Source organism: Flavobacterium cauense R2A-7, from assembly GCF_000498475.1.
Lineage (GTDB): Bacteria > Bacteroidota > Bacteroidia > Flavobacteriales > Flavobacteriaceae > Flavobacterium > Flavobacterium cauense.
In genome coordinates this window covers 230,685-274,738 of sequence record NZ_AVBI01000016.1, presented here as the reverse complement: position 1 = coordinate 274,738, position 44,054 = coordinate 230,685, and the positions used below count along the sequence as shown (strand labels likewise).

Below are 44,054 nucleotides of genomic sequence, written 5' to 3'. Positions count from 1 at the left end.
ATTTTATGCAGGTTTTTATTTTCAAAGCGGAGCTTTATTCAGAAGGACGAAGTCAATCTGACCGTAGTCACGAAACTAAAAATCCAAATAACAGACAACCTCGTTATTTGGATTTTTTTTATAGCATTCTCTCAGGCTTGTAAAAACAGCCTTTTAAAACCCGAATGCCTTATTCAGAAATGCTTTCAGAAAAGGAAACTTCGGACAACTCACAATCACCTCCATATCTTCTATAAGCGATGTTTCTTCGTCTAAAAACTTAAAAACAGTTTCCGGCTTCACTTTGGAAAACATTCCACTGAAAAGCGAATAACCTAAATCATTCTGACGGAACAAAACCGTTACAAACAAAGCATCATAAAACGAAAAACGGTTTGGCTTGTAAAAATGTGTAAAATCGTTCACCCCTTTTTTCAAATACGCTACAACTTTTTTAGACTGCTTTACCGAATTTTTAAACGTATATCCCGTACTCGCTTTTGTCCAGCCACCAGCCGAACCGATGTTCAGAACCCGCTTGGAGTTTTTTTTCCAGAACTGATAAGCCGTCATTGGAATTATGCCTTTTTCTTTTCGGGTAATTGTATACTCAGCAATTCCTTTCTGATTCAGGTAAGCAATAATAGCATTTTCATATTCTTTCTCTTGGAGCAGCTCCGCCGAAAACAAAGTATATTCAATCAAAGCTTCTTTGTCTGAAACCGGTAGCACATACATAAATCGTGTATTCCCATTTTGTGGCACCGAAAAATCCATAAAGGCCGCACGGTTAGCATCAAAACAAGGAACATCTGTTTTCACAAACCAACCCTGAAAGTGCTGCAACAACAAAGGACATCTTTTATTATCCTTCAATTGATTGAAATCCAGAACACTGTTGAATAAAAAATCGGCACTATATATTTCAGAATCTGTGGTAACCGTCACAACCGATTCGCTTTCAGAATACCCTTTCATCCTTTCATTTTTCCAAACTACTTCAGAACACTTATTCAATTCGCTCAGTACTTTTTTATAAAACAACGACGATTCAATCATTTTATATTTCATTCCTTCGCCGAAACATTCGATTTCTTTTTCATTATTGATAAAAAAACCACTGGACCATTCTTTCGCAACAACCGCATCCCATTCCCCTACTCCTTTTTCCCAAAAACACCAAGTTCGATCATTTTGATTTTTAGCATCGGGTTCCAACAGCAAAATCCTTTTGTTTTTCAACACATCAGCCTCCATCATTTCATGCAAAACCATAAGACTTGCCAAGCCAACTCCAGCGAAAATATAATCGTATTGAATCATCTCTGAAATATTTTTAACAAATGTAACCAATCAGAATAAATAAACTCGTAATTTTGTTTAACGAAATCAACAAAAAGATGAACGTAATAAAAAGTGTTTTCAGTATAAAAGATTTGGAAAACCTCTCCGGTATCAAAGCACACACTATTCGCATTTGGGAAAAAAGATATAATATTCTGGAACCCATGCGTACCGACACCAATATCAGAAATTACGATCTGACAAATCTTCAGAAGCTATTAAATATCTGTCTGCTGATTCAACACGGCTATAAAATATCCAGAATCTCTACGTTTTCGAACGAGAAGATTGCCAGCATGGTCAACGAAATATCATCGGAAAAAAACTCAAAAAGTCATGCCATCAGCGCTTTTAAAATCGCCATGATGAATTTTGACCAAACCGCTTTTCTCAAAACATATGACGAGTTGTTAAACGAGAAAAAATTCAGCACGATTTTTTACGACGTGTTCATTCCCTTATTGGAAGAACTGGGGGTATTATGGCAAACCGCAACAATAAGTCCGGCGCACGAACACTTCATCAGCCATTTGATTAAGCAGAAATTATTAATCAACATCGAAATACTACAAAAGACTAATAGCGAAAAGACTGATCGGGTATTTGTGCTTTACCTTCCTTCGAACGAAATTCACGAATTAGGACTGCTATACCTTAACTATGAAATCCTGAGTAAAGGGTACAAAACCATTTTTTTAGGATCCAGCATTCCTACCGAATGTCTTTTGGATGTGAAAAAATACTTCAGTAACATCACTTTTGTAACGTACATAACCGTTAAACCAAGTCCGGAAGAAGTAAATGACTATCTGCAAACGGTAAGCGATACCGTATTAGATGATGCCGATTCAAAACTATATGTTTTAGGAAGAATGACCGAATTTATTGACAATCAACGCATTTCAGAAAAAATTAAAACATTCACTTCTATCGGTGACTTTTCGAAAGAAATAAAAAAATAAAAAAGAACAGTTGTTTTGTTTAACTTTTTAGTATATTTGTTAAACAAAATATGAAAACAACTATTCAAATCATCGGTTCAGGCTTTTCTTCGTTAGCCGCTGCCTGTTATCTTGCCAAAGAAGGTAACGATGTCAGCATATACGAGAAAAACGCAACTATTGGAGGTCGCGCAAGACAACTGCAAAAAGACGGATTTACTTTTGACATCGGTCCGACGTGGTATTGGATGCCGGATGTTTTCGAACGTTTCTTTGCCGATTTCAAGAAAAAACCTTCCGATTATTATGAGTTGATTAAACTCAGTCCGGCGTATCAGGTGTATTTTGATACCAACGATTTTGTTACCATTGCGGATAATTTACCGGAAATCATCACCACTTTTGAAAGCATTGAAAAAGGCAGCGGACAAAAATTAGCGGCGTTCATGAAAGAAGCGCAGAGCAATTATGATATCGCAATTAAAAATCTGGTGTACCGTCCCGGTGAAAGTCCGCTCGAATTGATTACGCCCGAAACCGCAATGAAAGTCGGACAATTTTTCAGCAATATTTCAAAAGACATCCGAAAACAATTTAAAAACGAAAGGCTGATTCAGATATTGGAATTCCCGGTACTTTTTTTGGGCGCCAAACCATCGGACACGCCATCCTTTTACAGTTTTATGAATTTCGCCGATTTCGGTCTTGGCACCTGGCATCCTAAAAATGGTATGTACAGTGTCATTTTGGCTATGGAAAGTCTGGCTCGGGAACTCGGTGTAAAAATCCACACCAATGCTGTAGTGGAAAAAATCCTGACGGAAGACGGAAGAGCCTGCGGAATACAAGTTAACGGACAGAAAATCCATGCAGATATTGTAGTGAGCGGTGCCGATTATCATCATTCCGAAACTTTATTGGAGAATAAAAACCGAATGTATTCTGAAAACTATTGGGAGAAGAAAACCTTCGCGCCTTCTTCCCTTTTATTTTACGTTGGTTTCGATAAAAAAATTCAAAACACAGAACATCATTCTTTGTTTTTTGATGTCGATTTTGATACCCATGCCGCTGACATTTATGACAATCCGAAATGGCCTGAAAATCCGCTTTTTTATGCCAGTTTCCCCTCCAAAACCGATTCAAATTCGGCACCGGAAGGAAAAGAAGCCGGTATTTTTCTGATTCCGCTCGCTCCCGGAATTGAAGACACGACGGAATTACGCGAAAAATATTTTGATAAAATCATTACCCGATTGGAAAAACTGACCGGACAATCAGTGAAAGACAGCATCCTTTTTAAAGAATCGTTTTGCATTAACGATTTCATAAAAGACTACAATTCATACAAAGGAAATGCCTATGGAATGGCCAACACGCTATTACAGACCGCCTTTTTACGTCCGAAACTGAAAAGCAAGAAAGTCAAAAACCTCTACTTTACCGGACAGCTTACCGTTCCCGGACCGGGTGTTCCGCCTTCCTTAATTTCAGGAAAACTCGTTGCCGATTTAATCAAAAAACACTACAAACCCGAAAAACAACCAGTATGAAAGCATTATTTGATCAGATTTCGTTTGAATGCAGTAAGAATGTGACCAAGGCATACAGTACGTCGTTTTCGAGTGCGGTAAAAATGTTGGCGCCAAGCATTCGTCAGGACATTTATAATATTTATGGTTTTGTGCGGTTTGCCGACGAAATTGTAGACACGTTTCATGAATACGATAAAGAGCAGCTTTTTCAGTTATTTGAAGACGATTTGGAAAAAGCGTTGGAAAACAAAATCAGTTTAAATCCGGTGCTGAATTCGTTTCAGCATACCATTAACAAATATGCTATTCCGAGAGAACTGATTACTGCTTTTATGAAAAGCATGAAACTGGATTTGTATAAAAACGAATACACCACTTACGACGAATACAACGAATACATCTACGGATCAGCCGATGTGGTGGGCTTAATGTGTCTGAAAGTTTTTGTAAACGGAAACGATAAAAAATACGAAGAGCTGAAAGAAGGTGCCATGCGTTTGGGTTCGGCATTTCAGAAAGTGAATTTTTTGAGGGATTTGAAAGCTGATCATGATGAATTAAACCGCACCTATTTTCCAAATACCGATTTATCCCGTCTGGATGAAACCTCAAAACAACAAATCATTCAGGAAATCGAAGCCGATTTTGAAGCCGGATTTAAAGGAATTGTAAAACTTCCGTTGGAAGCTAAATTTGGAGTGTACACTGCTTATGTGTATTACAAAAAATTGCTTTCCAAGCTTAAAAAGACACCATCTTTAGAAATTAAAAATACGCGAATCCGTGTTCCTGATTATGAAAAAGTGGGGCTTTTGGCGAAATGTTATCTGAATTATCGCTTAAATTTAATCTAAAAAAACAAATTTTATGTGGCTACATATATTGGTCTTTCTGCTTACTTTCTGCTTTATGGAATTCATGGCTTGGTTTAGTCACAAGTACATCATGCATGGTTTTTTATGGTGCCTACACGAAGATCATCATCATAAAACACACGATTCCTGGTTTGAGCATAATGATGCATTCTTTGTATTTTATGCCATTATAAGTGTTACTTTTTTTCTGTTGTGGAAATTTGATGTTCTTAGCATCGGTTTAGCCATCGGATTGGGAATATTTGTTTACGGCTGTGCTTATTTTATGGTACATGATATTTTCATCCATCAACGCTTTAAACTGTTTCGCAATGCTAACAACCGCTATGCCAGAGCGGTTCGGAGAGCTCATAAAATGCATCATAAACATTTGGGGAAAGAAGACGGCGAATGTTTCGGTATGTTATTATTTCCAAGAAAATATTTCAAACAATAAAAAAGTCCCGATGTGTTTCGGGACTTTTCAGTTAAGGTTGCATCAAGGCCTGTAAAGGCTTTAGCTGTTCCATATCTACATTTGCTTTTTTCAGCAAACTCATCAGATTCATAACGTGCGTCGGATTCATGTCTTCGCCCAAAATCCGGACAACTGCGAAACCGTTTTCTTTTTTATTGGCGAACAATACAAATTCATCGATATGTTCGTCTTCTCCAACAAAATAAATCGCGCCGCCTTCTTTACCGGAACCCACTTTCATCAGTTCCTGATAGCTTTTGTCTTTCAGAATGGTAGTCACTTTCGAACGTTCGGCATCAAATTCTTTCTGATTGGTCGAATCGGCTTTAAAAGCCAATACGTTTATTTTTTTGAAAGAAGCAAGCGCCGCTTTTTCTTCACCGCTTAAAGTTACCTTGTCCACATTGATAATGCTTGGCGCAATATCTACCGCGATGAATTCTTTATTTTCGGTGTTCTCTACAAAATATTTCTGCAGCGAAGGTTTTTGTTCGCAACTTGCAAAGAACAATACCGAAACAAGTCCTATGAATAAATAACGTTTCATATATGTAAATTTTATTTGTTAGAGGTCATATATGTTATCGCTTTATTTTTAGGTGTTTGCGTGCGCAAACTTGTTGTTAATGGCGATTTCATACTTATTGTTTAGAAGCTTTTTTCAAAGAATCACCGCCTGGTAATTTCATTTTTTCGGTCAAAGCAGAAATCTCATCCAAATCGAAATTTCCGGTTAACGAAAGTAAAACGGTTTCGTTTTTAGCATTGGCACCTTCAATAAACATTAAAAGTTCTTTCACCTGATTGCTGCTGGCTCCTGATTTTACATAAATTTTCACGTTTTTACCACCATCGTTCACACGCATTAATTCGTCTAACGGATTGGATTTCAAATAACTATTAACCGTCGATTTCATTTCCGAAGCCGGTTTTGCGCTATTAGTGGTAAACACTTTCAAATTGTCTAATTTTTTAAGCAATCCCATATAGGCCTGCGCTTGTTTATCGGACGCATCCACTTTTACTTTGCTCATTAATTCGAACATTTTCTTGTTTACGATAACCGAAGTTACACTTTCCTGACCGTCGAATTTATCGAAAGCCGATTGTGCAAATAAGGTTGATGAAAATATTACTGCTACTAGTGTTAAAAATAATTTGTTCATTTTTTGATTATTTAAAGATTGTTTTTGTTGTTTGATTGTACTCGTTGACATAGTTGATACTTTTCACGCCTTCGTTTACATTTTCCGAAACCATATTCAGGGCTTTTTGGGTTTCCTCGAAAGCCAATTCCGGGTTATCGAAGGTTCCTAAATCCTGAGGTTGTTCCGGTTTATGATTCATAATGTAAAACGTACCTAACAAAACTGCTACACTTGCCGCAACGGTAATCCACACTACATAACTGTGTTTTCTGGGGTGTAGTGGAACCGTCTTAGTGAATTGTTCTTGTTTTGCCTGACGGAAGTAACCAAAAACCGCACGGTATTGTTCCAAATGGGGCGCCACATCTGAAGATGAAAAGTAGTCTTTCAACTGCTTCTCTTCGGCAACACTGGTTTCTCCTGAAAAGTATTTTTCTACTAGTTTTTCAATTGTATGTAATTCCATAATTATGCTTTTTAACCAATTGTTCTCTTATTTCTTTTCTTGCTCGGGAAAGTGCGACTCTTACTGCCGTTTCACTCATGTCCATTATTTTTGCGATTTCCGCAAATTCATATTCTTCCACATCCCGCATCTGAATAATCAACCGCTGTTGTTCGGGTAAGGTTTCCATTATTTTTTCCACCCAATCCCAACTGTCTTTGTCTTCAATTTGTCGTTGAACACTGGCTGTCCTGTCGGAATAATTACTGTGTACAATCTGCAAATTTGATGCCCTTTTCGATTTTAACTGATCCAGACAGTAATTTTTGGTCATCGTCATCGCAAATGCTTCCACACTGGAATAATTCGAAAGAACGTTATTGTTTTTCCATAATTTCACCAAAACTTCCTGAGTGGCATCTTCGGCTTCTTCGGTGCTCACGAGCAACCTTTTCGCCATCCGAAACAACTTGTCTTTAAAAGGAGAAATTAAATTTACAAACTCCTGTTGATTCATACTTTCATTGGTTTGGTGTTGGTTTATACAATCAAGACGAACTACTCACTTGTTTGTTACAAGGTACAATAAAAAAAATGCAAAAAATAAAACCCCGTTCCAAACAAATGGAACAGGGCTTCAAACAAAACATGAATTTTAATTACTATTAAAAATTTAAATTCAAGCCGATTTTAAAGTTTCTGCCTCTGGTACTGTAGCCAACCGTTTCGACAAAATCTTCATTAAAAATATTGGTTGCCGTACCAAAAACACTCATTCGGTTTTTAATAAGCTCGTGTTTTACCGTAAAATTCACCAATTGATAAGCGTCCAGTTTTACGGGAACTGTGGCAAAAGTACCGCCATCAAAATAAGCGTCTTTTCTATCGTCTACATATTGGTAGTTAAGATTTAAAAAGAGTCTTGAGGATGCATGAAAATCAACAGAAGCATTCCCTTTGTGTTTGGAAATCAAACGGCTTAACTTTTCTTCCGGTTGTGTAAACGTATAATTCGCATTTACTTTCAACTTATCAGTTACGGAATAACTCACAGCCGACTCCACACCTTTAGCATTGTACTTTCCTTCCACATTAATATAATAGGATTCCCATGTAGTGGTGTCGGTATAAAAACCAATTGAATTTTTCTCTTCTCTATGGAAAGCTACTGCATTCAACGTTACTTTTTTATTTAACAAGGTGGTTTCAAAACCAACTTCAGCCGTTGCGTTTTCTTCCGGAGTTAATTTTAAATTCCCGTAAGGCGAATACAGCTGGTATAAACTCGGTGTAATGTATGCCGTGCTGTAAGAGGCCACTACTTTTAACGGAAACCCTGAAAAATTATACGACGGATTGATATTATAAACCAAGTGATTATCATAAACACTGTGCATATTATAGCGTGCCCCGGCATTAATATTCAGTCCGAAACTTGAATTGTAAACCGCTGTCAGATAAGGGTCAATCGTATTGAATTTGGCGTTTTCTTTTTTGATAACGTCATACGGCGTAACGGAATTCATTTCATGAAACTGAAACTGACCTCCGGCTACCACAAAAAACTGGTTAGTGATTTCATATTTATTGAACGCATCCACATTAACGCTGCTGGATTTATAATCACTTGTGTCGATTCCTGAAGTCCAGCTGTTGAAAATATTGTAATTGCGTTCGATAGTATTGAAAGCTGAATTCAAAACAAATTCTCCTTTATTGTATTTGTATTTGGGTGAAAAACCAAATCGGAATTGCTCTGAGGTGGAAACATTAAACGGAGAATCCGGATTAGAGAAATTGTCAAAACTACCATCGAAGGCACTTTTTACTCTGTCGTAATTACCAAAGAAATCCAACGTTAGTTTTTTTGTAGGGGTGAAACCCAACTTTACCAGCGAATTCACTCTCGAAAAACGATCGTCTTCATAAGTTGCCGACTGCGGTACGGTAGCTTCCGAAATTCCTTTGATTTCCGTACTGTTTAAAGTCGCATAGTAATTGAATTTGTCCAAACTTCCGTTAACCGCGAATCCCTGATTGAAATCCTGCGGATTGTATTTCACTTTATCGGCAGTCATTTGTGTTCCCATGCTCATGTAGGCATTTCCGGCAATTTCTTTTTTAGCTGCTTTTTTAAGAGTGATATTGATAACACCTGTTGCAGCACCGGACCCATACAATGTACTGGAAGCGCCTTTCATGATTTCAATACTTTCCACCTGATCTACCGGAATCAAACGCAAATCGTATTCTAAGTTTATTCCTGATGCGTCGGTTACCGGAATTCCGTCAATCATGATTAAGGTCTGACGGTTACGCCCGCCTCGGATATAATATCCCAAATTTTTTCCTGCTCCGCTTTGGTTACCGTTAACCTCCACTCCCGCTACACTGCTTAAAACGGTAGCTACCGATTGCCCCGCCTTTTTCTCTAAATCTTCTTTTGTAATTTTCACAATTACTTTTCCGGATTTTTCTTTTGACAATGCAAATTTTGAATCGGAAATCACTACTTCGTTCAATTGTTTAACCTTAGCAATACTGTCTTGCTCCTGCGCAAAAGTACATGTAGCCCACAATAGAGCTAATGCACCAAAGCGAACCGTTTTCTTGTTCATTTTAGTTTAAAAAAAATTTAATAATCTGGGAGAAAAGCATAGAATTTACCCATACCCAAACCTTTTTTCCCGAAAGTTTGTTACTCATTGTAATAGGCAGGTCTCCTGGCTTGCGTCCTGTTATCCACCTTCCCATCCGCTTGTGCAGACAGTGGCATGAAGAATAACAACAGGCTTTATAGCTTACAGTTGCGGGTACAGCTTAGGTATTACACCTAATTCCCTTTTAATGTGGGTCGCAAAACGCGAACGCACAACCTCAATACGGATACAAATATACTTGTAAGATTGAAATAATCTAATAAAATTTAAAGAAATAGTAGTAATACGTCATAAAAAACTGTAGAAATAAATTTAACTTTGCACTTTATTCAATAATTCAAAAATGAAAAATCCGTTTTCTGTAGTACTTCTGTCCGTTGTTTTCTTATTTCTTTCTTGTAAAAAAGAGCAAGCTGAAACTACTGTTGCCGAAAAAGCCGAAAACACTATCAAGCATGCAAAAGGATTGGAAATTTATAATTACAAAGGGTATTCAGTCGTAAAAGTGAAACATCCTTGGCCTAATGCCGAAAATGGTTTCACTTATATCTTAAAAGAAAAAAACGGAATTGTTCCCGACAGTCTTCAAAAATATACCACTATTTCCGTTCCGGTACAATCGATTATCGTAACCTCAACCACCCATATTCCTTCGCTTGAAATGTTAGGCGTAGAAAATACCTTGGTCGGATTTCCGAATACCAATTTGATTTCTTCCGGAAAAACCCGTTCATTAATTGATGCCGGAAAAGTGAAAAACCTCGGACAGAATGAAAGCATCAATACCGAAGTCGCCATCGATTTGTCTCCGGAAGTGATTGTAGGCTTCAGTATCGACAGTAACAACAAGACCTTCAATAATCTGGAAAAAGCCGGAATGAAAGTTTTGTATAACGGCGACTGGACCGAACAGACTCCGCTAGGAAAATCGGAATGGATTAAGTTTTTCGGAGCCTTGTATGGTAAAAACAAAGAGGCTGAAGCGGTTTTCAACAAAATTGAAAAAGACTATAAAGACGCTGTTGTTTTAGCCAAAAAAGCAACCAACCGACCAACTGCTTTAAGCGGCGGAATGTTTCGGGATACCTGGAATTTACCGCAAGGTGACAGTTGGGCTGCCCTATTTTTAAGAGATGCCAGTATCAATTATTTGTGGAAAGACACCAAAGGCATCGGCAGCTTGGCTTTAAGCTTTGAAAAGGTTTTGGAAAAAGCACAAAATGCTGATTATTGGTTTGGTCCCGGACAGTTTTCGACGTTGAAAGAACTACAGGACACCAATCCGCATTACGCTCAATTTAAAGCGTTTAAAAATAAAAACGTATATTCGTTTACTACCAAAACCGGTGCGAAAGGCGGCGTGATTTATTATGAACAGGCTGCCAACCGTCCGGATTTGGTTTTAAAAGATCTGATAAAAATCACCAATCCGGATCTACTGCCCGATTACCAATTGTATTTCTTTCAAAAACTGAACTAATTTGCCGAATACCAAACGAAATACCTTCCTTTTTGCTTCACTCTTCATAGGGTTGCTTTTGTTGTTTTTTACCAACATCAGTTTGGGTTCGGTAACGATTCCATTCAAGGAAGTTTTCAACAGTTTAACCGGTGGTAACGTTTCCAAACAGGCTTGGGAATACATCATTATCAATTATCGTTTACCCAAAGCCATTACTGCCATTGTAACCGGTATGGGACTTGCAACCAGTGGATTATTGATGCAGACGTTATTCCGGAATCCGCTTGCCGGTCCTGATGTTTTGGGATTGAGTTCGGGTGCCAGTTTAGGCGTCGCGTTTGTGATTTTAGGAGCCGGTTTTCTTCCGGCATTTTTAGGAGATATTGTACTTTCTTCTTACGGAATCGTATTAGCTTCCACAGCAGGAAGTTTTCTGGTTTTACTATTGGTTTTATTCGTTTCACAAAAATTACGGGACACCATTGCGATTCTAATTGTAGGCTTAATGTTTGGCAGTTTTACCAGTGCTTTCGTGGGCGTATTGACCTATTTCAGCACGGCGGAACAATTGCAGAAATTCACCTTCTGGTCGTTGGGAAGTTTGGGGAATCTGCCTTGGCCTTCCATCGGAATATTGTCGGTTTGCGTCGGATTGGGATTACTGATGAGCGTTTTCAGCATAAAACCTCTAAACGCTTTGCTATTGGGCGAAAATTATGCCCGAAGCCTCGGAATGAATTTCCAGAAAACCCGACTGATTATCATCTTAGCCACCAGCATTTTAGCCGGAAGCATTACCGCTTTTGTTGGCCCAATCGCCTTTATAGGAATTGCTGTTCCTCATATTGCAAAACTGTTATTTCAAACAAGTAATCACGTAATTTTATATTGGAGTACGCTTTTGCTTGGTGCCGCCATCATGTTGTTCTGCGATGTAGTTTCCCAAATGCCGGGCGGTGATATTACCTTACCCATCAATGCCATAACATCCATTATCGGTGCGCCGGTGGTAGTTTGGCTCTTGGTTCGGAAAAGGAAAATGATGAATTGAAACAGTGGTCAGTAATCAGATATCAGAAGGCAGATGACAGATTGCAGATGACAGCAAACAGTAGTAAGTTTTCAGAATAATTTAATTCAATAATGGCAGACGTTTTACATACCGACAACCTTTCGATTGGCTACACTTCCAAAGCCGGGAAAACGGTCATTGCCAAAAATCTGAATCTTACTTTACCCGACGGAAAACTGATTGCTTTAATCGGTGCCAACGGAATAGGGAAATCGACTTTATTGCGAACCATTACCGGAATTCAGAAACCGTTGGAAGGAACTGTTTTTCTGAACGATAAAAAAATTACAGCCTACGAACCTTTAGAACTGGCTCAAAACCTCAGCGTGGTGTTAACCGAAAAATTACCGCCCAGCAACCTAACCGTTTTCGAATTGGTGGCTTTAGGACGTCAGCCGTACACCAATTGGATTGGAACTTTGACCGATAACGATGTTGAAAAAGTACGTCAAGCGATTGAACTCACTCACATCCAGCATCTATCAAGCAAAAAACATTACGAAATCAGTGACGGACAATTGCAGAATGTTTTAGTGGCAAGAGCTTTGGCTCAGGATACACCGCTAATTATTTTAGATGAACCCACCACCCATTTGGATTTGGTACATAAGGTAGCGCTTTTTAAACTGCTCCGAAAATTAACTCATGAAACCGGAAAATGCATTTTATTTTCAACGCATGATGTCGATTTGGCCATACAACTTAGCGATGAAATGATTGTGATGACTCCTGAAAAAACGGTTCAGAACGATCCTTGTACTTTAATTACGGAAGGCACCTTTAATACCTTATTTGAAGACGAACATATTTTCTTCGATGCCGAAAAAGGCAAATTTATCATCAAATAAACCGATAATTTACGTCGGTTCTTCGTAACTTTAAGCTTCAAAAAAATAAGGTTATGAAATCGAATTATTTTTTCACTTTACTTATCAGCAGTTTAACCATTATAACTGCACAATCCCAATTAAAACCGGTTGTTTATAATGACGGTACTCAAAAACTGGAAGGGCTTGCTATACAGCCTAAAAAAGCAACTCCAAAAAAAGCCGGTGTTTTAGTATTGCCTGCCTGGATGGGAATTGATGCACATTCCAAAGAAAGCGCTCAGGAACTATCAAAATTAGGCTATTATGTTTTTGTAGCCGATATTTACGGTTTAGAGAATCGTCCGAAAAATACTCAGGAAGCGGGACAAAAAGCAGGTTATTTTAAAAACAATTACAAAGAATATCAGAAACGCATTCAACTCGCTTTAGATCAATTGATAAAAACGGGAGCCAACCCAAATGAAATTGCGGTAATCGGATATTGTTTTGGCGGCAGTGGCACATTAGAAGCCGCCCGAGCCAATTTCAAGGTAAAAGGCGTGGTTTCTTTTCACGGTGGTTTAGGACGCGATGCTGCAAGAACTATTGAACCAATACAACCTAAAATTCTGGTACTTCACGGCGCCGATGATTTTTACATTCCGGACACAGAAATCAAGGCTTTTCAGGATGAAATGCGAACCGCCAAAGCCGATTGGCAAATGGTATATTATGCCGATGCGGTTCATGCTTTCACTCACAAAGATGCCGGAAACGATAAGAGCAAAGGCGTAGCTTATAATGAAAAAGCCGACAAACGTTCTTGGAGAGCGATGAAGGATTTCTTCGAAGAGTTGTTCCGATAATTATTCTTCCAGTTCGGGAATTTTTTCTTTCAAATCGGAAGTAACTTTTTCCGGAATCAGTTTATTGAGTAATTTTTCAAAAACCGGAAGAAACCAAACAAACACCAAAACACCTAAAAAATTAAACAGAAAATGAGCATTGGCTAGGATTCTTTCTAGAGGAACTGCTCCACTCACCCATTCTACAAAATACACAAAAGGAAGAAACAGCAGTAAACAGATAACAATTGAGGTAAAATTGAAAATCAGATGAAACAATCCGGTTTTAATTCCTTGTCGATTACCGCGTATGGTGGCCAATAATGTATCACTGCAGGTTCCTAACTCTGCTCCCAGCATAATTGCGATTCCGCCAACCAGAGTTAAAGCGCCTTTTTTCACCAAAAGGATCGCCATACCCACTGTAGCAGAAGACGACTGAATAATAAGTGTTATAAATGCTCCTGTAATCGAACCTGTAATCGGATTATCCATAGCCGCCATCCATTCATGAAAAACAGGATTTTCTTTTAAAGGCGCAATAGCATTTTCCATGATAAACAAACCGAAAAACAACATTCCGAAATAAATAAAGAGCTGTCCGTATCGCTTGTGATGTTCTTTCTGCATAATCAAAAGCAGTGTCATCCCGATGACCAAAAGGACAGGCGAATACTGGGCAACGTCCAAAGCAATAATCTGACTGCTGATAGTGGTACCTATATTGGCTCCCATTACAATTCCCATCGCCTGACGAAAAGTAAGCAATCCTGAATTTACCAGGACAATCGTTATGATAATCACTACGGAAGAAGAATCTAAAATAATGGTAATCAAAGTACCGGTGAGAATTGCCGTAAATGTGTTTTTGGTAAATCGTAAAAGCCATTTTTTTGGTTTCTTGGCAGTAACGCTCCGAATAACATCAGAAAGACTGGTTACCGCATAGAGAAAAAGGACCAAACCTCCCAAGAGGGTTAAAACGATTTCACTCATGGCTTTCAACTTTAAAATTGAAATCACCACTAAGTTACTGATTTACAATTAAATTAAAGCAATCAAAAGGTTACGATAAGGTTAATTAAAATAAAAAAGCCCCGAAAAATCGAGGCTCAATTATTATCTAAAACGCAGATTATTTCTGTTCGTAATCGTAGTTGACCATCCAGTTGATGCCGAATTTATCCGTAAACATACCGAACAATGCGCCCCAGAAGGTTTTATCCAAAGGCATGGTTACTTTTCCGCCAGCTGAAAGTCCGTCAAAAATTCGTTTGGCTTCTTCTTCACTGTCGGTATTAATCGAAACGGAGAAATTGTCCCCAAATTTCGGAACTCCGCCAAAACCTTCCACTGCGTCACTTCCCATCAAAACAGTATTTCCGATAGGTAATGAAATGTGCATGATTTTGTTTTTTTCCGATTCGGCAATCGGATATTCTGACGGCATGTCACTAAATTTTCCCGCATAAGGAAATTCACCGCCAAAAACGGATTTATAAAAATTAAACGCTTCTTCACAAGTTCCGTTAAACGTAAGATAAGGATGTACTGATGCCATATATTTTTTGATTGGTTATTACACAAATATAAAAGAAAAAAGTGGTTTCATAATGTTTCTTATCGGGGCTGTTATTTCAATCTAAAATTGTCACATATTTATTTTAAATCGTTAAAAATCAAATACTTATATTTTATCCGTAAATTTGTATACTAAAATTTCCAAAAACATTTTTCCTGTACAGAGAGTATTAATTTAAATTTTAAATTATGAAAAAAAAATTCTTAGTAGGAAAAATTATTCTTTTGATTTTGACATTTGCTTTAGTTTCCTGTGAAAAAGAAGAATTTACTGAAGCTGGCAATAACAAAACGTACAATGAAGAAGTAAAAGCAGATTCAAAAGGCAATCTCGTTACTGTTTTTAAAGGTCGTGAAGTCAGACTTGGTGAAGGAATGGTACGAAGTTGGATCAGTGTGGATGCAAATGGGTATCCTAGAGAAATTGGGGTGGAATTTACTCCTGAGGCTTTAAAAGGATTACCGTTGAATTCCGGACACGAAAACACTATAGTTCTGCCTTTACATCTCAAAGCCAGAGAACTCACTCCGTTTGACCATATTGGTCTTAATTGGAATCCCACCGGCCATGATCCGCAAGGTGTTTTTACAGTTCCTCATTTCGATGTTCATTTTTACATGATATCGGTTGCAGAACGTAACGCTATTCCCGAATGGTCTCTTAATTCAGATGCTGCATTTAACAATTATCCCGCAAAAGGACACATGCCCATGGATTATATTACCCTTCCGGGTGCCATAGGTGCTGAACCTCAAATGGGCAAACACTGGCTTCCTTCAAATTTAGGAGCTTATCTCCCATTTTCAAAAATAATGATATTGGGAACATATGACGGTCAATTTATCTTTGTTGAACCAATGGTAACATTACAAACCCTAAACAATATCAGAGCTAGTATGGAATTTCCTTATTCACAACCTGATTTTTTTGATGTTCCGGGCAATTATCCAACGAGATACAATATCTATTTAGATCCGAAAACTCAAAATCGCTATATCACTCTGAGCGAATTTGTACCCCGTTAACAATTAAAAACTTAAAAAAACACTTATGAAAAAAAGTAACCATTTAGGAAAAGTTCTCATAGTCGGACTTTTATTTATATTTTTTTCATGTGACAAAGAAGAATATGTAAACGAAGATTCCGGCAGTAGTGGTGCTGCCTCTCAAACAACTAAAGAAAGCAGTAGTGTCAATGTTATTTACGGTCCTGAAATTCCGTTAGGCAATGGTTTTGCTCAATCATGGATTCGTGTAAACAACTATCAAATGCCTTTGGAAATTGGTGTTGAAATGACACCCGGCGTTATTAATGATCTCCCTGATAATACCGACTTCAATAAGTCGTCCATCATTACGTTACCAAAAATTGCTACGGAAATTACGGCATTCAATCATATTGGAATAAACTGGATTCCGGAGCGTTACTCTGATATTGAAAGTTTCAAAAAAGGACATTTCGACTTTCATTTTTACACGATTTCCTTAGCCGAAAGAATGCAAATACCGGAATGGTCTGAGGAACTGGATTCAAAATTCAGCAACTATCCGCAAAAAAATTACATGCCGGTAGATTATGCTCCGTTACTGAAAGGAGTTGGTTCGTATGCCCAAACTGGCCGCTATTGGCTTCCTGGAAATGCAGATAATTATTTACCACTCGCACACACCCTTGCATTGGGTACTTTTAACGGTAAATTTGTTTTCATCAGTCCGATTGTAACATTAGAATTTCTTAAATCCGGAAAAGTGATAAACAGCTCTTTTTCGCAACCTCTTAATTATCCGATTAACCGATTGTTTCCAAGAGAATACAATATTTACATTGCCAAAAACGGAAATTATACGGTTTCACTCGGAAATTTTATCCACCGATAATACTAAACCTGTAGAAGAACACCGTGCTTTTACAGGTTTATTTATTTTATTTCAGCATAATTTGACGTTTCGCTTCCCCAACCACAAATGCAACCGAATTGGCGATATTGTAACTTCTGATTTTATCCGACATTGGTATGGTCAAATGATTTTCGAATTGTTGCAATACTTCCTGACTCAATCCAACGCTTTCTTTTCCGAAAACCAACCAGTCACCATCCTGAAAATCAGCTTCAAGATAGGATTTTTCGGCATGGGAACTCATCAGAAAAACACGTGACAAATCCGGAATTTGAGCTTTCCATTCGGCTACATTCTGATACTGATGCCAATCCAGATGCACCCAATAATCCAAACCGGAGCGCTTCAGGTTTTTATCCGTAATCTCAAAACCAAAGGGATGAATCAGGTGCAAACGACTTTCCGTTCCTACGCACAATCGTCCTATATTTCCGGTGTTATTTGGGATTTCCGGTTCCACTAAAACAATGTTTATCATCTTTAAATATCGTCTGTTTGAAAATCGGGCACTTCTAAAACTTCTCCTGCTTTCAAATTCTGTAAAGTAATTGTTCCGACTCTAATACGCACCAATCGTAAGGTAGGCAATCCAACGGCAGCCGTCATTTTACGCACCTGACGAAATTTTCCTTCCGTTAGCGTAATGGAAAGCCAACTGGTGGGACCATGTCGCGCATCACGAATGCGTCTGCCTTCACCGATGCAATCCGGTAAATCAGTAACAATTCGCGCCTCGCATTTTTTTGTAGTATAACGAATCCCTTTAAAACCAATCTCCACTCCGTTTTTTAATTGTGCTATGGCTTCTTCGGTAACCAAACCGTCAACTTGGGCAAAATACTCTTTTTCAACAGTTTTACTGCGCACAATTTCACTCATCATGCCGTCTGTGGTTAGCAGTAACAATCCTTCCGAATCTTCATCAAGACGCCCGATAGCCATCGTTCCTTCCGGAAAAGCATGCAATTCGCCCAACAGTTTCTTATGCCGTTTCTTTTCATAAATAAACTGACTTAAATATCCATGGGGTTTATGAAGAAGAAAGTGCCTGTGCATTATTAATTTTTTGGTAAAAATACATTTTATGTTTTATCGCTTGGCAAAAGTATCGTAATTTTATGACACTTGTTTCACCCGATAAAAGACGTTATGGCGACACAAAAACAACCGATAACCGTAACGACTACGGTAAAAGCTCCAATTGAAAAAGTCTGGAAATACTGGACCTGTCCGGAGCATATCACGCAATGGAACAATGCTTCAGATGACTGGTTTACGCCACACGCAAACAACGATTTACGTCCGGAAGGCAAATTCAATTTCAGAATGGAAGCCCGGGACGGCAGTTTCGGATTTGATTTTGAAGGCATTTACATCGCTGTAAAAGAGCACGAAAGGATAGAATATTCAATTATCGACGGACGGAAAGTGAATATTCATTTTGAATCGGATGGTTCACAGACAACGGTCACCGAAACCTTTGAAGCAGAAAACGAAAATTCGACGGAACTGCAGCAAAAAGGCTGGCAATCCATTTTAGACAATTTCAAAAAATACACGGAATCCAACTAACGACTCAATCAGACCACTATGAAATCACAGATTTTTATCAATCTCCCGGTAAAAGACCTCCCGAAATCCATGGCTTTTTATACTGAAATTGGGTTTACTAACAATCCTCAGTTTACCGATGAAACCGCAGCCTGTATGGTTTTTAGCGACGAGATTTATGTAATGTTGTTGACGTATAATCGTTTTAGGGATTTTATCCGAAAAGAAATTGCCAATACCCATAAAACGACAGCCGTTATCAATTCTTTATCACTCGAAAGTGTTGCAAAAATGAATGAAATGGCAGACAAAGCGCTGGCCGCAGGAGGTACAGAACCGACCGAACCAAAAGATTACGGTTTCATGCAACAAAGAAGTTTTGAAGATCCGGATGGACATTTTTGGGAAGTTTTTTATATGGATGTCAGTCAATTTCCCAAACAATAAACCAACCGCTTAGAAATCTGAAAATGAAAAATCCAATCTATCCCTGTCTTTGGTTTAACGGAAAAGCCAAAGCCGCCGCCGAATTTTACTGTTCGGTATTTGAACATGTGAAAATTACTGCCGAAAACCCGATGGTTGTCACATTTGAAGCTTCCGGGCAAAAATTCATGTGTTTGAATGGCGGACCACAATTTCAAATGAATCCGTCGATTTCTTTTTTTGTAGTTTGTGAAACCGAATCGGAAATAGACACTGCCTGGGATAAATTAGTTGAAGACGGAATGGTGTTAATGGCTAAAGACAACTATCCGTGGAGTGAAAAATACGGTTGGGTTCAGGACAAATTTGGCGTTAACTGGCAATTGTCGTATGGAAAATTGGCTGATGTGGGGCAAAAATTTACACCCACTCTGATGTTTACCGAAAAAGTGCACGGTAAAGCGGAAAAAGCCATTCATTTTTACACTTCACTATTTAAAAATTCGGAAATTGTAGGTATTCTGCGATATTCGGAAGACGATCATGATGTAAAAGGCACAATTAAGCATGCGCAATTTCAGTTAAACAAAAATGTGTTTATGGCCATGGACAGTGGTTTGGCAAAAGGCTTCACTTTCAATGAAGCCCTTTCGTTTGTGGTAGAATGTGAAAATCAGGAAGAAATTGATTATTTCTGGGACAAACTCACCCAAGGTGGTGAAGAAAGCAATTGCGGCTGGCTAAAAGACCGATACGGAGTATCCTGGCAAATTGTTCCGGAAATACTTGGGGAATTGATGAGTGATCCTGAAAAAGCACCAAGAGTAGTCAACGCTTTCCTTCAGATGAAAAAATTCAACATTGATGCTTTATTAAAAGCTTAATTATTGTTTTTCAAACATTTGAAGCTTTGCAAAATAAACCCTACAAACATGTAATCATAAAATTCTTACTATATTTTTTTGTTTTTAAAAAAAACCTTACCTTAGAAAAGATTTTTTCATCTGCTTTTAATTGGAACATTTATGAATAAAAGGGAAATTATTGAGAAATTAAAGCTGCCCAATGTTTTCGTTCTATTATTTATAGTGTTTGTTTCATGCGCCTTACTGATTGTTATTAACTATTATACCATTAGGACATTATCGGTTAACAGAGCCTACATCAGCGGAGAATCGTATTATTCTAAAGGACAGAAAGAAGCTGTTCGGCACCTCATAGCCTATCTTTATACAAAGGATGAAAACCTATGGGCGTCCTTTCAGGAAGAATTAAAAATTCCGAAAGGCGATGCTATTGCCCGAAAAGCAATGCTTAACAATGAAGACCCGAAAATAATCAAACAAGGTTTAAGAGCCGGTGGAAATAATGAGAAGGATTTCGACAATATGATCTGGATGTTTAAAAATTTCCATAACGTTCCTTTTTTCAAAAAAGCAATTGATGAATGGGAAAAAGGAGATCGTTTAATCGAACAACTGCAAGTAATCGGAAATGAAGTACATCAAAAAGTACAATCCACCGGTTTAGATTCGGAAGCGAAAAAAGAAATGCTACTCAGGATAAGCAACCTGAGCGATGTTTTAACAAAAACCGAAAAAAACTACTCCGACAGTCTTAATGAAGGCACACGAAAAATAGAAAGTTATCTTGTGTATACCAATGTTTTTTTCATTTTGATAATCATCTGCAGTGTATCGCTGTACTATTTCATTATGATTAAAAAGCTCATTCTTTCGAAAAAAGAAACGGAAGTTCACAATGAAAATTTAACGATTGCAAACCGTGAATTGGACAAATTTGTGTATAGTGCTTCCCATGATTTACGTTCTCCCATAACGTCTCTGAAAGGACTGATTGAAATTGCGTGGGAAGAAAACAATCCGGAACAGCTCAAAGAATATTTACAACTGATGCACCAAAGCCTGACAAAACAAGATCAATTTATAAGTGATATTATTGATTATTCCAGAAACAAAAGGAAGCAATTATCGATTGAAACTGTAAGCCTCAACAAATTGATTGATGATTGTATAAGTCAGCACCAACACATCAAAAATGCCGAAACCATCAATATTAAAAAAAACATTGCACTCGACGAAATTTCTACCGATTGCCTTCGTTTAAAAATCATCCTCAACAACCTTATTTCAAATGCCATAAAATATTCCGATCCGGAAAAGAAAAAGAAACACATTATCATCAAAGCCTATGAAGATAACGGGTTTTGTAAAATTGAAATTGAAGACAACGGGATTGGAATAAAAGACGAATTCAGCATTAAAATTTTTGAAATGTTTTTTGTTACAAACAACAATATGGGCTCCGGTTTGGGACTTTACATCGCAAAAGAAGCAGCGGAAAATCTCAATGGTAATATTACGGTAACTTCAGAAACCAACGTTGGAAGTACATTTACAGTCACACTCCCCAAATACTATGAAATATAAACTTTTATTAATCGAAGACAATCTTATTGATCAGTTGGTTACCAGTCAGTTATTAAAAAAGAACTTGGGACTGACCGATATAAATATTGCCAACAACGGCCGGGAAGGAATGCTATGGCTGAAGAATTCGGATATAAATTTCAACGAACTCATAATCCTGTTGGATATCCGTATGCCCGAAATGGACGGATTTGAATTCCTGTCGGAGTACGAAAAACTTCCGGAATCGCTTAAACACAAAACCAGAATATTCATGCTTTCTTCTACATTGGATTCGGAAGACATAAAGCGGGCGGAAGACAATAATTATGTTCAGAGTTTGTTAAGCAAACCTTTGCCCGTAAATGAATTTAAAAGAATACTCTTTAGCGATAATTGATTGAAATCTTTCTTTAATACTGCAACGTGATTCCTGCTCCCCACTTCATGTCGCTGTCGTAATGTGTTGAAAGTGCCCAATATTTTGTGAGAATGTATTTTGCCCCTAAAGCCCATTCTTTATCCGTATTCCACATCGCGCGCAACCGCATCCTTTCCGTTAGCGGAATATCGTTGCGCGAGAAAGACAATCTGAATTTTCCATCGGTATCTATTCGGGAATCCGCCACTATAAAAAAGGGCATTGTATACTGCAAACCTAAAGAAACCACACTTCTTTTGTTATGGGTATCGGTCTGATTGAACAAATTGTATTCTGTATTTTTTTCCGGTCTGTACCGAAAATCCCAACCCAAATAAGGCATCAAAAACTGGTTTTTACCTAAAAAACGCCCAAAACGCAGTTCATTTTCATACCCATACTCTTTTTGAAATCCCACATGCCATTCGGTTTGCAGCATCCATCGCGTATTACTGTAACGGATTTCACCATCGCTGCTGTTGCTTTCCAAACCGATTTCGGCTCCTAAATAAAAACGACGGTCGTCGGCATATACTTTTCGCAAGGCTTTTTTTGGGTTACCCAATTCCGGATTTACAGGCGAGTTTTCATAACTGAAAATTTTTCCCATTCCCGACATCATATGATACAGAATATGGCAATGAAAATACCAGTCGCCATAATTTTCCGAAGCATGAAACTCAATCACATTGGTCTCCATCGGCATGATGTCCATTACATTTTTCAAAGGAGAATATTCGCCGTACTGATTGACGATTCTGAAAAAATGACCGTGCAGGTGCATCGGATGACGCATCATCGAATTATTTTTGATAATGATACGGATGTTTTCGCCTTTTTTTATCAGAATCTTGTCCGTTTCTGAAATGGTTTTGTTGTCCATCGTCCAGACATACCGGTTCATGTTTCCGGTTAATTCAAACGTAAATTCGCGAAAAGGGACGTCGGGTAACGTTGATTTGGTTACCGATTGCAACATGTTGTAATTCAAAGTTACCATTTCTTCTTTAGGCATTTCAGCATGATCGTGATGCATTTCTTCAGCACTTTCACTTTTCTCCGCCGATGAACTTCCGGTGATTTCGGGATACATTACGGCATTCATATCCATTTGTTGCAGACTCATGTTCATGCCCATATCGTTCATTTTTCCGCCCACGGTCATCATGTCATTCATCATTTTCATGCCTTCAAAATACTGCAAACGCTCCATCGGTTTCATTGGTACTTTTGCACCTTCTCCCAACCAAAGCGAAACACTTCCCGTCCGGTCTTCTGAAGTGGCTGAAAATTCATAACTCCCCTTTTCGGGAACGGTAATCAGAATATCGTATGATTCGGAAACACCAACAATCAATCGTGTTACAGTAACTGGTTTTACGTCGGCACCGTCACTGGCAACCACTTCCATTTTACCACCGGAAAATTGCAGCCAAAAATAAGTGGAAGCACTTCCATTAATAACGCGCAATCGGATTTTTTCACCGGGTTTCAAATCGGAAACCGCATCGGAAAGTTTGCCGTTTATCAGGAATTTTTCGTAAAACATATCACTTACATCCATCGCCATCATGCGTTTCCATTCGTTTTCCAGTTTGGTGGAAAAATGGCCTTCTTTTATCGCCTGAAGATAATTTTGAGTAGCTCCTTTTCGGATAGCATACCAATCGGTAGCCTGATGTAACGATCGCTCAATCTGATTCGGGTTTTCATCGCTCCAATCGCTTAACAACACCACTTTTTCTTTAACCGCAGATGGTTCTTTTTTATGAATAATAAAAGCGCCGTACATTCCAACCTGTTCTTGTAACATGGTGTGTGAATGGTACCAATACGTTCCGTTTTGCACAATCGGAAAACGATATATTGCTTCAGAATGGGGTTTTACGGGAGCTGTGGTAAGATAAGGCACCCCATCCATTTCGTTGGGCAAAATTAGTCCGTGCCAATGCAAAGACGTTTCGTGATGCAGGTAATTGTACACGTGGATTTCGGCAATATCTCCTTCCGTAAATTCCAGAGTAGGCGCCGGAATCCGACCGTTAATCGCTATTCCTTGTTTTGTTTTCCCGGTAAAATTCACCAACGTGTCTTTTATGTGCAAATCGTAACGTTTAACCGTTTGTCCGATTGCAGCAAAAGAATAACTCGTTAAAAACAAAAGAAGGAACAGCCTTTTCATGATTTCTTAATTGATTGTTTTGGTAACGCTTCCGCAGGTTAGCATTGCTTTTCCGTAATATGGATTTTTCACTTCATTGGCATCGTCCAGCCAGCTGGCTTTTTTCATTGGGCAATACACTACATACAAAGTTTCGCTGCCAAATACTTTTTGATTCGCCAAAACTATCATGGATCCGGATATTTTTTCGAATCGGGTTCTGATATCCTCCACCGATGAAGCTTTACCGGCAACTTCCAGATAGGCCGCTAAAAACCTAAGCTCTTTTTGATATGCCTTCCCTGATGCTTCCGGCAGGAGTTGTTGTACTTCTTTTTGCATTTTTGCAACGGCTTCTTTCGCATCGTTTGCGTTGGAACCCACCAAAGCATCCTCGAGAACCAAATAGTCTTTTAACAATTGATTCCAATCGTTACTTTGTGCCTGAGCAGCTGTCAGTCCGACCCAACTCATCAGAATTAAAAATACTGTTTTCATTTTTATTGGTTTTGTGTTAAAGGTTCGATTTTAAATCCGGCGTTTTTAACCTGTTCCAAAAGTGTTTTTTCGTCCAGATTATCTGCGGGAACAGTCAGAATTTTTTCTTTATTAGCCGTATCAACCTGCCATTGGTTTTCACCCAATAACGGATTTAAAAATGGTGTTACTTTGGCCACACAGCCCGAGCAATTGATATTGGTTTTGAATTGTTTCGTTTTCATTGTCTGATAATTTATTACTTATTTGTGCTACAAATTTCGGAAGTTTTCGTCCTGATGTTGTTATACTATTACTGCCCTGTTTTGTAAAATTTACTGTTATTTTCTGAATTTAAGCCGTAAACTGTTGCTTACCACACTCACCGAACTCATCGCCATGGCTGCACCGGCAATCATAGGGTTGAGTAAAAAACCGTTTATCGGATACAGGACTCCGGCGGCTATCGGTATTCCGATGATGTTATAAATAAAAGCCCAGAACAGATTTTGTTTTATGGTGGCTACGGTTTGTCTGGAGAGTAAAATGGCCTGCGATACTTTCAGTAAATCCGAAGAAATGATGGTCATGTGCGCCACATCCATCGCAATATCAGAACCTTTTCCCATAGCGATACTCACATTGGCCTGAGCCAAAGCCGCGCTGTCGTTTACACCGTCGCCTACCATCGCTACTGTTTTCCCTTCTGATTGCAATGCTTTTACGAAAGACAATTTATCTTCCGGTAAAACTCCGGCTTTGTATCGGCTTACTCCAACCGTTTTGGCTACCGATGCAGCCGTTTGTTCATTATCACCGGTAAGCATAATTACCTCTATGCCTTGTTCTTTCAATTGTCTTACCGCTTCAATCGACGTTTCTTTGATTTTATCGGCAACAGCCAATATCGCTAAAACTTGTTCCGAATCGGAAAAATACAAAAGCGTGTGTGCCAATTGAGAATGATTTGCAATAAAATTGGTAAAATAATTATCGATTGCAACCTGATGGCTGTCTAACAACCGTTTGTTCCCGACAAAATATGTTTTCCCTTCCACTTTCGCTTTCACCCCAAATCCGGTGATGCTTTCGAAATCCGAAACTGTTACCGTCGAAATTCCGGAATAGTTCGCCACAACCGCTTCTGCCAAAGGATGTTCCGATTGCTTTTCGATTGCGAACAAAACTGCCGTAAGGAACGCATTTTCTTCTTTCCACAACGAAGCTGCTACAGATGGTTTTCCTTCAGTAATGGTTCCTGTTTTATCAAAAATAACGGTGTCAACTTTTTGGGCGCGTTCTAAACTTTCAGCATCTTTTATCAGGATTCCTTTTTCGGCACCTTTCCCAACGCCAACCATAATAGCAGTTGGTGTTGCTAAACCTAAAGCACACGGGCAAGCGATGACCAAAACCGTCACCATGGCTAAAAGTCCGTGTGTCAAACCGTTTTCGCCTCCAAAAATAATCCAGACGATTAACGTCACTATCGAAATCAGCAACACAATCGGCACAAAGATTCCGGCAATTTTATCGACCAGTTTTTGTACCGGCGCTTTGCTGCCCTGCGCATTTTGTACCATTTGAATTATCTGGGAAAGCAGTGTTTCGGATCCGACTTTTTCTGCGGAATACTGCAGACTTCCTTTTTGGTTGATGGTTCCGGCAAAAACTTCATCACCGGCATTTTTACTTACCGCAACCGGTTCTCCGGAAATCATGCTTTCGTCGACAAAAGAACTTCCTGAAATTACTTTCCCGTCGACCGCTATTTTTTCTCCGGGTTTTGCCAAAAGAACATCGCCCAGAGTAACCGCACTGATTTTCACTTCTTCCTGTTGCCCTTCTTTGGTTAATCGCGTAACGGTTTTAGGTTGTAAACCCATTAGTTTTTTTATGGCCGAGGCGGTATTTCCTTTGGCGCGTTCTTCCAGCACTTTTCCCAAGAGAATGAAAGTGATTACTACGGTTGCCGCTTCAAAATACACGTGTGCATGCAAACCGCGACTGTGCCAGAACTCCTGATTTAACGTATTAAAAACGCTGAAAACATAAGCAATTCCGGTACTCAACGCGACCAGCGTATCCATATTGGCTTTGCGGTGTTTGGCTTGTTTCCAGGCATTGATAAAGAAATTTTTTCCGAACCAGAACAAAACCGGCGTAGCCAACACCCACATAATTTCGTTGGCAAAAGGCATATTCATGAAAAACATTCCGATAAGAAATACAGGAAGAGTGAACAAGGCGGCTGCTATTGTCCGTTTTTTTAATTGCAGATAGTGTTCGTTCTGACGTTCCTGAATCTCATCTTCCTGATTTTCGGATTCGGCAATAATCAAATCATAACCGATGCTTTGAATTGCTTTTTTAAAATTTTCCGGATGCCCTAACCCCGGAACATATTCGACAGTAGCTGTGGCGTTTGCATAATTCACTGCGGAGGAAATAACGCCTTCCTCAAAAGACAGGATACTTTCTACGCTCACTGCACAAGAAGCACAGGTCATCCCTTCTACAGGATAACTTTTTTTAACGGTAGTGACATTATAGCCCAGATCCCGAATATTTTTTGTGAGTTGTCCTAACTTAAATTGTTTGGAATCGACCTCAATTTTAGCCAATTGGTTGTTGAGTTCTACTTTGTGTGACAAAACGCCATCAGTTTTATTAAGAGCATCATCCACAATCAGTGCACAATGTTCGCTGTGAACGTCTTCAAGCGGAATGGTGAGTATTTTGTTGTTTGTTTCCATGATTTCTTATTATTGATAACACAAAGTTCGGTCAGATCAGCAAAGAAAGCATTATAGGATTCTCACAACGAATTGTAACATTTACAGATGATCTAACGGAATACGTTTTTGCTGTCCGATGGATTTAAAATGAGAAGGGGTTAATCCGGTTACTTTTTTAAACTGATTGCTCAGATAGGCTACACTGCTGTATCCCAATCTTTCTGCGATTTCCTTCAATGAAAGTTCGTCGTATACGATGAGTTCTTTTACTTTTTCAATTTTTTGCAGAATCACATATTTTTCGATTGTCGTCCCTTCCACTTCCGAAAATAAATTACTCAGGTAATTGTATTCGTAGCCCAATTCCCCGGCTAAAAAATCGGACAGGTTCATTTTCAGAAGTTCTTTATCGTGATGAATGAATTGAATGATGCAATTTTTTATGCGCTCAATCAGTTGATGCTTTTTATCATCAATAAGTTCAAAACCAATCGCTTCGAGCTGTTGTGCCATTTTTTCTTTCATTGCATCAGGCAACGGATTCTGAAACTCGATTTCCCCCAAAGTAACATTCTTGTAGGCGAGATTTAAGGATTTCAGAATCGTTTCTACTGCTAATATGCAGCGATGACAAACCATATTTTTAATGTAAACTTTCATTTTTGCTTAATTTCGATAAATTATTTTTATTGGCTTCTTATGTAAAAGACAACTCAAAATAAAAGGTTTTCAAAATAAAAAAAGGAGGCCCGTTAGACCTCCTATCGAAGTTTTGATTCATTACGTCTAATTCAAAATACCTTTCAATGTAGGCAGAACTTACGACTGAATACTCTTTTGCGGTTGTGCTTGGATCTATTCAATAACTAATCGAAACCTCAACTCAAATTTACGAAATATTTCGATACGCTTTAGAAATTATCCTTTTAAAACAAAAAAAGAGGCCTTTTAACAGGCCTCTCTACAGTATTCTGATTTACTATTATCCTTTCACTATTTTAGTTGAAACGACTCTCGAATAGATTCTCTTTTCACGGATGAATAAATTCAAATAACAAATCAAAAACCGTTCAGTAAAGTTACAAATATTTTCAATACAAACAACTAAAAATCAACATTTTACATCAAAAATAATCAAAATAGATTTTTTTAACATATTTTTCATAAAATGTTTTAAACTTAAAGTTAAACACATAAATAATGTTAATTTAATAAAACTTTATTTGTTTTTTCGCTAAATTGTATTTAATTTACCAATATACTATGAGACCGTTTTTTTCAATAAAAAACATCTCATTAAGATGAAGAGGAAGAATTTTTAAATTCAATAAATGCTGCTTATGAAAAAAAAGCTACTTTTTATATCTGTATTCCTGCTCTGGAACACTATTGCAAGCACTCAATGTTGGGAAAAAATATCAGCTAAAAACGGCCAATCCGCAGCAATTAAAGAAGATGGCACGCTATGGACCTGGGGCTTTAACGGCCGGGGACAATTAGGAGATGGCACTACCACTAACCGTAACGCCCCTGTTTTAATCTCTTCAGACACAGATTGGAAAACAGTCTCTTCAGGCTACAGTCATATGGTTGCCATCAAACAGAACAATACGTTATGGTCCTGGGGCGGTAACAACGAAGGACAATTGGGCAACGGAACTGATATTGATTTGTATATCCCCATTCAAATGAATACGGAAACAAATTGGAAAACTGCTTCCGGTGGTGCCAACCACACATTGGCCATTAAAACTGACGGCACTCTATGGGCTTGGGGAAGCAATTCTTATGGAGCACTTGGCGATGGCACAACCATAAACAAAAACCATCCGGTACAAATTGGAACCGACACTGACTGGTTATCCGTAGCCGCAGGCAACAGTAATTCTTTTGCTATTAAAACCAATGGTTCGTTATGGGCGTGGGGAGACAACACCAACGGAAAATTAGGAGACGGTACTATTACATACAGAATCACACCGGTACGAATCGGGACCGACACCGACTGGCTGGAGATTAACGAAGGCTATCTGCATACAACCGGCATTAAACAAAATGGCACTTTATGGGCTTGGGGATGGAATGCCTATGGTCAATTAGGAGATGGCACCTTAACAAATAAAGCTGTTCCAACCCAAATTGGTACTGATTCAGATTGGCAGAATGTTAATGCCGGAGGTTACCATACAGTAGCCATAAAAACCAACGGAACCTTATGGGCTTGGGGATACAACAGCTTTGGTCAATTGGGAAATGGCACAAACACCCACAGCAGCATCCCTGTTTCGGTAGGAACTTCAAGCAATTGGACAGACATTGCCCTATCCTATCAACATACCATTGGCGTGAATTCAAACACCGATTTATGGGCTTGGGGTTACAATACAGACGGCAGATTAGGTATCGGATCCAACAATCACCGAAATATCCCCACTTCGGTTTTCTGCGCAAATTTATCCACCGAAAATTTCAGTCAAAGCAGGCCTTTCATCCTATATCCGAACCCCGCCAGCGATGTAATTTCTATCATTAATTACGAAAACAACACTATTGAAAAAATTACCTTATTTGATACTGTGGGAAAAAAAATCAAAGAGCAAACAGGAAACACTTCACAAATCAACATCCATGACCTTCAAAACGGAATGTATATTGCACACATCGTATCGGAAAAACAAAATCATATTCTTAAGTTTGTAAAACGCTGACTGAAAAGTTTTCCGTAAATACCTGAAAAATCTTGAAATACATTACCCGAACCATTTGGATTCTGTCCATAATTAGTCTTTTTACGGACATAGCAAGTGAAATGCTGTATCCTGTAATGCCTATTTACCTCAAATCAATTGGCTTTTCAATAGTTCTGATCGGAGTATTGGAAGGAATTGCCGAGGCTACTGCCGGATTGAGTAAAGGATATTTCGGTAAACTTTCCGACAATTCAGGCAAGCGTGTTCCTTTTGTTCGGATTGGTTATGCGTTCAGCTCTTTATCAAGACCCATGATGGCTGTTTTTACCTTTCCGGTATGGATTTTTCTGGCTCGAACCATCGATCGTTTTGGCAAAGGCATCCGAACAGGAGCCCGAGACGCCATGCTTTCCGATGAAGCAACGCCGCAAACCAAAGGAAAGATTTTCGGATTCCATCGCTCCATGGATACTTTGGGAGCCGTTTTCGGTCCGGCTTTAGCATTGCTGTATCTGTATTATTATCCTCAGGATTACAAAACACTTTTTTATGTCGCTTTCATTCCCGGCCTTTTCGCTGTCGCCGCATCTTTCTTACTAAAGGACAAAACAAGGGTTTCCGACAAAGAAAAAACAAAGGTTTCTTTTTTTTCCTTTCTGCAGTATTGGAAAGCCAGTCCGACTCCTTACCGCAAATTGGTTGCCGGTTTACTGCTGTTTACATTATTTAACAGTTCGGATGTTTTTCTGCTGCTAAAAGCAAAAGAAAGCGGACTTGACGATGCAATGGTAATCGGGATGTACATTTTTTACAACCTCATCTATGCACTGTTTGCCTTTCCACTTGGAATACTTGCCGATAAAGTAGGACTGAAAACAATTTTCATCTCCGGACTCATTTTATTTGCAAGCGTTTATTTCGGAATGGCCATGAGTGTTAACCAGTATCTCTTCTTTGGTCTTTTTGCTTTATACGGCATCTATTCTGCAGCAACCGAAGGCATTTCAAAAGCATGGATTTCAAACATCACCGACAAAAAAGATACAGCCACTGCTATTGGAACATTTTCAGGATTACAAAGTATCGCTACCATGTTGGCCAGCTCCTTAACCGGAATTATTTGGTTTCGGTTTGGTGCCACAACAGCATTTATTACTACTGCCTGCATAACCGTAATCGTAATCGTTTATTTTATCGGAATACCAAAACCTGACAATACTCATTAAAATGCTGAAATTCAACCCACTTTATTTAGCATTTACTGTTGCCCTTTTTATCACAGAAATCCTAATCGCCTTATTTGTTCATGACCGTTTTATAAGACCCTATTTAGGTGATGTATTGGTTGTTATATTACTTTATTGTTTTGTAAAATCGTTTTTTAACTTAAAGGTGAGAACAGCTGCTTTTTTCGTTTTAGCCTTTGCTTTTACCATAGAATTCCTTCAATTTTTAAATATTGTTGAAAAACTGAATTTAGAAAAGTCAAAACTAGCCAGAACCGTTATAGGAACTTCATTTTCCTGGCTTGATTTGCTGACATACATAATAGGGATTGCCATTGTGTTTGCAGCAGAAAAATATAGACACCAAAACAACGAAAAAACAAAGTAAATCCACACAGCAACAAGGCGTTTTATATAAAACAGTCAATTGATGCAGCGGTTTATTTTCACTACAATAAATCATCACAAAGCCATTTCTTTTTTTTACTACATTTACACTATTAAACAAATCATATATCCATGTCGCAAACCCTTTTAGTATTAGCCGCATTTATCATTGCCTTGGGAATAGGCATTTTCATTGGTAAAATCCTTTTTTCTGCCAAATCACAATCCGAAAAATCCGGGTTGGAAGAACGCATTAACGGCCTTTTATCGCAAATCGAACAACACAAACAACAGTTTCAACTTGAACGTGCTACTTTCGAAAAACAACTCCAACAGTTGCATAACGAAAAAGAAACCATTCGCAATGAAAAAGATGCCTTAGCGATTCAGTTGTCCAAAAAAGAAACCGATTTCGAAAACCTGTGGGAACGAAACAAAGAACAAAAAGAAGAAGTGAACCAGCTTCAGGAGAAATTCACCAAGGAATTCGAAAATCTGGCCAATAAGATTCTGGAAGAAAAAACAAATAAATTCACAGAGCAAAACAAAGAACAACTGAAAAACATCCTGACGCCTTTACAGGACAAAATACAGTTATTTGAAAAGAAAGTTGAAGACACACACAAAGAAAGTATCGATTATCACGCCGCTTTACGTCAGCAGATTTTAGGTTTACGCGAAATGAACGAACAGATGAGTAAAGAAACGCTGAATCTTACCAAAGCATTAAAAGGCGACAGTAAAATGCAGGGCAATTGGGGCGAATTGATTTTAGAACGTGTACTGGAAAAATCGGGCTTGGAGAAAGGCCGTGAATACGAAGTACAGCAAAGTTTCGTTACCGAAGACGGTTCGCGTGTGCAACCCGATGTAGTCATCAATCTTCCGGACGGTAAGAAAATGATTGTCGATTCCAAAGTTTCTTTAACTGCTTATGAGCGTTTCATTAATGAAGAAGACGAAGAAAACAAAACCGCTTTTTTAAAAGAACATGTAAATTCCATCAAACGTCATGTCGAGCAGTTAAGCGGTAAGAACTACCATGATTTATATCAGATTGAAAGTCCGGATTTTGTATTGTTATTTATTCCGATGGAACCGGCATTTGCATTAGCACTAAACGAAGACAACACTTTATACAACAAAGCTTTTGAAAAAAACATCGTAATCGTAACACCATCCACACTATTGGCTACTTTGCGAACCATCGACAGTATGTGGACCAACCAGAAACAACAGGAAAACGCCTATGAAATAGCACGTCAGGCAGGAGCATTATACGATAAATTTGAAGGCTTCGTGTCTGATTTGGTTAAAATTGGCAAAAAAATGGACGAGGCAAAAAGCGAGTACGGCAACGCCATGAACAAATTGGTAGAAGGCAAAGGAAACCTTGTAACCAGTGTGGAAAAACTAAAAAAGATGGGAGCCAAAGCAAAAAAATCCCTACCCGAAAACATTCTTAACCGTGCTCTCGAAAAAGAACATACAACCGAAAATTAACGTTTTATGAAAAAATACCTTTTATTTGGTTTACTGGCATTAGTCTTAATGTTCGTTACCTATTTTGCCTACATCTATTATATTCCTTACAGTGATGGTGTGCGCGCTGGTGAACTAATCAAAATCAGCCGAAAAGGATTTATCGTAAAGACCTGGGAAGGCGAAATGAGCCAAGGAATTTCCGGTGCTCAGATTTTCAGTTTTTCGGTATTGGACAAAGATCAAAACGTTATTGACGACTTGGTAAATTATCAGGGGAAATATGTAAAAGTCACTTATGTGGAACGACTTCGAACGTTTCCATGGTGGGGCGATACAAAATATTTCATAACAGACGTGCAATTGGAAAATTCACCACATTTCAACAAATAGAAACTATGGAAAATTTCAAAAAAGTAAGTGCCTCAAAAATCACTTTATCCGAATTAATGCTGCCGTCGCATTCGAATTTCAGCGGAAAAATTCATGGAGGTTACATTCTTTCCCTTATGGATCAGATTGCGTTTGCCTCGGCGTCTAAATATTCGGGAAAATATTGTGTGACAGCATCTGTGGATACGGTTGATTTTTTAAATCCAATTGAGGTGGGCGAACTTGTAACCCTAAAAGCCTCTGTGAATTACGTTGGAAAAACGTCGATGGTGGTAGGTATTCGAGTGACGTCCGAAAACATACAGACCGGAAAAGTGAAGCATTGCAATTCTTCCTATTTTACCATGGTTGCCAAAGACAATAGCGGAAATTCTGTTCCCGTTCCAACATTGATCCTCTCCAATCCGGAAGAAGTGCGTCGATTTTATGAATCAGTTCGAAGAATGAACAGCAAGAAAGAATACAAAGCAATTGAAAACACTTTTGATTATTCTTCTGCAGAAGCACTCAAAAACCTTGAAGCTTTTAATGTAAAATTAGAATTATAACATTTTTAAAATATTTTATTAATAAACCACAATAACCCATAAAAAAGATAAATTTATTATATATTTGAAAGCATTGACTTAAATTATATAATAAATATGCAACAAAAATACCTACTAAAATTATCAGGTTTCCTTTTAATACTGGCGCTGACAACAATAATAGCCTGCAATACCAATGATGAAACAGAAGAATACACACCTGTTTCACCCGTTGTATTGGACATCACTCAGGTTCCGTACCCAAAACTTTCTGATTATAAGTTCTTTGAAGGAACGTTAAAAAATCAGACCCCTTCCTACAAAGTACTTCCTTACGAACCCGCGAGTCAATTATTCACCGATTACGCACACAAAAAACGTTTCGTATGGATGCCTTCAGGCGTAAAAGCAACTTACGATGGCGATGGAAAGATTTTGAAATTCCCAACAGGAACAGCTTTAATAAAAACATTTTATTACGAAAACGTACAACCGGCAAACACTACTCGCATTATCGAAACCCGTGTGATGATTAAAAAAGGTGTTGACGAAAACCTAAAAGACATCTGGATTTTCGCAAACTATGTTTGGAATAATGACCAAACAGAAGCGTACCTTGATTTGGCCGGCAGTTACTTCCCTATTTCGTGGAAGGATGAAAATGATGTGATAAAATCCTCGAATTACCGCATCCCTTCTGGAACAGAATGTCTTACCTGCCATAAATCAAACGAAAAACCGATTCCAATAGGACCAAAACCTCAAAGTCTGAATTTCAATTACAATTATACCAACGGCTCCACAAATCAATTGGCAAAATGGAAAGAAGAAGGATATTTGGAAAGTTATCCGAGCAATATAGTAAGTACCGTTAATTGGAAAGACACATCTAAGCCTTTGGAAACAAGAGTGCGTTCCTACATAGATGCCAATTGTGCCCATTGCCATGCAACCAACAGCCATTGTGATTACCGACCGATGCGTTTTGCTTTTAGTGAAACTGCCGATCCTACTAATTTGGGAGTATGTGTTGCACCACAGGAAAACATTGATAATTCATTAACCCATATTGTCAACAAAGGAAATGCACAGCGTTCGGTAATGCATTTCAGAATGAGTTCTGTAAATGAAGCCACCAGAATGCCGCTATTGGGAAGAACAATTGTTCATGAAGAAGGATTGCAGCTCATTGAACAATGGATTAACTCCTTAACACCTGCCTGCAACTAAATCATAAAAAACAAACCAACACAAAGCATACGCCTATGAAAAAAATTACCCTACTTATTCTTGGAATTACCTCTTGGGTAACCAACGCACAAAACACTTGTGCCACGGCACTTCCGATAACCGCAGGAAGCCATATTGTAAGTGTAATTGACGGTCCGACTCCCATCACTATCTTATGCGGACCAAATACAACCAATGCAACCCTGAGCGAATGGTATACTTATACCCCAACAAGCAATTACACCGTTACCATAACAACTGATTTAGCCATCAATTCCGGCAAAGACACCCGTTTCAATGTGTATACCGGTGGTTGTGCTGCCTTAAGCTGTGTCTCTGGTGATGACGATGGCGGAATTATCGGGAACGGTTATTTATCCATCGCTACTTTCAATGTTACAGCCGGTACTACCTATTATATTGCTTTTGACAACCGCTGGAATGCTTCCGGATTCACTTTTGATCTGATTGAACAGCCTTTGGTTATTCCGGTAATTTCTTTTTCTTCTCAAACGGTTTCACTCTCGGGTACCTATAACAATTGTGTGGTTGATATGAATGGAGATAATCTGGACGATATCGTTTCGGTAAGCGCAACACAACTACAGATTTTAAAGAAAAACGTAGGTTCACCGGGTTTTACAACTGTAAACATACCCGTTTCCGGAGTTACCAATCTGCCTTCATGGAGCATTGCTGCCGGCGATTACAACAAAGATGGCTTTAATGATTTGCTTTTGGGTGGCGGAAACGGCGCTACCTTTTTACAATCGGCGAGCAGCGGAACTACTTATAATTCGGTGAATTTTGCCCAATACATTTTTTGCCAGCGTTCCAATTTCACGGATATTAACAAAGACGGAAATCTAGATGCTTTTGTTTGTCATGATGTAGATCCAAACGTTTATTTCCTAAACAACGGAAGTGGCATCTTAAACTTCAATCAGGGTGGTTTAGGCGATCATACCGAAGGAGGCAACTACGGTTCTATTTGGGTGGATTATGACAACGATGGTGATTCCGATCTGTTCATCGCAAAATGCAGAGGCGGTGTCACCACGGCCAATATTAACGAACTACACCGCAATAATGGTAACGGAACTTTTACCAATGTAAGTGTCGCCGCAAACATGGCCGATCCGGTTCAGACATGGTCTTCCGCTTGGGGTGATTTCGACAATGATGGCGATATGGACGCGCTTGTAGGAGCCAGTTCCAATGCAAACGGCATGCACAAACTAATGAAAAATAACGGTAACGGAACCTTCACGGACGTAACAGCCGGTTCCGGATACGATACGTTTGCCTCCATGGGAATCGAGCATGTGGCGCATGACTTCAACAACGATGGTTTTGTAGATGTTTTCGGAGCCGGAAACGCAATAATGATTAACAACGGAAACATGACTTTCACCCCGTATTCTGTTGCTCCAACCAACGGGCCAATTGGCGATTTGAATAACGATGGTTTTCTGGACGTTCAAAACGGAAGCACTATTTACTACAACAATCCAAATGCAAATAATTGGATTAAAATTAACCTGAAAGGCATACAAAGCAACAGTAACGGTATTGGTGCCCGCGTCGAAATTTATGGCGCTTGGGGCAAACAAATCAGAGATGTGAGAAGCGGTGATGGTTTTAGAAACATGAGCACCTTAAACACTCATTTCGGACTGGGAACGGAAACACAAATCACCCAAGTGGTAATCATTTGGCCTTCGGGTGTAGTTGACACTATAGTCAACCCTACTTCCAATCAAGCTTTAACCGTTATTGAAGGTAGTACGCTTGCTGTAGCGGAAAACAATTTGGGTAATTTCACCATGTATCCGAATCCTGCAAATGACTTTATCCGATTCAATACCGCAAATCCAAATGAAAAAATAAAAACCGTTACGATTTACGACATAACCGGAAAAATCATCAAAAAAACCAGCGTTCCAGACAACTCGATTTCTGTCCAGGAATTAAAAACCGGCACCTATGTTATCGTTCTTGAAAACGATTTAGGCAAAAAATCTTCCGGTAAAATCATCAAAAATTAAAACTAAAAAAGTCCCGATAAAAATCGGGACTTTTTTTATATCTGACAGATTAGAAAACGCGGACCAGATTAAATCCGAAACAAATTTCGCCTTTTGTCCAATCTCCGGAAGTTTGTCCGAGATACCCGGTTTCATGCATGGCTCTGGAATTTGTAAAATGCATCTGAAAAACATGTCCGCCCGTTTCCACATCAACCCCAACCGAAAGCAGATTTCTATATACCGATTCGGAAGCACGGTTCAAATGCGCCGCATAATCCATGTTTATGGATACGTGTTTTGTTATTTTATAACGCCCTCCCATCCCAACAGCAAACTGACTGTTGTTTTGAGGATTTGGCAGTATCGGATTACCATTGGAATCAAACACATCGCGGATTGTATTTTCATGAAAATAAGTTGGTGCTACTTCCAGCGTAAGATGTTCATCGAATTTTCGGGAAACCAACAACTGCGTTACATAACTTAATCGGTTACTGAAATTCATATTCGGATAATCTCGTTTTTTCATTTCAGAATTTACCGCGACACTGCTGAAACCGACAAGCGACACTGGAAAACCATCCTTTTGCTGAGGCTGTAGCCGGTATTTGGCCGCCAAATCATACGTTTCCTGAAAACCACTTCGGGATACATGAATCGTAAGCCATTTGTTCAGACCGTAAAGGAATTTCAATTGTGTATTGGCATTGTCCAATCCGAAAAAGTCGTCGAAACCGTTTTTCAGATAATCAAAACGATGGGCAACTATAAAATAAAAATCTCCTTTGGCTGCTAATTTTGTAGATTCCAGATTGATTATTTTCAATGATTTAAAGGCCGATTCGACTTTAGCTTCCGATTTAACCGTATCAATCTCCGATAATAAATCATCTTGAGAAAAAACATAAAGCGGGAACAACAGTAAGATTAATGTTATTTTCTTCATAAGCTTAATTAATAACTAATGTTTTCGTTCCCTGACCGTCAATTGTTTTAATATTCATGAGATACATCCCTGCATTTAATCCGGAAAGATCAATTTTGTTATTTGTTACAGACAATGCGGTTTCTTTTACCTTTCTTCCGGAAACATCATAGATCTGAATTCGAGCTTCTTCCGTTTGTGGCGGTAATTCGATGGATGTATAATCATTTGCCGGATTCGGATACATTTTAAAACTTTCCAAATCAAAATTCTGAATACCCAGCGTCAGATTGGCAACAGTAGCGCCACAATTGCCGCTTCCGTGGTAAGTTACCGATAATGACAATCCTCTGGCGAAAGTTAACTGCAAAGATTGAGCTGCCAATGGGAAAGTATAGTCTGTCCCTTCACTCGCAACCCTGCTTCTAGTAGCCACAACTGTTCGTACACCGGTATTGATTGTATTTGAAACCACTGTCCAATTTTGCGTATCCAAAGGCGGCGTAACACCTAAACCGTTAAAACTTCTGTCGGTCATACTGGTTCCATCAAAGATTACAACATCTTTACCAATATCATCCATTAAACCCGGCGCATTAAAACCTACCCCTAACCAACTGGTGGAAGGCCCTATCAATGTTAAAGTAACAGTAGTGTTCGTCACATCAACTTTACCGGAATAATTAGCAAAAAAAGTAACTGTTCCGGTAGAATAAGACTGAGCAAACGCACCTAAACCCAATAAAAATGCGAGAAAAGTAAACGTAATTTTTTTCATATCATCATTTTTTTAAAAGTTGGAGTAATTTTTCATCATTAGTCATTTTAACATAATCGACAGCAGAATTTCCTCTAATATCTTTCCAATTCACATTGGCTTTCGCATTTACCAGCATTTCTGCCAAATCGTACTTTTTGAAAATAACAGCGTAAATAAGAGCCGTGTTTCCACTAGAATCCGCAATACTTGTGTCGGCATGATGTTCTAAAAGTAATTTTGCGATTTCACTGTTTCCTTTTACGACTGCAGCCATCAACGGAGAACCGTAATTGCTGGTTCCATTAATGTCAGCCCCGTTATCCACCAAAAACCTTGCAACCGGATTATTACCTCTGTAAGTGGCCAATACCAACAAACTGTATCCATCCTTATTTACGGAATTAATGGCTGATGGGTTTTCTTTCAACACTGTTTTCATCGCTTCGACCGTACCGCTTCTGGCCAATTCAAAAATATCCTGTTGGGAAAAGGACAGTTGACAAACAAACGCACACAGGAAAAAAGTAAAAAATTGTTTCATATCATTCGGTTTCGATTACACATTGGTCCATTTTCATTTCGCCCAACAAATCGTCGTAGCCGATGAAACGTCCTTTTATTTTTATGTCGGATTGCAACCGAAGTCCTGCAGGCATTTTATCCTTAAACACCGCAAACATTTTCTCATCGATAACAATTGTGTTTTCCTTTAAATCCACACTCGAGATTTTTCCGTATACATCTATAGTCTTATCGAGATATTTCTGATTGGCTTTGGATTCATCTGTTTTGAATTCATTGTAAACAGCATCAGCGGTAACCAAAAAACTTTCCTTTTCAGAAGCAATATCACGATGCGATTTGTAGACATAGGAATAAATCAGATAGCCGAGAATCAAAACAAAAACCGAAATAAGTATAATTTTATTTTTTTTCATTTTTACTATTTATTTCTTACAAATTTAACCAAATATTTTTTTAATATCTAAAAAATTAATCATAACTTTAAAGATACAATATTAAAACCATGAACACACGCAAATTAATTCTTATAACAACAACAGCATTGGTTTTATTGAGCTGCTCTAATGATTCTGAATCTGATTTAGCGGGCGCTCCGGTAGAAACAATCACATACAACGGAACGGTTAGAACAATTATCACCGAAAATTGCATCGTCTGTCATACCCAGCCACCCCAAAACGGCGCGCCGATGTCATTACTTACATACGATGATTTGAAGAATGCGGTTTTAAACCAGGGATTAATTGATCGGATTTCTAGTTTTGATCCTAGTTTCTCAATGCCCTTTGGAGGGCCACGGTTACCACAATCAAAAATTGACCAGATTAAAGCCTGGAGAGATGATAATTTTCCTGAATAAACAACTTATCATGAAAACAAAACTATTTTTCACAATCCTGTTTTTTGCAGCTTTCTGTGGATTTTCACAATCGAAAAAAATAACCAAAACCGGCGATATCCGTTTTGAAGCCTCCGTCCCTTCCTTTGAAGAAGTAAAAGCACAAAACAAAACCGCAACCGTAGTACTGAATACTGAAACAGGAGAAATTGCAGCCTTGGCGCTGATAAAAGGTTTCCGATTCAAAATTGCATTAATGGAAGAGCACTTTAACGAAAACTACCTTGAAAGTGACCGGCATCCTAAAGCTACATTTAAAGGCAAAGTATACGGTTTCGACATGAATAAATTATCCGAATCAGATAGAGAATTTACCATAAAAGGAATGTTGGAGTTACACGGAAAGTCAAAAGAAATAACCGTTCCTGCAAAAATCAAAAAAACAGAGGAAGGAATAGCACTGACAACAGATTTCACCGTGAATTCGGATGATTTCAACATCCAAATCCCTAAAATGGTAAGCAACAAAGTATCTAAAAAAGTGAATATCAGCGTAGATTGCATTCTTAAATAAATCGTGTTAGTTAGTAATTTTCAAAGCCTTTTAGTATGAACTGAAAGGCTTTTTTTATAAATAATAATTATATTCGCATTCCAAATACATTGTACTATGTCAAAACGATTTTATGCTTTCCTACTGTTGTCGCTTTTTGTTCAACAGACCTATTCTCAAAAAAACATCGACCCAACAACGGAAGACATCGTATTGGCTAAAAAAATAAGAGAAAAACACACCAAATCGGATGTAGCCATATTGTCCAGTAGTGAAAACATCACCTTCGGTCTTAATGCCAAGGAAGAAAAGGTTACCGTTCTCCAAAACATCAAAGAAAACCTAATGAACATTACGCATCGTGCAGACATTCAAAAGGTTGAATTTTATGACAGCGAAACGGAAATTGAAGATTTTCAGATGAAATTCAGAAACGACAAGAAAGCCAATTTCCTGGTGAAAGATGAATTTTACAAAAGCGACGATTTGTTCTACAACGACGCAAGAGTAAAATACATGACCGTTGATTTTCCGGTTCAGGGCTATTCCTACAACTATGAACTCAACAAAAAATACAAAGACGTAAAATACTTTACTACCATTTATTTTAACGACGAATACCCAATCGTAAAAAAAGAAATAAAAATTTCGGTACCCAACTGGCTGGAACTGGAAATCAAGGAATTTAACTTTGCCGGATTGGAAATCAAAAAAGAGATAAAAAATGACCCGAAAAGCAACAGTACGGTTTACACCTATCTTCTGGAAAACGTAGCACCAGGCGTAAACGAAAAATTGTCTCCGGGACCGAGTTACATCTATCCGCACATAATGCTGATTGCAAAATCGTACACCAAAGACAATAAAAAAACCACGCTTTTCAGCACTACAGCCGATTTATACAAATGGTACAAGTCGTTGGTTAACATGATGAAAGAAAATCCTGCCGCCCTAAAAGACAAAGTAAAAGAGCTGACGGAAAAAGCAAAAACCGACGAAGAAAAAATAAAAAACATCTACTATTGGGTTCAGGACAATATCCGATACATCGCTTTTGAAGACGGAATTGCCGGTTTCAAACCCGACGAATCACAAAACGTTTTCCAGAAACGCTATGGCGACTGTAAAGGAATGGCCAACTTAACTAAGCAAATGCTGAAAGAAGCCGGTTTTGATGCAAGACTGACCTGGATTGGTACAAAAAGAATCGCTTACGATTACACGATACCATCACTTTCAGTTGACAATCACATGATTTGTACGCTTTTCCACAACGGAAAAAAATACTTCCTTGACGGAACCGAAAAATTCAACTCCTTTGGTGAATATGCAGAACGTATTCAAGGTAAAGATGTTCTGATTGAAGACGGCGATAAATTCATCATAGAAAAAGTACCTTCCTCAGATGCACTTGCCAATACGGAAACTTTTTCGGCAAAATTACATATCGAAAACGAAACCATTACCGGCAAAACGTCCAACACATTCACCGGAGAAAGCAGGGCTTCATTTCTTTACAGCTACAACAACATCAAAAACAACAACAAAGAGGAAGCGCTTCAGAATTATTTAACCGATGACGATAAAAACCTGACAATTGCTTCGGTATCAACTTCCGATTTAAGCAACAGGGACAAAAAATTATCCCTTGAATATGACATCAGAATCGACAATAAGGTTTCCCGTTTCGACAATGATATTTACATCGATTTGGATTTTAAAAAAGAATTCGGACACCTTCTGTTCAAAGAACGCAAAAACGATTTCGAATTCCCGCACAAAGAAAATTACGAAGCTTTGCTTAAACTGGAAATTCCGGCAGGCTATAAAGTAACAAAATTACCGGAATCCTTGTCCATCCAGAAACCGGATTACACGGTTAACATCAGTTACGAACAGGTTGGCAATGAAATCGTTTACAAAAAGAAATTCGAGTTTAAAAAAGGACTTATCAAAGCGTCCGATTTCATCGAATGGAACGCCTTCACCGAAAAAATGAACAAACTTTACAACGAACAAATCACCCTAACAAAATCATAATCAACATGAAATCGCCACTAACAAAAAGTTTGCGCAGGTAAACACTAATGAAACATAAGGCGATAACATATTCCACTAAAAAATAAATTATACATCTATGAAACTAAAAATGCTGAAGCTGGCACTGTTCTTCTTTTCTGCAACAGTTTTTGCACAGGACAAAGCAGAAATCAAAGATTTCTTCTGGGGAAAAAACGACAGCTACAAAACGGTAACTTCCATTCCGGAAAAATGGAAAAACGAATCGGCTGTAGTAATTTACAAATATGAAGATTATGATTTTCACAAATTCGGTAAAAGTGTAACCTATCGTTCCGCTATCCGAAGAAGAGTAAAACTTCAGGATCAGGCTGCAGTAACGGAATTTTCGGAATTCACTTATGCCGAGAAATCAAATCCAAGATACGGTACAACTATTAAAACTACAATCGGTATCAAAGTATTAAAACCGGATGGTAAAGAAATCGAAATTAACGTTGATAAAGAAGCGGTAACTGTTGACAACCAGAAAAAAATCGCCATTCCCAACCTGGAAATAGGTGACATTATTGACATCTACGATTACAGTACCGAATCCTTTCAATCGACTTTTGACTACGGATTTGAAGAAGTAGAGCGTACTTTAGGTGGCAACCACCCTATCATGAACTACAAATTGACGTTTCAAACCGAAAACGACTTCTTTGTAAACTTCAACACCTATAACGGAGGTCCGGAGTTAAAAGAAATCCCTTTGGATAAAAGTGGCGAACGTAAATATGAAATGGTTGCTACCGATATCGATAAAAACGATTTCCCAACATGGTTTTATCCTTTAGTAGAATTGCCGTGTTATAAATTCCAGGTATTCTTTGCACGTTCTGGAAAATTTGAAAAAATGGCCGATGCCTTCCTTCCGGAAAAAGAAAGTATCGTTAAAAAAACCGTTTCCAAAGAAGATGTGCTGAACTATTACATGAACAAGTTCCGACCATACGGAAATATGGGAGATATCGAGAAGTTCCTGAAAAACAAAACATTTGCCAGCACGGAAGAAAAAGTAAGAGCGGTTTATTACTACACCAGACACTACTATTACACCATGTATGTGGAAGCTTTTGTGGCCAGCGAAGCCAAAATCATGTATCCTTTTGATTTGTACGGAAGCAATCCGATTTTCTTCCGTTCTGAAATTGACTTTATCGATTTCTTC

The 44,054-nt window shown here is 38.4% G+C and carries 46 protein-coding genes and 1 riboswitch (1 of these 47 only partly in view); of the genes, 27 read left to right on the top strand and 19 right to left on the bottom strand.

Annotation, left to right across the window (positions count from 1 at the left end):
• Positions 1–153: 153 nt before the first annotated feature.
• Positions 154–1,302: a lycopene cyclase family protein gene (locus tag FCR2A7T_RS09250; RefSeq protein WP_023571018.1), complete on the bottom strand. Its 1,149-nt coding sequence runs from the start codon at positions 1,300–1,302 to the stop codon at positions 154–156.
• A 77-nt stretch (positions 1,303–1,379) separates the two neighbouring features.
• On the opposite strand from FCR2A7T_RS09250, the gene FCR2A7T_RS09245 reads away from it, so the two are divergent.
• The 4 genes from FCR2A7T_RS09245 to FCR2A7T_RS09230 are packed head-to-tail and all read left to right on the top strand — an operon-like array spanning position 1,380 to position 5,110.
• A complete protein-coding gene (locus tag FCR2A7T_RS09245) occupies positions 1,380–2,285 on the top strand; it encodes a MerR family transcriptional regulator (protein ID WP_035118018.1) in 906 nt (301 codons plus the stop codon).
• 50 nt (positions 2,286–2,335) lie between these two features.
• A complete protein-coding gene (locus tag FCR2A7T_RS09240) occupies positions 2,336–3,817 on the top strand; it encodes a phytoene desaturase family protein (protein ID WP_023571016.1) in 1,482 nt (493 codons plus the stop codon).
• Positions 3,814–4,653, top strand: coding sequence for a phytoene/squalene synthase family protein (locus FCR2A7T_RS09235; RefSeq protein ID WP_035118016.1), 840 nt, complete (start codon positions 3,814–3,816; stop codon positions 4,651–4,653). Before FCR2A7T_RS09240 ends, FCR2A7T_RS09235 begins: the two co-directional genes overlap by 4 nt.
• A gap of 13 nt (positions 4,654–4,666) precedes the next feature.
• Positions 4,667–5,110 (top strand): sterol desaturase family protein, encoded by a 444-nt coding sequence (locus FCR2A7T_RS09230; protein WP_035118014.1) that lies wholly within the window; start codon positions 4,667–4,669, stop codon positions 5,108–5,110.
• A 31-nt stretch (positions 5,111–5,141) separates the two neighbouring features.
• Here the strand turns inward: FCR2A7T_RS09230 and FCR2A7T_RS09225 are convergent, their stop codons facing one another.
• The 5 genes from FCR2A7T_RS09225 to FCR2A7T_RS09205 form a co-directional block, all read right to left on the bottom strand.
• The gene (locus tag FCR2A7T_RS09225) at positions 5,142–5,678 is read right to left on the bottom strand and encodes a DUF4252 domain-containing protein (RefSeq protein WP_023571013.1); all 537 of its coding nucleotides are present in this window, start codon (positions 5,676–5,678) and stop codon (positions 5,142–5,144) included.
• Between the two features lie 94 nt (positions 5,679–5,772).
• The gene (locus tag FCR2A7T_RS09220) at positions 5,773–6,297 is read right to left on the bottom strand and encodes a DUF4252 domain-containing protein (protein WP_035118070.1); all 525 of its coding nucleotides are present in this window, start codon (positions 6,295–6,297) and stop codon (positions 5,773–5,775) included.
• Between the two features lie 7 nt (positions 6,298–6,304).
• A complete protein-coding gene (locus tag FCR2A7T_RS09215; RefSeq protein ID WP_035118011.1) occupies positions 6,305–6,745 on the bottom strand; it encodes a hypothetical protein in 441 nt (146 codons plus the stop codon).
• Positions 6,726–7,241: an RNA polymerase sigma factor gene (locus FCR2A7T_RS09210; RefSeq protein WP_023571011.1), complete on the bottom strand. Its 516-nt coding sequence runs from the start codon at positions 7,239–7,241 to the stop codon at positions 6,726–6,728. Before FCR2A7T_RS09210 ends, FCR2A7T_RS09215 begins: the two co-directional genes overlap by 20 nt.
• Before the next feature lie 148 nt (positions 7,242–7,389).
• Complete coding sequence (locus FCR2A7T_RS09205) at positions 7,390–9,342, bottom strand: TonB-dependent receptor plug domain-containing protein (protein WP_023571010.1); 1,953 nt, start codon at positions 9,340–9,342, stop codon at positions 7,390–7,392.
• A 78-nt stretch (positions 9,343–9,420) separates the two neighbouring features.
• A riboswitch (cobalamin riboswitch) is annotated at positions 9,421–9,615 on the bottom strand.
• A 112-nt stretch (positions 9,616–9,727) separates the two neighbouring features.
• Between FCR2A7T_RS09205 and FCR2A7T_RS09200 the strand changes: the two genes are divergently transcribed.
• From FCR2A7T_RS09200 to FCR2A7T_RS09185, 4 genes are all read left to right on the top strand, one after another.
• Positions 9,728–10,864: an ABC transporter substrate-binding protein gene (locus FCR2A7T_RS09200; protein WP_023571009.1), complete on the top strand. Its 1,137-nt coding sequence runs from the start codon at positions 9,728–9,730 to the stop codon at positions 10,862–10,864.
• A gap of 1 nt (position 10,865) precedes the next feature.
• The gene (locus FCR2A7T_RS09195) at positions 10,866–11,897 is read left to right on the top strand and encodes an iron ABC transporter permease (RefSeq protein ID WP_023571008.1); all 1,032 of its coding nucleotides are present in this window, start codon (positions 10,866–10,868) and stop codon (positions 11,895–11,897) included.
• Between the two features lie 92 nt (positions 11,898–11,989).
• Complete coding sequence (locus FCR2A7T_RS09190) at positions 11,990–12,766, top strand: ABC transporter ATP-binding protein (RefSeq protein ID WP_023571007.1); 777 nt, start codon at positions 11,990–11,992, stop codon at positions 12,764–12,766.
• A gap of 53 nt (positions 12,767–12,819) precedes the next feature.
• Entirely contained in the window at positions 12,820–13,593 is a 774-nt protein-coding gene (locus FCR2A7T_RS09185) for a dienelactone hydrolase family protein (protein WP_023571006.1), read from the top strand.
• Here FCR2A7T_RS09185 and FCR2A7T_RS09180 read toward each other — a convergent pair whose 3' ends face one another.
• Both FCR2A7T_RS09180 and FCR2A7T_RS09175 read right to left on the bottom strand, forming a co-directional pair.
• Positions 13,594–14,568: a Na/Pi cotransporter family protein gene (locus FCR2A7T_RS09180; protein ID WP_023571005.1), complete on the bottom strand. Its 975-nt coding sequence runs from the start codon at positions 14,566–14,568 to the stop codon at positions 13,594–13,596.
• 139 nt (positions 14,569–14,707) lie between these two features.
• Complete coding sequence (locus FCR2A7T_RS09175) at positions 14,708–15,133, bottom strand: VOC family protein (protein ID WP_023571004.1); 426 nt, start codon at positions 15,131–15,133, stop codon at positions 14,708–14,710.
• A 209-nt stretch (positions 15,134–15,342) separates the two neighbouring features.
• On the opposite strand from FCR2A7T_RS09175, the gene FCR2A7T_RS09170 reads away from it, so the two are divergent.
• Positions 15,343–16,179: a DUF5602 domain-containing protein gene (locus FCR2A7T_RS09170; RefSeq protein WP_023571003.1), complete on the top strand. Its 837-nt coding sequence runs from the start codon at positions 15,343–15,345 to the stop codon at positions 16,177–16,179.
• Between the two features lie 25 nt (positions 16,180–16,204).
• The gene (locus tag FCR2A7T_RS09165) at positions 16,205–17,032 is read left to right on the top strand and encodes a hypothetical protein (RefSeq protein WP_023571002.1); all 828 of its coding nucleotides are present in this window, start codon (positions 16,205–16,207) and stop codon (positions 17,030–17,032) included.
• A 46-nt stretch (positions 17,033–17,078) separates the two neighbouring features.
• On the opposite strand, the gene FCR2A7T_RS09160 is transcribed toward FCR2A7T_RS09165, so the two are convergent.
• Together FCR2A7T_RS09160 and FCR2A7T_RS09155 are read right to left on the bottom strand one after the other, a co-directional pair.
• Positions 17,079–17,531 carry a tRNA (cytidine(34)-2'-O)-methyltransferase gene (locus FCR2A7T_RS09160; RefSeq protein WP_023571001.1) on the bottom strand — a complete coding sequence of 151 codons (453 nt, stop codon included), beginning with the start codon at positions 17,529–17,531 and terminating at the stop codon, positions 17,079–17,081.
• 2 nt (positions 17,532–17,533) lie between these two features.
• Positions 17,534–18,109 carry a pseudouridine synthase gene (locus FCR2A7T_RS09155; protein ID WP_035118008.1) on the bottom strand — a complete coding sequence of 192 codons (576 nt, stop codon included), beginning with the start codon at positions 18,107–18,109 and terminating at the stop codon, positions 17,534–17,536.
• 93 nt (positions 18,110–18,202) lie between these two features.
• Between FCR2A7T_RS09155 and FCR2A7T_RS09150 the strand changes: the two genes are divergently transcribed.
• The 5 genes from FCR2A7T_RS09150 (at position 18,203) to FCR2A7T_RS09130 (ending at position 21,859) form a co-directional block, all read left to right on the top strand.
• Positions 18,203–18,625: an SRPBCC family protein gene (locus tag FCR2A7T_RS09150; protein ID WP_023570999.1), complete on the top strand. Its 423-nt coding sequence runs from the start codon at positions 18,203–18,205 to the stop codon at positions 18,623–18,625.
• A gap of 18 nt (positions 18,626–18,643) precedes the next feature.
• The gene (locus FCR2A7T_RS09145; protein WP_023570998.1) at positions 18,644–19,051 is read left to right on the top strand and encodes a VOC family protein; all 408 of its coding nucleotides are present in this window, start codon (positions 18,644–18,646) and stop codon (positions 19,049–19,051) included.
• A gap of 23 nt (positions 19,052–19,074) precedes the next feature.
• A complete protein-coding gene (locus FCR2A7T_RS09140) occupies positions 19,075–19,914 on the top strand; it encodes a VOC family protein (RefSeq protein WP_023570997.1) in 840 nt (279 codons plus the stop codon).
• Between the two features lie 141 nt (positions 19,915–20,055).
• Positions 20,056–21,480 carry a sensor histidine kinase gene (locus tag FCR2A7T_RS09135; RefSeq protein WP_023570996.1) on the top strand — a complete coding sequence of 475 codons (1,425 nt, stop codon included), beginning with the start codon at positions 20,056–20,058 and terminating at the stop codon, positions 21,478–21,480.
• Complete coding sequence (locus tag FCR2A7T_RS09130; protein ID WP_035118006.1) at positions 21,470–21,859, top strand: response regulator; 390 nt, start codon at positions 21,470–21,472, stop codon at positions 21,857–21,859. Before FCR2A7T_RS09135 ends, FCR2A7T_RS09130 begins: the two co-directional genes overlap by 11 nt.
• 13 nt (positions 21,860–21,872) lie before the next feature.
• On the opposite strand, the gene FCR2A7T_RS09125 is transcribed toward FCR2A7T_RS09130, so the two are convergent.
• The 5 genes from FCR2A7T_RS09125 to FCR2A7T_RS09105 all read right to left on the bottom strand — a co-directional run bounded on the left by FCR2A7T_RS09125 (position 21,873) and on the right by FCR2A7T_RS09105 (position 27,916).
• Positions 21,873–24,062, bottom strand: a complete 2,190-nt coding sequence (locus tag FCR2A7T_RS09125; protein ID WP_023570994.1) for a multicopper oxidase domain-containing protein — start codon at positions 24,060–24,062, stop codon at positions 21,873–21,875.
• Between the two features lie 6 nt (positions 24,063–24,068).
• Positions 24,069–24,539: a DUF3347 domain-containing protein gene (locus tag FCR2A7T_RS14790; protein WP_023570993.1), complete on the bottom strand. Its 471-nt coding sequence runs from the start codon at positions 24,537–24,539 to the stop codon at positions 24,069–24,071.
• Between the two features lie 2 nt (positions 24,540–24,541).
• A complete protein-coding gene (locus tag FCR2A7T_RS09115) occupies positions 24,542–24,763 on the bottom strand; it encodes a heavy-metal-associated domain-containing protein (protein ID WP_023570992.1) in 222 nt (73 codons plus the stop codon).
• A gap of 96 nt (positions 24,764–24,859) precedes the next feature.
• Positions 24,860–27,274 (bottom strand): heavy metal translocating P-type ATPase, encoded by a 2,415-nt coding sequence (locus tag FCR2A7T_RS09110; RefSeq protein ID WP_023570991.1) that lies wholly within the window; start codon positions 27,272–27,274, stop codon positions 24,860–24,862.
• A gap of 81 nt (positions 27,275–27,355) precedes the next feature.
• Positions 27,356–27,916 carry a helix-turn-helix domain-containing protein gene (locus FCR2A7T_RS09105; RefSeq protein WP_035118004.1) on the bottom strand — a complete coding sequence of 187 codons (561 nt, stop codon included), beginning with the start codon at positions 27,914–27,916 and terminating at the stop codon, positions 27,356–27,358.
• Positions 27,917–28,596: 680 nt separating this feature from the next.
• Between FCR2A7T_RS09105 and FCR2A7T_RS09100 the strand changes: the two genes are divergently transcribed.
• From FCR2A7T_RS09100 to FCR2A7T_RS09065, 8 genes are all read left to right on the top strand, one after another.
• Positions 28,597–29,964, top strand: coding sequence for an RCC1 domain-containing protein (locus FCR2A7T_RS09100; protein ID WP_051369541.1), 1,368 nt, complete (start codon positions 28,597–28,599; stop codon positions 29,962–29,964).
• 32 nt (positions 29,965–29,996) lie between these two features.
• Positions 29,997–31,172, top strand: coding sequence for an MFS transporter (locus FCR2A7T_RS09095; RefSeq protein ID WP_035118002.1), 1,176 nt, complete (start codon positions 29,997–29,999; stop codon positions 31,170–31,172).
• Position 31,173: 1 nt separating this feature from the next.
• Positions 31,174–31,560: a ribosomal maturation YjgA family protein gene (locus FCR2A7T_RS09090; protein WP_023570987.1), complete on the top strand. Its 387-nt coding sequence runs from the start codon at positions 31,174–31,176 to the stop codon at positions 31,558–31,560.
• A 131-nt stretch (positions 31,561–31,691) separates the two neighbouring features.
• Entirely contained in the window at positions 31,692–33,062 is a 1,371-nt protein-coding gene (rmuC, locus tag FCR2A7T_RS09085; RefSeq protein ID WP_023570986.1) for a DNA recombination protein RmuC, read from the top strand.
• A gap of 6 nt (positions 33,063–33,068) precedes the next feature.
• Positions 33,069–33,434, top strand: a complete 366-nt coding sequence (locus FCR2A7T_RS09080; RefSeq protein ID WP_023570985.1) for a hypothetical protein — start codon at positions 33,069–33,071, stop codon at positions 33,432–33,434.
• A 5-nt stretch (positions 33,435–33,439) separates the two neighbouring features.
• On the top strand, positions 33,440–33,982 hold the full coding sequence (locus tag FCR2A7T_RS09075) for an acyl-CoA thioesterase (protein WP_023570984.1): 543 nt from the start codon (positions 33,440–33,442) through the stop codon (positions 33,980–33,982).
• Positions 33,983–34,078: 96 nt separating this feature from the next.
• On the top strand, positions 34,079–35,191 hold the full coding sequence (locus FCR2A7T_RS09070; RefSeq protein ID WP_023570983.1) for a hypothetical protein: 1,113 nt from the start codon (positions 34,079–34,081) through the stop codon (positions 35,189–35,191).
• Between the two features lie 35 nt (positions 35,192–35,226).
• Entirely contained in the window at positions 35,227–37,239 is a 2,013-nt protein-coding gene (locus FCR2A7T_RS09065; protein ID WP_023570982.1) for an FG-GAP-like repeat-containing protein, read from the top strand.
• A 49-nt stretch (positions 37,240–37,288) separates the two neighbouring features.
• Here the strand turns inward: FCR2A7T_RS09065 and FCR2A7T_RS09060 are convergent, their stop codons facing one another.
• From FCR2A7T_RS09060 to FCR2A7T_RS09045, 4 genes are read right to left on the bottom strand one after another with little or no spacing between them, the layout of a single operon-like run.
• A complete protein-coding gene (locus tag FCR2A7T_RS09060; protein WP_023570981.1) occupies positions 37,289–38,167 on the bottom strand; it encodes a DUF5777 family beta-barrel protein in 879 nt (292 codons plus the stop codon).
• A gap of 4 nt (positions 38,168–38,171) precedes the next feature.
• On the bottom strand, positions 38,172–38,924 hold the full coding sequence (locus tag FCR2A7T_RS09055) for a T9SS type A sorting domain-containing protein (protein WP_023570980.1): 753 nt from the start codon (positions 38,922–38,924) through the stop codon (positions 38,172–38,174).
• Between the two features lie 4 nt (positions 38,925–38,928).
• Entirely contained in the window at positions 38,929–39,447 is a 519-nt protein-coding gene (locus FCR2A7T_RS09050; RefSeq protein ID WP_023570979.1) for an ankyrin repeat domain-containing protein, read from the bottom strand.
• Position 39,448: 1 nt separating this feature from the next.
• Complete coding sequence (locus tag FCR2A7T_RS09045; RefSeq protein WP_023570978.1) at positions 39,449–39,844, bottom strand: OB-fold protein; 396 nt, start codon at positions 39,842–39,844, stop codon at positions 39,449–39,451.
• A gap of 89 nt (positions 39,845–39,933) precedes the next feature.
• Here FCR2A7T_RS09045 and FCR2A7T_RS15015 point away from each other — a divergent pair, with 89 nt between their 5' ends.
• The 4 genes from FCR2A7T_RS15015 to FCR2A7T_RS09030 all read left to right on the top strand — a co-directional run.
• The gene (locus FCR2A7T_RS15015; RefSeq protein ID WP_081709380.1) at positions 39,934–40,290 is read left to right on the top strand and encodes a hypothetical protein; all 357 of its coding nucleotides are present in this window, start codon (positions 39,934–39,936) and stop codon (positions 40,288–40,290) included.
• Between the two features lie 10 nt (positions 40,291–40,300).
• Entirely contained in the window at positions 40,301–40,843 is a 543-nt protein-coding gene (locus FCR2A7T_RS09040; protein WP_035117999.1) for a YceI family protein, read from the top strand.
• A 96-nt stretch (positions 40,844–40,939) separates the two neighbouring features.
• Entirely contained in the window at positions 40,940–42,862 is a 1,923-nt protein-coding gene (locus tag FCR2A7T_RS09035; protein WP_023570975.1) for a transglutaminase domain-containing protein, read from the top strand.
• A 97-nt stretch (positions 42,863–42,959) separates the two neighbouring features.
• On the top strand, positions 42,960–44,054 hold the 5' portion of the coding sequence (locus tag FCR2A7T_RS09030; protein ID WP_023570974.1) for a DUF3857 domain-containing protein. Its footprint extends 1,053 nt past the window's final position; only the first 1,095 of its 2,148 coding nucleotides appear in the window; the start codon lies at positions 42,960–42,962; its stop codon lies beyond the right edge, outside the window.

Coding starts and splice junctions, on each gene's coding strand:
- FCR2A7T_RS09135 (WP_023570996.1), top strand. CDS start 20,056: ATGAATAAAAGGGAAATTATTGAGAAATTAAAGCTGCCCAATGTTTTC.
- FCR2A7T_RS09130 (WP_035118006.1), top strand. CDS start 21,470: ATGAAATATAAACTTTTATTAATCGAAGACAATCTTATTGATCAGTTG.
- FCR2A7T_RS09235 (WP_035118016.1), top strand. CDS start 3,814: ATGAAAGCATTATTTGATCAGATTTCGTTTGAATGCAGTAAGAATGTG.
- FCR2A7T_RS09190 (WP_023571007.1), top strand. CDS start 11,990: ATGGCAGACGTTTTACATACCGACAACCTTTCGATTGGCTACACTTCC.
- FCR2A7T_RS09115 (WP_023570992.1), bottom strand. CDS start 24,763: ATGAAAACGAAACAATTCAAAACCAATATCAATTGCTCGGGCTGTGTG.
- FCR2A7T_RS14790 (WP_023570993.1), bottom strand. CDS start 24,539: ATGAAAACAGTATTTTTAATTCTGATGAGTTGGGTCGGACTGACAGCT.
- rmuC (WP_023570986.1), top strand. CDS start 31,692: ATGTCGCAAACCCTTTTAGTATTAGCCGCATTTATCATTGCCTTGGGA.
- FCR2A7T_RS09145 (WP_023570998.1), top strand. CDS start 18,644: ATGAAATCACAGATTTTTATCAATCTCCCGGTAAAAGACCTCCCGAAA.
- FCR2A7T_RS09250 (WP_023571018.1), bottom strand. CDS start 1,302: ATGATTCAATACGATTATATTTTCGCTGGAGTTGGCTTGGCAAGTCTT.
- FCR2A7T_RS09180 (WP_023571005.1), bottom strand. CDS start 14,568: ATGAGTGAAATCGTTTTAACCCTCTTGGGAGGTTTGGTCCTTTTTCTC.
- FCR2A7T_RS09185 (WP_023571006.1), top strand. CDS start 12,820: ATGAAATCGAATTATTTTTTCACTTTACTTATCAGCAGTTTAACCATT.
- FCR2A7T_RS09080 (WP_023570985.1), top strand. CDS start 33,069: ATGAAAAAATACCTTTTATTTGGTTTACTGGCATTAGTCTTAATGTTC.
- FCR2A7T_RS09160 (WP_023571001.1), bottom strand. CDS start 17,531: ATGATAAACATTGTTTTAGTGGAACCGGAAATCCCAAATAACACCGGA.
- FCR2A7T_RS09045 (WP_023570978.1), bottom strand. CDS start 39,844: ATGAAAAAAAATAAAATTATACTTATTTCGGTTTTTGTTTTGATTCTC.
- FCR2A7T_RS09050 (WP_023570979.1), bottom strand. CDS start 39,447: ATGAAACAATTTTTTACTTTTTTCCTGTGTGCGTTTGTTTGTCAACTG.
- FCR2A7T_RS09240 (WP_023571016.1), top strand. CDS start 2,336: ATGAAAACAACTATTCAAATCATCGGTTCAGGCTTTTCTTCGTTAGCC.
- FCR2A7T_RS09055 (WP_023570980.1), bottom strand. CDS start 38,924: ATGAAAAAAATTACGTTTACTTTTCTCGCATTTTTATTGGGTTTAGGT.
- FCR2A7T_RS09170 (WP_023571003.1), top strand. CDS start 15,343: ATGAAAAAAAAATTCTTAGTAGGAAAAATTATTCTTTTGATTTTGACA.
- FCR2A7T_RS09155 (WP_035118008.1), bottom strand. CDS start 18,109: ATGCACAGGCACTTTCTTCTTCATAAACCCCATGGATATTTAAGTCAG.
- FCR2A7T_RS09165 (WP_023571002.1), top strand. CDS start 16,205: ATGAAAAAAAGTAACCATTTAGGAAAAGTTCTCATAGTCGGACTTTTA.
- FCR2A7T_RS09230 (WP_035118014.1), top strand. CDS start 4,667: ATGTGGCTACATATATTGGTCTTTCTGCTTACTTTCTGCTTTATGGAA.
- FCR2A7T_RS09175 (WP_023571004.1), bottom strand. CDS start 15,133: ATGGCATCAGTACATCCTTATCTTACGTTTAACGGAACTTGTGAAGAA.
- FCR2A7T_RS09065 (WP_023570982.1), top strand. CDS start 35,227: ATGAAAAAAATTACCCTACTTATTCTTGGAATTACCTCTTGGGTAACC.
- FCR2A7T_RS09035 (WP_023570975.1), top strand. CDS start 40,940: ATGTCAAAACGATTTTATGCTTTCCTACTGTTGTCGCTTTTTGTTCAA.
- FCR2A7T_RS09150 (WP_023570999.1), top strand. CDS start 18,203: ATGGCGACACAAAAACAACCGATAACCGTAACGACTACGGTAAAAGCT.
- FCR2A7T_RS09075 (WP_023570984.1), top strand. CDS start 33,440: ATGGAAAATTTCAAAAAAGTAAGTGCCTCAAAAATCACTTTATCCGAA.
- FCR2A7T_RS09210 (WP_023571011.1), bottom strand. CDS start 7,241: ATGAATCAACAGGAGTTTGTAAATTTAATTTCTCCTTTTAAAGACAAG.
- FCR2A7T_RS09105 (WP_035118004.1), bottom strand. CDS start 27,916: ATGAAAGTTTACATTAAAAATATGGTTTGTCATCGCTGCATATTAGCA.
- FCR2A7T_RS09090 (WP_023570987.1), top strand. CDS start 31,174: ATGCTGAAATTCAACCCACTTTATTTAGCATTTACTGTTGCCCTTTTT.
- FCR2A7T_RS09125 (WP_023570994.1), bottom strand. CDS start 24,062: ATGAAAAGGCTGTTCCTTCTTTTGTTTTTAACGAGTTATTCTTTTGCT.
- FCR2A7T_RS09225 (WP_023571013.1), bottom strand. CDS start 5,678: ATGAAACGTTATTTATTCATAGGACTTGTTTCGGTATTGTTCTTTGCA.
- FCR2A7T_RS09060 (WP_023570981.1), bottom strand. CDS start 38,167: ATGAAGAAAATAACATTAATCTTACTGTTGTTCCCGCTTTATGTTTTT.
- FCR2A7T_RS09040 (WP_035117999.1), top strand. CDS start 40,301: ATGAAAACAAAACTATTTTTCACAATCCTGTTTTTTGCAGCTTTCTGT.
- FCR2A7T_RS09245 (WP_035118018.1), top strand. CDS start 1,380: ATGAACGTAATAAAAAGTGTTTTCAGTATAAAAGATTTGGAAAACCTC.
- FCR2A7T_RS09070 (WP_023570983.1), top strand. CDS start 34,079: ATGCAACAAAAATACCTACTAAAATTATCAGGTTTCCTTTTAATACTG.
- FCR2A7T_RS09205 (WP_023571010.1), bottom strand. CDS start 9,342: ATGAACAAGAAAACGGTTCGCTTTGGTGCATTAGCTCTATTGTGGGCT.
- FCR2A7T_RS15015 (WP_081709380.1), top strand. CDS start 39,934: ATGAACACACGCAAATTAATTCTTATAACAACAACAGCATTGGTTTTA.
- FCR2A7T_RS09200 (WP_023571009.1), top strand. CDS start 9,728: ATGAAAAATCCGTTTTCTGTAGTACTTCTGTCCGTTGTTTTCTTATTT.
- FCR2A7T_RS09100 (WP_051369541.1), top strand. CDS start 28,597: ATGAAAAAAAAGCTACTTTTTATATCTGTATTCCTGCTCTGGAACACT.
- FCR2A7T_RS09220 (WP_035118070.1), bottom strand. CDS start 6,297: ATGAACAAATTATTTTTAACACTAGTAGCAGTAATATTTTCATCAACC.
- FCR2A7T_RS09140 (WP_023570997.1), top strand. CDS start 19,075: ATGAAAAATCCAATCTATCCCTGTCTTTGGTTTAACGGAAAAGCCAAA.
- FCR2A7T_RS09215 (WP_035118011.1), bottom strand. CDS start 6,745: ATGGAATTACATACAATTGAAAAACTAGTAGAAAAATACTTTTCAGGA.
- FCR2A7T_RS09110 (WP_023570991.1), bottom strand. CDS start 27,274: ATGGAAACAAACAACAAAATACTCACCATTCCGCTTGAAGACGTTCAC.